The 54504-nt window shown below is 63.9% G+C and carries 60 protein-coding genes and 2 pseudogenes (2 of these 62 running past the window's edge); 35 read left to right on the forward strand and 27 right to left on the reverse strand.

All coding sequences use genetic code 11. The annotated features are described in order from the left end of the window. A protein-coding gene (locus ACE10W_RS18030; protein WP_271556799.1) for a hypothetical protein crosses the window boundary here: on the reverse strand, positions 1-1273 show its 5' portion. The gene continues 698 nt to the left of window position 1, outside the view; only the first 1273 of its 1971 coding nucleotides appear in the window; its start codon is at positions 1271-1273; its stop codon lies off the left edge, out of view. A gap of 246 nt (positions 1274-1519) precedes the next feature. Here ACE10W_RS18030 and ACE10W_RS18035 point away from each other — a divergent pair, with 246 nt between their 5' ends. Together ACE10W_RS18035 and ACE10W_RS18040 are read left to right on the forward strand one after the other, a co-directional pair. Beyond that, positions 1520-3829, forward strand: coding sequence for an NADP-dependent malic enzyme (locus ACE10W_RS18035; RefSeq protein WP_028171125.1), 2310 nt, complete (start codon positions 1520-1522; stop codon positions 3827-3829). Between the two features lie 354 nt (positions 3830-4183). After that, positions 4184-4636 (forward strand): DoxX family membrane protein, encoded by a 453-nt coding sequence (locus tag ACE10W_RS18040; protein ID WP_011086919.1) that lies wholly within the window; start codon positions 4184-4186, stop codon positions 4634-4636. A 33-nt stretch (positions 4637-4669) separates the two neighbouring features. On the opposite strand, the gene ACE10W_RS18045 is transcribed toward ACE10W_RS18040, so the two are convergent. The 4 genes from ACE10W_RS18045 to ACE10W_RS18060 form a co-directional block, all read right to left on the reverse strand. Further along, positions 4670-5221, reverse strand: coding sequence for a dihydrofolate reductase (locus ACE10W_RS18045; RefSeq protein WP_028171126.1), 552 nt, complete (start codon positions 5219-5221; stop codon positions 4670-4672). Positions 5222-5228: 7 nt separating this feature from the next. After that, positions 5229-6242 (reverse strand): polysaccharide deacetylase family protein, encoded by a 1014-nt coding sequence (locus ACE10W_RS18050; RefSeq protein ID WP_161535150.1) that lies wholly within the window; start codon positions 6240-6242, stop codon positions 5229-5231. Between the two features lie 163 nt (positions 6243-6405). After that, positions 6406-6975, reverse strand: a complete 570-nt coding sequence (locus tag ACE10W_RS18055; RefSeq protein ID WP_028171128.1) for a glutathione peroxidase — start codon at positions 6973-6975, stop codon at positions 6406-6408. Positions 6976-7110: 135 nt separating this feature from the next. Next, complete coding sequence (locus tag ACE10W_RS18060; RefSeq protein ID WP_161535148.1) at positions 7111-8724, reverse strand: L,D-transpeptidase family protein; 1614 nt, start codon at positions 8722-8724, stop codon at positions 7111-7113. A 208-nt stretch (positions 8725-8932) separates the two neighbouring features. Between ACE10W_RS18060 and ACE10W_RS18065 the strand changes: the two genes are divergently transcribed. Continuing rightward, a complete protein-coding gene (locus tag ACE10W_RS18065) occupies positions 8933-9481 on the forward strand; it encodes a CreA family protein (protein ID WP_011086924.1) in 549 nt (182 codons plus the stop codon). 34 nt (positions 9482-9515) lie between these two features. Here the strand turns inward: ACE10W_RS18065 and ACE10W_RS18070 are convergent, their stop codons facing one another. Continuing rightward, a complete protein-coding gene (locus tag ACE10W_RS18070) occupies positions 9516-9725 on the reverse strand; it encodes a hypothetical protein (RefSeq protein ID WP_028171130.1) in 210 nt (69 codons plus the stop codon). 411 nt (positions 9726-10136) lie between these two features. Between ACE10W_RS18070 and ACE10W_RS18075 the strand changes: the two genes are divergently transcribed. Together ACE10W_RS18075 and ACE10W_RS18080 are read left to right on the forward strand one after the other, a co-directional pair. Next, entirely contained in the window at positions 10137-10301 is a 165-nt protein-coding gene (locus ACE10W_RS18075; RefSeq protein ID WP_202633020.1) for a hypothetical protein, read from the forward strand. A gap of 34 nt (positions 10302-10335) precedes the next feature. Beyond that, the gene (locus tag ACE10W_RS18080; protein ID WP_038966792.1) at positions 10336-10698 is read left to right on the forward strand and encodes a hypothetical protein; all 363 of its coding nucleotides are present in this window, start codon (positions 10336-10338) and stop codon (positions 10696-10698) included. 12 nt (positions 10699-10710) lie between these two features. On the opposite strand, the gene ACE10W_RS18085 is transcribed toward ACE10W_RS18080, so the two are convergent. Then, on the reverse strand, positions 10711-10956 hold the full coding sequence (locus ACE10W_RS18085) for a DUF6719 family protein (RefSeq protein WP_161535145.1): 246 nt from the start codon (positions 10954-10956) through the stop codon (positions 10711-10713). 67 nt (positions 10957-11023) lie between these two features. After that, positions 11024-12493: a PLP-dependent aminotransferase family protein gene (locus tag ACE10W_RS18090; protein ID WP_161535144.1), complete on the reverse strand. Its 1470-nt coding sequence runs from the start codon at positions 12491-12493 to the stop codon at positions 11024-11026. A 75-nt stretch (positions 12494-12568) separates the two neighbouring features. Here ACE10W_RS18090 and ACE10W_RS18095 point away from each other — a divergent pair, with 75 nt between their 5' ends. The 5 genes from ACE10W_RS18095 (at position 12569) to kynU (ending at position 17756) form a co-directional block, all read left to right on the forward strand. Further along, positions 12569-13294: a pyridoxamine 5'-phosphate oxidase family protein gene (locus ACE10W_RS18095; protein ID WP_271556802.1), complete on the forward strand. Its 726-nt coding sequence runs from the start codon at positions 12569-12571 to the stop codon at positions 13292-13294. Between the two features lie 53 nt (positions 13295-13347). After that, positions 13348-14625 (forward strand): ArgE/DapE family deacylase, encoded by a 1278-nt coding sequence (locus ACE10W_RS18100; protein WP_271556803.1) that lies wholly within the window; start codon positions 13348-13350, stop codon positions 14623-14625. Between the two features lie 230 nt (positions 14626-14855). Continuing rightward, positions 14856-15665, forward strand: a complete 810-nt coding sequence (locus ACE10W_RS18105) for an alpha/beta hydrolase (RefSeq protein ID WP_271556804.1) — start codon at positions 14856-14858, stop codon at positions 15663-15665. A gap of 34 nt (positions 15666-15699) precedes the next feature. Next, positions 15700-16539: a tryptophan 2,3-dioxygenase gene (kynA, locus tag ACE10W_RS18110; protein ID WP_271556805.1), complete on the forward strand. Its 840-nt coding sequence runs from the start codon at positions 15700-15702 to the stop codon at positions 16537-16539. A 2-nt stretch (positions 16540-16541) separates the two neighbouring features. Continuing rightward, on the forward strand, positions 16542-17756 hold the full coding sequence (gene kynU, locus ACE10W_RS18115; protein ID WP_271556806.1) for a kynureninase: 1215 nt from the start codon (positions 16542-16544) through the stop codon (positions 17754-17756). 114 nt (positions 17757-17870) lie between these two features. Here kynU and ACE10W_RS18120 read toward each other — a convergent pair. Continuing rightward, a pseudogene (locus ACE10W_RS18120) lies at positions 17871-18643 on the reverse strand (cobalamin-binding protein). 119 nt (positions 18644-18762) lie between these two features. Here ACE10W_RS18120 and ACE10W_RS18125 point away from each other — a divergent pair. Together ACE10W_RS18125 and ACE10W_RS18130 are read left to right on the forward strand one after the other, a co-directional pair. Further along, a complete protein-coding gene (locus tag ACE10W_RS18125) occupies positions 18763-19164 on the forward strand; it encodes a PaaI family thioesterase (protein ID WP_038966793.1) in 402 nt (133 codons plus the stop codon). A 150-nt stretch (positions 19165-19314) separates the two neighbouring features. Then, a complete protein-coding gene (locus ACE10W_RS18130; protein ID WP_011086935.1) occupies positions 19315-19920 on the forward strand; it encodes a GNAT family N-acetyltransferase in 606 nt (201 codons plus the stop codon). Positions 19921-19980: 60 nt separating this feature from the next. On the opposite strand, the gene ACE10W_RS18135 is transcribed toward ACE10W_RS18130, so the two are convergent. From ACE10W_RS18135 to ACE10W_RS18150, 4 genes are all read right to left on the reverse strand, one after another. Beyond that, entirely contained in the window at positions 19981-20286 is a 306-nt protein-coding gene (locus tag ACE10W_RS18135; RefSeq protein WP_028171140.1) for a hypothetical protein, read from the reverse strand. 103 nt (positions 20287-20389) lie between these two features. Next, on the reverse strand, positions 20390-21076 hold the full coding sequence (locus tag ACE10W_RS18140; protein ID WP_011086936.1) for a DUF2161 domain-containing phosphodiesterase: 687 nt from the start codon (positions 21074-21076) through the stop codon (positions 20390-20392). Between the two features lie 100 nt (positions 21077-21176). Beyond that, the gene (locus tag ACE10W_RS18145) at positions 21177-21857 is read right to left on the reverse strand and encodes an SDR family oxidoreductase (protein WP_011086937.1); all 681 of its coding nucleotides are present in this window, start codon (positions 21855-21857) and stop codon (positions 21177-21179) included. A 23-nt stretch (positions 21858-21880) separates the two neighbouring features. Next, on the reverse strand, positions 21881-22624 hold the full coding sequence (locus tag ACE10W_RS18150; RefSeq protein ID WP_271557214.1) for a tyrosine-protein phosphatase: 744 nt from the start codon (positions 22622-22624) through the stop codon (positions 21881-21883). Positions 22625-22672: 48 nt separating this feature from the next. Between ACE10W_RS18150 and ACE10W_RS18155 the strand changes: the two genes are divergently transcribed. Beyond that, a complete protein-coding gene (locus ACE10W_RS18155; RefSeq protein WP_271557215.1) occupies positions 22673-22999 on the forward strand; it encodes an MliC family protein in 327 nt (108 codons plus the stop codon). A 110-nt stretch (positions 23000-23109) separates the two neighbouring features. Here the strand turns inward: ACE10W_RS18155 and ACE10W_RS18160 are convergent, their stop codons facing one another. Both ACE10W_RS18160 and ACE10W_RS18165 read right to left on the reverse strand, forming a co-directional pair. After that, positions 23110-23313: a DUF2735 domain-containing protein gene (locus ACE10W_RS18160; protein WP_011086940.1), complete on the reverse strand. Its 204-nt coding sequence runs from the start codon at positions 23311-23313 to the stop codon at positions 23110-23112. Further along, positions 23291-23578 (reverse strand): hypothetical protein, encoded by a 288-nt coding sequence (locus ACE10W_RS18165; RefSeq protein ID WP_162185834.1) that lies wholly within the window; start codon positions 23576-23578, stop codon positions 23291-23293. The genes ACE10W_RS18160 and ACE10W_RS18165 overlap by 23 nt, the downstream gene beginning before the upstream one ends. A gap of 273 nt (positions 23579-23851) precedes the next feature. Here ACE10W_RS18165 and ACE10W_RS18170 point away from each other — a divergent pair, with 273 nt between their 5' ends. The 4 genes from ACE10W_RS18170 (at position 23852) to ACE10W_RS18185 (ending at position 27343) form a co-directional block, all read left to right on the forward strand. Beyond that, positions 23852-24886, forward strand: a complete 1035-nt coding sequence (locus ACE10W_RS18170) for a glutamine synthetase beta-grasp domain-containing protein (RefSeq protein ID WP_271557216.1) — start codon at positions 23852-23854, stop codon at positions 24884-24886. A gap of 196 nt (positions 24887-25082) precedes the next feature. Next, positions 25083-25784 (forward strand): GrlR family regulatory protein, encoded by a 702-nt coding sequence (locus ACE10W_RS18175; protein ID WP_271557217.1) that lies wholly within the window; start codon positions 25083-25085, stop codon positions 25782-25784. 18 nt (positions 25785-25802) lie between these two features. Next, positions 25803-26489, forward strand: coding sequence for a substrate-binding domain-containing protein (locus tag ACE10W_RS18180; RefSeq protein WP_271557218.1), 687 nt, complete (start codon positions 25803-25805; stop codon positions 26487-26489). Positions 26490-26521: 32 nt separating this feature from the next. Further along, on the forward strand, positions 26522-27343 hold the full coding sequence (locus tag ACE10W_RS18185) for a tetratricopeptide repeat protein (protein ID WP_161535132.1): 822 nt from the start codon (positions 26522-26524) through the stop codon (positions 27341-27343). Between the two features lie 97 nt (positions 27344-27440). Here the strand turns inward: ACE10W_RS18185 and ACE10W_RS18190 are convergent, their stop codons facing one another. Continuing rightward, positions 27441-27899 carry a hypothetical protein gene (locus tag ACE10W_RS18190; protein ID WP_271557219.1) on the reverse strand — a complete coding sequence of 153 codons (459 nt, stop codon included), beginning with the start codon at positions 27897-27899 and terminating at the stop codon, positions 27441-27443. Positions 27900-28013: 114 nt separating this feature from the next. Here ACE10W_RS18190 and ACE10W_RS18195 point away from each other — a divergent pair, with 114 nt between their 5' ends. The 3 genes from ACE10W_RS18195 (at position 28014) to ACE10W_RS18205 (ending at position 29661) form a co-directional block, all read left to right on the forward strand. After that, positions 28014-28484 (forward strand): hypothetical protein, encoded by a 471-nt coding sequence (locus tag ACE10W_RS18195; protein WP_271557220.1) that lies wholly within the window; start codon positions 28014-28016, stop codon positions 28482-28484. A gap of 57 nt (positions 28485-28541) precedes the next feature. Then, positions 28542-28691 carry a hypothetical protein gene (locus ACE10W_RS18200; protein ID WP_007609497.1) on the forward strand — a complete coding sequence of 50 codons (150 nt, stop codon included), beginning with the start codon at positions 28542-28544 and terminating at the stop codon, positions 28689-28691. A 265-nt stretch (positions 28692-28956) separates the two neighbouring features. Then, entirely contained in the window at positions 28957-29661 is a 705-nt protein-coding gene (locus ACE10W_RS18205) for a hypothetical protein (RefSeq protein ID WP_028171147.1), read from the forward strand. Between the two features lie 161 nt (positions 29662-29822). Here the strand turns inward: ACE10W_RS18205 and ACE10W_RS18210 are convergent, their stop codons facing one another. The 3 genes from ACE10W_RS18210 to ACE10W_RS18220 all read right to left on the reverse strand — a co-directional run bounded on the left by ACE10W_RS18210 (position 29823) and on the right by ACE10W_RS18220 (position 33282). Then, on the reverse strand, positions 29823-30350 hold the full coding sequence (locus tag ACE10W_RS18210) for a hypothetical protein (protein WP_375762654.1): 528 nt from the start codon (positions 30348-30350) through the stop codon (positions 29823-29825). Between the two features lie 124 nt (positions 30351-30474). Then, positions 30475-30813, reverse strand: coding sequence for a DUF3551 domain-containing protein (locus ACE10W_RS18215; RefSeq protein WP_370140254.1), 339 nt, complete (start codon positions 30811-30813; stop codon positions 30475-30477). Positions 30814-31836: 1023 nt separating this feature from the next. After that, the gene (locus ACE10W_RS18220; protein ID WP_082755932.1) at positions 31837-33282 is read right to left on the reverse strand and encodes an IS1182 family transposase; all 1446 of its coding nucleotides are present in this window, start codon (positions 33280-33282) and stop codon (positions 31837-31839) included. Positions 33283-33408: 126 nt separating this feature from the next. Between ACE10W_RS18220 and ACE10W_RS18225 the strand changes: the two genes are divergently transcribed. Beyond that, positions 33409-33540, forward strand: coding sequence for a hypothetical protein (locus tag ACE10W_RS18225; RefSeq protein ID WP_271557222.1), 132 nt, complete (start codon positions 33409-33411; stop codon positions 33538-33540). 101 nt (positions 33541-33641) lie between these two features. On the opposite strand, the gene ACE10W_RS18230 is transcribed toward ACE10W_RS18225, so the two are convergent. Next, entirely contained in the window at positions 33642-34604 is a 963-nt protein-coding gene (locus tag ACE10W_RS18230) for an AraC family transcriptional regulator (RefSeq protein WP_271557223.1), read from the reverse strand. A gap of 215 nt (positions 34605-34819) precedes the next feature. On the opposite strand from ACE10W_RS18230, the gene ACE10W_RS18235 reads away from it, so the two are divergent. Further along, the gene (locus ACE10W_RS18235) at positions 34820-35590 is read left to right on the forward strand and encodes an alpha/beta hydrolase (protein WP_271557224.1); all 771 of its coding nucleotides are present in this window, start codon (positions 34820-34822) and stop codon (positions 35588-35590) included. A 193-nt stretch (positions 35591-35783) separates the two neighbouring features. Next, complete coding sequence (locus ACE10W_RS18240) at positions 35784-36278, forward strand: DUF302 domain-containing protein (protein WP_028171152.1); 495 nt, start codon at positions 35784-35786, stop codon at positions 36276-36278. A 104-nt stretch (positions 36279-36382) separates the two neighbouring features. Here the strand turns inward: ACE10W_RS18240 and ACE10W_RS18245 are convergent, their stop codons facing one another. Further along, the gene (locus tag ACE10W_RS18245; protein ID WP_375762655.1) at positions 36383-37501 is read right to left on the reverse strand and encodes a LysR family transcriptional regulator; all 1119 of its coding nucleotides are present in this window, start codon (positions 37499-37501) and stop codon (positions 36383-36385) included. On the opposite strand from ACE10W_RS18245, the gene ACE10W_RS18250 reads away from it, so the two are divergent. The 5 genes and pseudogenes from ACE10W_RS18250 to ACE10W_RS18270 all read left to right on the forward strand — a co-directional run bounded on the left by ACE10W_RS18250 (position 37466) and on the right by ACE10W_RS18270 (position 43882). Next, positions 37466-37867: a heme-binding protein gene (locus tag ACE10W_RS18250; protein WP_231166706.1), complete on the forward strand. Its 402-nt coding sequence runs from the start codon at positions 37466-37468 to the stop codon at positions 37865-37867. The two genes, ACE10W_RS18245 and ACE10W_RS18250, sit on opposite strands and share 36 nt — an antisense overlap. Before the next feature lie 86 nt (positions 37868-37953). Continuing rightward, positions 37954-38136 (forward strand): annotated as a pseudogene (locus ACE10W_RS18255) (GrlR family regulatory protein); the annotation flags it as partial. 208 nt (positions 38137-38344) lie between these two features. Then, a complete protein-coding gene (locus tag ACE10W_RS18260) occupies positions 38345-41179 on the forward strand; it encodes a winged helix-turn-helix domain-containing protein (protein WP_375762656.1) in 2835 nt (944 codons plus the stop codon). 150 nt (positions 41180-41329) lie between these two features. Beyond that, positions 41330-42091 carry an SDR family NAD(P)-dependent oxidoreductase gene (locus tag ACE10W_RS18265; RefSeq protein ID WP_375762657.1) on the forward strand — a complete coding sequence of 254 codons (762 nt, stop codon included), beginning with the start codon at positions 41330-41332 and terminating at the stop codon, positions 42089-42091. Positions 42092-42259: 168 nt separating this feature from the next. Beyond that, the gene (locus ACE10W_RS18270) at positions 42260-43882 is read left to right on the forward strand and encodes an ABC-F family ATP-binding cassette domain-containing protein (protein ID WP_271557228.1); all 1623 of its coding nucleotides are present in this window, start codon (positions 42260-42262) and stop codon (positions 43880-43882) included. Here ACE10W_RS18270 and ACE10W_RS18275 read toward each other — a convergent pair. Then, entirely contained in the window at positions 43879-44853 is a 975-nt protein-coding gene (locus ACE10W_RS18275) for a glycerophosphodiester phosphodiesterase family protein (protein WP_271557229.1), read from the reverse strand. The genes ACE10W_RS18270 and ACE10W_RS18275 overlap by 4 nt on opposite strands. Before the next feature lie 148 nt (positions 44854-45001). Here ACE10W_RS18275 and ACE10W_RS18280 point away from each other — a divergent pair, with 148 nt between their 5' ends. Then, complete coding sequence (locus ACE10W_RS18280; RefSeq protein WP_375762658.1) at positions 45002-45877, forward strand: MBL fold metallo-hydrolase; 876 nt, start codon at positions 45002-45004, stop codon at positions 45875-45877. A 186-nt stretch (positions 45878-46063) separates the two neighbouring features. Here the strand turns inward: ACE10W_RS18280 and ACE10W_RS18285 are convergent, their stop codons facing one another. After that, positions 46064-46312 (reverse strand): hypothetical protein, encoded by a 249-nt coding sequence (locus ACE10W_RS18285; RefSeq protein ID WP_097660813.1) that lies wholly within the window; start codon positions 46310-46312, stop codon positions 46064-46066. Between the two features lie 248 nt (positions 46313-46560). On the opposite strand from ACE10W_RS18285, the gene ACE10W_RS18290 reads away from it, so the two are divergent. Continuing rightward, complete coding sequence (locus ACE10W_RS18290; RefSeq protein WP_060911785.1) at positions 46561-47019, forward strand: cupin domain-containing protein; 459 nt, start codon at positions 46561-46563, stop codon at positions 47017-47019. A 7-nt stretch (positions 47020-47026) separates the two neighbouring features. Here ACE10W_RS18290 and ACE10W_RS18295 read toward each other — a convergent pair whose 3' ends face one another. After that, positions 47027-47989, reverse strand: a complete 963-nt coding sequence (locus tag ACE10W_RS18295) for an alpha/beta hydrolase (protein ID WP_271557231.1) — start codon at positions 47987-47989, stop codon at positions 47027-47029. A gap of 101 nt (positions 47990-48090) precedes the next feature. Here ACE10W_RS18295 and ACE10W_RS18300 point away from each other — a divergent pair, with 101 nt between their 5' ends. The 4 genes from ACE10W_RS18300 to ACE10W_RS18315 all read left to right on the forward strand — a co-directional run bounded on the left by ACE10W_RS18300 (position 48091) and on the right by ACE10W_RS18315 (position 51381). Beyond that, positions 48091-48768 carry a nitroreductase gene (locus tag ACE10W_RS18300; RefSeq protein WP_271557232.1) on the forward strand — a complete coding sequence of 226 codons (678 nt, stop codon included), beginning with the start codon at positions 48091-48093 and terminating at the stop codon, positions 48766-48768. A gap of 271 nt (positions 48769-49039) precedes the next feature. Continuing rightward, positions 49040-50284: an FIST signal transduction protein gene (locus tag ACE10W_RS18305; RefSeq protein WP_271557233.1), complete on the forward strand. Its 1245-nt coding sequence runs from the start codon at positions 49040-49042 to the stop codon at positions 50282-50284. Further along, entirely contained in the window at positions 50215-51054 is an 840-nt protein-coding gene (locus ACE10W_RS18310) for a methyl-accepting chemotaxis protein (protein ID WP_271557234.1), read from the forward strand. The genes ACE10W_RS18305 and ACE10W_RS18310 overlap by 70 nt, the downstream gene beginning before the upstream one ends. A 123-nt stretch (positions 51055-51177) precedes the next feature. Beyond that, positions 51178-51381 carry a hypothetical protein gene (locus ACE10W_RS18315; RefSeq protein WP_028171162.1) on the forward strand — a complete coding sequence of 68 codons (204 nt, stop codon included), beginning with the start codon at positions 51178-51180 and terminating at the stop codon, positions 51379-51381. A gap of 59 nt (positions 51382-51440) precedes the next feature. Here the strand turns inward: ACE10W_RS18315 and ACE10W_RS18320 are convergent, their stop codons facing one another. Genes ACE10W_RS18320 through ACE10W_RS18330 form a run of 3 tightly spaced genes read right to left on the reverse strand, consistent with a single transcriptional unit; the run spans position 51441 to position 54062 of the window. Further along, positions 51441-52562 carry an HD-GYP domain-containing protein gene (locus ACE10W_RS18320; protein WP_011086965.1) on the reverse strand — a complete coding sequence of 374 codons (1122 nt, stop codon included), beginning with the start codon at positions 52560-52562 and terminating at the stop codon, positions 51441-51443. A 49-nt stretch (positions 52563-52611) separates the two neighbouring features. Continuing rightward, positions 52612-52944, reverse strand: coding sequence for a PilZ domain-containing protein (locus ACE10W_RS18325; RefSeq protein WP_028171164.1), 333 nt, complete (start codon positions 52942-52944; stop codon positions 52612-52614). Beyond that, complete coding sequence (locus ACE10W_RS18330; RefSeq protein ID WP_271557235.1) at positions 52941-54062, reverse strand: DUF2336 domain-containing protein; 1122 nt, start codon at positions 54060-54062, stop codon at positions 52941-52943. Before ACE10W_RS18330 ends, ACE10W_RS18325 begins: the two co-directional genes overlap by 4 nt. Before the next feature lie 302 nt (positions 54063-54364). Here ACE10W_RS18330 and ACE10W_RS18335 point away from each other — a divergent pair, with 302 nt between their 5' ends. Then, positions 54365-54504, forward strand: partial view of a helix-turn-helix domain-containing protein gene (locus tag ACE10W_RS18335; protein ID WP_271557236.1) — the 5' end (the start) only. 808 nt of this gene lie beyond the right edge of the window; only the first 140 of its 948 coding nucleotides appear in the window; the start codon lies at positions 54365-54367; its stop codon lies beyond the right edge, outside the window.

Raw genomic sequence — 54504 nt, forward strand, 5'->3', positions numbered from 1 at the left:
CCTTGATCTCGGCGCCTTCGAGCACCCGGAACAGGCCCAGCATCTGATCGGGCGAGGGCGGCTGCCCGGGCGTGGTGAGGCTCGCGGCCCAACGAAACAGGTTCGCCAGGCTGAGCGATTTGAGCGCGAAGCGCTCCATCTTCACTTGGCCTTGCGGCGTCGGCGCATCCAGGCCTTCGAGCGCGAACTCGCCCTCCTGGTATCTGATCGCCCTGAGCCGGGGCGTCCCTTGCGGGGTCGTGATCGACATGGTGCCGATCTCGATCTTGCCGACGCGAAGGCCGTCATAGAGGCCGGCGAGCTTCTCCATCATCTCGCGCGATTGCGCCGGGGTCGGCTGGACGGAGCGGTCCGTCGGCAGCAGTGCCAGAATCTCGGCCGGCCGGAATTTTGACGGCTGGACCGCGATATCGGCGATCGCGATGCCGTCGACCTGCATCCGCACGCCGTGCGTCGACGTCGCCACGTAAAGGCCGCTCGACATTTGTCCGTAAACGCGATGGTAGCTGTCGTCGTTGGCCTTCTGCGGATCGAGGGCGGCGGCGATTGCGGTCGAGTCGAAATCATTGATGATGAGGTCGGACATCTCGCCGGTCAGCTTGTCCGCCTTGCCGGCCTGCTCCACGTTGATCGTGAAGGAGGCGCGGTCGGCCTTCATCGCGTCGACCTTGCCCTTGCCGAGCTTCTGGATCGCGAGCCCCGAATAGACGACCTCGCCGCTGCCGGCGGCGCCTTTGCCGGCATCGAAGGCGATGGTGAGGGTCGGTGCCGTGACTGAAGATGCGGTCACGCTCGCATACTGATCGAGCACAAATCGGTACAAGTCGATCAGGGCGCCTGACGCCGGCGCATTCTGGACGTGAACTGGGCCCGCGTAATCGCGCATGATCATCTGCGGGATCTTGTAGGAGGCTTTCAGCTTCCCGGGGCCGACTTCGTCCAGCGCGACCTCGAAACCGGAGATCTCGATGCTGTCGGCCGCAAAGCGGGTCTCATCGGTCTGGCGGAGGCCCATTCCCTTGATGCCGGCGATCTTGACGTGCGCCTGTGGCTGCCCGGCGGGATCGACTGCGATGTCCTCGATGGTCAGCGTCCGGCTCGTCACGTCGAACGCCACCTTGCCGTGGCTTGCCTTGCCGCCCTGGCTGCGGATCCGGTCGAAGACGGCCTCGATCTCCGCGGTGGCGCGATGTCTGGCATAGAGGTTGAAGCCGAACCATCCGCCCGCGGCGAGCACGGCGAGTGCGATCAGGCCGATCAGGATCCGCTTCATTCTCAGCTCCAGTTGCTCGTTTTGCACTGCGCAACCTGCCATATTCGCAAAGCGCGGGGCGGTCCAGGGAAAGCTATGGTTTTCAAATATTTGACCGTGCGGCCTGTTGATGGGGGCGGAATCGGATGTTGCCACCGGGGCGCCGGCCGTGCTTCATCCCGTTTCCATGACCCGGAATACCGCGACCCGCGACAGACCGGTCAGGACAACGTAGTTTGAGGCCGGTAACGCGAGGCAAGAGACCGCATGTCGTCCTATTCTGATGACCTCCACCAGGCGGCGCTCGCCTATCATCGTCTGCCGCGCCCCGGCAAGCTCGAGATCCAGGCGACCAAGCCGCTTGCCAACCAGCGCGACCTCGCGCTTGCCTATTCTCCGGGCGTTGCGGCTGCCTGCACCGAGATCGCCAAGAACCCGGCCGAGGCGGCGACGCTGACCACCCGCGCCAACCTGGTCGCCGTGGTCTCGAACGGCACCGCGGTGCTCGGCCTCGGTAATATCGGCCCGCTGGCCTCCAAGCCCGTGATGGAGGGCAAGGCGGTCCTGTTCAAGAAGTTTGCCGGCATCGACGTGTTCGATATCGAGATCGCCGCCGACACCATCGACCGGGTGGTCGAGACCGTGGCGGCGCTCGAGCCGACTTTCGGCGGCATCAATCTCGAGGACATCCGCGGGCCGGAGTGCTTCGAGATCGAGGCGCGGCTGAAGGAGCGCATGAAGATCCCGGTCTTCCATGACGACCAGCACGGCACCGCGATCATCGTCGCCGCCGCCATCACCAACGGCCTCAGGCTGAACGGCAAGAAGCTGTCGGACGTCAAGATCGTGGCGTCAGGGGCAGGTGCTGCCGCGATTGCGACGCTCAATCTTCTGGTGTCGATGGGCGCGCAGCGCAAGAACATCTGGGTCTGCGACATCGACGGCCTCGTGCATGAGGGCCGCAACACCTCGATGGACCGCTGGAAGGCGGTCTATGCGCAGAAGACCGACAAGCGCACGCTCGCCGACGTCATCGGCGGCGCGGACATCTTCATCGGGCTGTCGGCACCGGGCGTCCTCAAGCCTGAGATGGCCAAGGCGATGGGCGACAAGCCGCTCATCATGGCGCTCGCCAATCCGACGCCCGAAATCATGCCGGAGGAAGCGCGGAAGGTGCGCCCCGACGCCATGATCTGCACCGGCCGCTCGGACTATCCGAACCAGGTCAACAACGTCCTGTGCTTTCCCTTCATCTTCCGCGGCGCGCTCGACGTCGGTGCCAGCGCCATCAACGAGGAGATGAAGCACGCCGCCGTCGAAGCCATCGCGCAGCTCGCGCGCGAGGCGCCGTCGGATGCGGTGGCGCAAGGGGTCGACACCGGCGAGATGGGAGGCTTCGGTCCGGGCTCGCTGATTCCGAGCCCGTTCGATCCACGGCTGATCCTGCGCGTGGCGCCGGCGGTCGCGAAGGCCGCGATCGAGTCGGGCGTCGCGACGCGCCCCATCACCAATTTCGACGAATATGCCGCGCAGCTCATGCGCTTCGCCTTCCGCTCCGGCCTCGTGATGAAGCCGATGTTCGCCAAGGCCAAGACCCAGCCGGTGCGCGTGATCTATGCCGAAGGCGAGGACGAGCGCGTGCTGCGCGCCACGCAAGTGGTGCTGGAGGAGAAGCTGGCCACGCCGATCCTGGTCGGTCGTCCGTCCGTGGTGGAGGCGCGCATCAAGCGCTTCGGCCTGTCGATCAAGGCCGGCAAGGATTTCGACCTCGTCAACCCCGAGGACGATCCGCGCTACCGATCCTACGTGCAGTCCTATGTCGAGGTCGCCGGCCGCCGCGGCGTGACGCCGGATGCGGCGCGCACGGTGGTACGCACCAACAACACGGTCATCGCCGCGCTCGCGGTGACGCGCGGGGAGGCGGATGCGATGCTCTGCGGCGTCGAGGGCCGCTACATGAGCCATCTGCGCCATGTCCGCGAGATCGTCGGCTTCTCGGCAGGGATCAGCGACTATGCGGCGCTGGCGCTGCTGATCACCAGCAAGGGCGCGTTCTTCATCGCCGATACGCAGGTTCGCCCCAACCCCAGCGCGGAAGAACTCGCCGAGATCGCCTCGCTCGCGGCGGTCCACGTCCAGCGCTTCAACATCAAGCCGAAGATCGCCTTCGTCTCGCATTCCGATTTCGGCAGCTACGACACCGAGTCCTCGCGCAAGATGCGCCGGGCGACCCAGCTCCTGAAGGAGAAGCATCCGGAGATCGAGGCCGACGGCGAGATGCAGGGCGACACGGCACTTTCGGCCGCTGCGCGCAAGATGGTGCTGCCGCACTCCAACCTCGAGGGCGAGGCCAACATCATGATCATGCCGACGCTCGACACCGCCAACGTCGCCTATCAGATGATCAAGTCGCTCGCGGATGCACTGCCCGTCGGCCCGATCCTGATCGGCCCGGCGCGCCCGGCGCATATCCTCACCCCCTCGGTGACCGCGCGCGGCATCCTCAACATGACTGCGGTCGCAGTCGTGGAAGCGCAGGAGCGCGCGGCGCGGCAGCAGCCGACGTTGTTTACCTGAGGCGGGACCTCTTCGCCTCTCCCCGCTTGCGGGGAGAGGCCGGATCGCATCGTCAGATGCGATCCGGGTGAGGGGGACTCTCCGCGAGTCCAATTCTCACCGCCCCCGTGGAGGCTCCCCTCACCCCAACCCTCTCAGCGCGAGCGAAGCTCGTCGCGGCCCCGCATCCGCCTTCGCCAAGGCTTCGGCGGACAAGAGCGGGGCGAGGGAGCGCACCTCCGGCGCATCCGCCCTTCAATCTTTTCAAAACAGTTCTCCATTTCCCCGTTTGTAAACCGGCCAACGACTCTTCATAATCGCTCAGGACTTTCGTCCAAGTTCCGATCTTAGAAAGCCTGAGCCAAGAGGCCGATCATGCCAGCGTTCGTGACTTTCGGGCGAATTCTGTTCGCCGTGCTGTTCATCTACACGGGCGCGACGAAACTGTTCGCCATCCAGGCGACCGCCGATTTCATTGCCACCAAGGTCGTGGTGCCTGACATCATCGCGCCTTACGCCAAGCAGATCGAGACGGCGACCGCCATGACGACGCCGCAGCTGCTGGCGATCGCGGTCGGCGCGCTCGAGATCATCGCCGGCTTGATGATCGCGCTGAACTTCGGGGCGCGGTTCTTCGCCATGCTGCTGATCGTCTACGTCGCGGTCGCAACCGTGCTGTTCTACGACTTCTGGAATCTGGCGGCGCCCGACAACGCAAAGATGCTGGTCGATGCGCTGAAGAATCTCTCGATCATCGGTGCGCTCTGCATGATCATCGGCTATGGCCGCGCCACGCGGCCGGTCGAGGCGGCTTACGGGGACGTGTAGGGCGTTTTTGCAGGGAGCGTTGTTGCAGTGCACCTACGCCCGACGCCACGGTGTCACCGTGACGTCATGCGCCGCGTCGAGCACATAGGGCGCGTCCGGCTTCATCCCGTGTGACGCCAGCACCTCGTGCGGGGTCCGCTCGGGCACGCCGACAAAACAACCTTCGCCGCCGGGCAGGCGCAGATGCGGGGCTTCCGACAGCCAGAACGTGTCGTAACGGTCCATGAACATGTCGAACACGACGGGACCGCCGATGATCGCGACCATGCCGGAGGCGACATCGGCGAAGGCGCAGGCCTCCTCGAAGCTCGCGTGATCCGGATTCCACAATGTCGCGTTCGGCATCTCCGGATCGACGGTGAGGGCCTTGATCTTGCGGGTCGTGATCAGCCGCTTGCGCTTCGGAGAGTTCGGCTGCTGCTCATGTGAGTGCCGGCCGTGCACGATCAGCGCGGCGCGATCGAGCGCCTGCTCGAAGAACAGCTTGTCGCCTTCGAACTTCAGGCTGTCAGGCATGACATGGCTCGCGTCGGCGAGCATGCCGTCCGCGGAGACGATGACGTAGCCTTCGATACAGAAAGACAATTGCCGGCTATTCCGAAACGGTCGTCACCACGGAATTGACCGGGCGCTGGCTCACCGTCGGCAGCTTGACGTCCTTGAGCAGCTCCTGGTCGTATTCGGGCAGCGAAGACGCCGGGAACTTGGCGCGCATCGCCACCACCTTGTAGCCGCCTGCCTTTAGGCGCTTGAGGAGCTCGGGCAGGGCTTCTGCCGTATGCTTCTGGAAGTCGTGCATCAGGACGATGCCCTTGCCCTTGCTGTCGAGCTTCTTCATCACCGTCTCGATCACCTTCTCGGGCTTCGAGGCCTTGAAGTCGAACGAGTCGATGTCGCAGGAGAAGATCGCCGTGTTGCGGTTGCCGAGATAGGTGACCATCTCCGGCGGATGCTGGAGTGCCGGGAAGCGGAAGAACGGCGAGGGCGAGATGCCGCCGAGCGCCCATTTCACCGCCGACAGGCCCTTCTCGATTTCTTCCTTGCGCTGCGCTTCCGTGAGCTTCTTGTTGTTGAGATTGGCGTGCGACCAGGTGTGGGTGCCGACGGTGTGGCCGGCAGCGTAGACCTGCTTCAGGATTTCCGGCTCATAGGTCGCGTGCTTGCCGATCGAGAAGAAGATGCCGGTGGTGCATTCATCGGCGAGCGCCTTCAGCACGGCGGGCGTGTTCTTCGGCCAGGGGCCGTCGTCGAAGGTCAACACCACCTCCTTGTCGCGCAGGAAGTCGAGCTCCTTGAAGTGCTCGAAGCCGAAGCCTGGACCGCCTGTCGTGTCGATCTCGACGGTGCGGGCGACCCCGAGCGCGTCGGGTGTGTTGCAGGCCGCGCGTGCGGGCTGCGGCGCCTGCTTGGGCGGCGGCGGATTGACGAAGCCCGCTGGCGCGGCGGCCGCTGCAGGAGCCGGTGCTGCCGCTGGAGCAGCCGGCGTCGCGGCCGGTGCGGCACCCGTTGCGGCGGCGGGCTTCGCGGCCGGGGCCTGCGACCATGCCGCGCCGGTCATGCCTAAAGACATCGCGCTTGCCAAAATCAGTCCTGCCGCCACACGCATGGTGTTGTCCTCGAGATTGATCCCGTTGTTCCGCCGTGACTTTTCGCCTCCGGCAAAACCATCCTGCCCCAAACGATCTTAGCCTAGATGGTGGGCCATCGCCATTGCAACGGCTGTTTGGCATCCCGCCACAATTGTGCCCAACCGGATGGGGCGCGTTGCATCAAGTGTCGGCCAGCGTCTTGGCAATCGCCGTCTTGATTCGCGTATCGGTCGGCTCGATGGCGGAGGCAAATACCTCGGCGATATAGCCGTCACGCCCGATCAGGTATTTGTGGAAGTTCCAACGCGGAACATCCTTCGGGCGCGCGTCGGCCGCCCATTTGTAGAACGGATGCGCCCTCGCGCCGATCACTGTGGCCTTGGCCGCGATCGGGAAGGTAACGCCGTATTGGTGGTGCGCGGTCTCCGTGATCTCGCTCGTTCCGCCCGGCTCCTGGCCGCCGAAATCGTTGGAGGGCACGCCGATCACGGTGAGCCCGCGCTCGCGAAACTCGCTCCAGAGCTCTTGCAGCCCCGCGTATTGGGGCGTGTAGCCGCAGAGCGAGGCGGTGTTGACCACCAGCAGCGGTTTGCCGGTGAAAGCGGCGAGGCGGATGTCGTCGCCGGACAACGCGGGAAAGGAGAAGGCGTAGGCCGAGATCCGGCTCATGCCGCCATCGGCGACCGCGCGCGTCACCGGAGCGACGGCGCCTGCAAGCGCCGCGATGAGCATGGTCCTTCGGTTCATCATGACGGCGTCCCCCGAAACGATCCGGGATGCATGTTACTCCGCCGCTGCGATCGGCCTCGTCAACACCGCGTTATCGGGAGCGGCGAAGCGCCTGGAGCCATTTCCGTTCCGATGGATCGGGCGCTCGAAAACGCTCTAGTAGAGCCGGACGATGAAATCAGTGCCTTCGCCGGTTTCGCCCTGGTTGATGCCCTGGTCGGAGACGATGACCGAGCCGCCCGAGGTCAGCATCTCGTTGATCTTCGCCATGGTGTCGGCGGGGATCGCGATGCGGTCGAGCGCCTCAGCCGGGTTGTCCGGCGTGACCACCGGCTTTGCGGCGACGGGGATCACGGCGGCGCCACGCTGGCGGCGCGTCACGCGGCTGTCATCCTCGCGCGCGGCGGCGCGAGCGGAGACGGGCAGCGACACCACCGACCAATGCAATGCATTGGCGTCGGTCTTGTCGACTTCGGCGGTGAAGACGTGCGTGCCGAGCGGCCGGTCGCTCGCGGCGATCGTAACCGGCACCTCGAACAGCGGCGCGAAATTCTGCCGCACGTAGAGCTTGGAATCCTTGCGACTGATGAAGACGGCGATCTGGCCGGCCCGCTTGGGCGCTTCCGGCTTCGCCGCAGGCGCAGGATCGGCAACGCGGCTCTCGTCCTTCTTGGCGTCCGGCGCGGGTGCCGTAGCCGTCACGGCGGCATCAGGCTTCCTTGCGGCGTCGGCCGCGTCAGTCTTGACGGGCTCGGACTTGACGGCCTCGACCTTGTCGGCGGGCCTGTCGTCGGAGGCCGTGGTCGCTTTGGGTGCCTCGGCGGAATCGGTCGGCTTCGCATCGGCGTTTGCCGGCCTGGCCGCGTCAGACGCTTCGGCGGTTTTCGTTGCGTCAAGCTTGTCGGCCGGTGCGGCCGCTTCCGCGCGGGCCGGCGCATTGCCCGTCGTCATGTCCGACATCACGGTGTGGCCGACCGACGAGCGCAGCTCGAGCACGCTCTCGGCGCTGGCGGTCTTGGTCTCGGGCGGTTTGGCTTCAGTGACCTTGGCTGGTGCGCCCTTGTCGGCCTTGTCGCCGATGTTGGTCTGAGGCTCGACGCTGGCCGCGGGCTGCGGCGGCACGCGCACGGAGGCGAGCAGCGGGTGCTGGAAGCTGTGCGGCGTCATCTCGCCGGGCGAGACGATGACGCGTGCACCCATCTTGGTCCAATTCCACATCTTCACCGCGAACGCCATCGGCATGCGGATGCAGCCATGCGAGGCCGGATAACCCGGCAGCACGCCGGCATGCATGGCGACACCGGACCAGGTGATCCGCTGCATGTACGGCATCGGCGCGCCGCTATAGATGTTGGAGTGGTGGAATTTGTGCTTCTGGATGACGCTGAACACACCCATCGGCGTCGAGTGGCCCTTCATGCCTGTCGACACCGGGGATTCCGCGAACACGCCGTTGGTGTCGTAGACCGTCACCTTCTGCCGGTCGATCGAGACGACGATGACGAGCGGCCCTTGCGGCTTGGTGCCGACTTCCTTCTCGGCAACCGCGTCCTTCTTGCCGGCCGCGCCGCGCTTCTGCGGCTTCTGGCGCGGGACTTCGAGATGCCGATCCTGACGGGAGGCGTAGGACCCGTCGGAATAATCCGTCCAGTAGTAAAATGCTGCGTCCGCCTGGCTTGCCGTACCGATCGCACCAGCCGTCGCCAAAATGGCGACCTGCCACAGCCGCGCCGGCTTGGCAGAAGAACCGGACCCCTTCACGCTATTCATCCTCGAATCCATAATCCAAATCAGACATTAGTCTCGTAGAGGGGATACGCGTTCACCGGCAAGGCAGTTCTGCCATCAGCTACATTTGTCCGAGACGTAGCAAAAAAGCCTCACGGAGCGGTAAACGGCGGCCGCTCCTCGCGGCCAGTCGCCTTCCTGTCTGGCTGTCTCATCCCTACATTGCGGGTACTTGTTACCGGAGAACTTCATGTCATCTCGTTTCCCCGGTCTTTCCGGCATCCGCTTGAAAGGCCTTGCTTTATTCCTCCTGGCTCTGGTCGTGCCGGTGGCTTCCGCCCAGGCTGCCGACGAGCCGGATCTGATCTTCCGCCGCTCGACCGTCTTCAAATGGGTCAGCCCGAATGACAAGCTCGCGACCTACGGCCTCGATGATCCCGAGGTGGAAGGTGTCGCCTGTCATTTCACCGTGCCGGAGAAGGGTGGTTTCAAGGGCTGGCTCGGCCTTGCCGAGGAGGTCTCGGACATCTCGCTCGCCTGCCGCCAGGTCGGGCCCATCAAGTTCAAGGACAAGATGGAACAAGGCGACGACATGTTCCGCAGGCGACGCTCGCTGTTCTTCAAGAAGATGCAGATCGTGCGTGGCTGCGACGCCAAGCGCAACGTGCTGGTCTACATGGTCTATTCGGACAAGCTGATCGAGGGCTCGCCGAAGAACTCGACCTCGACCGTGCCGATCATGCCGTGGGGACCGGCGGACGCCAACGTCCAGAAGTGCGGCGAATTCTTCACTCAGTGACGCCGTTTGCGTTCACTCAGTGACGCGTTTGCGTTCACTCGGTGACGACAGCACGGCTGACGCGCGGTTTTGCGAGATGCGAGCCGGTCAGCCGCACGAACATCTGCGGCGCGGCCTCAAAGCCGCGGCTCGATTGCAGCGCCATTTCGCTCGTCGAAGTGACGGGGCCGCGAACAGGTCGTTGATCTCCGCGGTCCGTCCGCTGCTCCGCTTCGCGCGTCGTTGCGCGTTTTCCCGCCATCATGATGGCCATCCCTCACGTGATCGCGCCCGGTGATCCGGGCGTCTCGGTTTCGATGGCTTGGGTCGCAGCCGAAGCGCCCCCGGTTCGACAGGGCCCAACCTTCGTTTGGCTTCTCTTCAGCAGAAAAACGTAAAATGCGTATGAAGCGTGCAAGGCGCGCGCGTGACAGCGCGCCCCCGGCGCATGTTCGTGCTGGAACAAGGACTTGCCGGGTTACGTTGAGTTGCGGCGCAACCTGACTGAAATGATTGGCATTTTCCGAGAATTGTTTCGTCGCATCGGACCGGACGAAACAATTCTCACGGAGATGAAACCATTTTCCGCCTTTGGCGCATCACGCGCGAAACCACCCATGGTTATCAGCTTCACAACGACGGCGGTGCACCGCCGGCGACATTGAGGGACAAGACCATGCGCGCGCTCAGCTTCATCCTTGCTTTCGGTTTTGTCCTCGCCGGTTCCTCGTTCGCAGGCGCGCCAGACGGCAATCTGCCGGGCATCGGCACCTTCCAGTACAGCGGCTCGCCGGTCATTACCCCGTCGCCGCAGCCGATCGTGGTCGCCGCGCGCTTCTGATCGCCAACAAGAAAATCAGCCGTTAAAGGCCATCATGAATCTTCGCATTTGCGCCGCAGCGCTCATTTCCCTTCTCACGATCAGTTCCGTCCAGGCGCAAGTGCGCTCTCCCTCCAGATTGCCTGATCCCCGCACCGAGTTCGTGCGGCAGTGCGCGCCACGCATGCTCGGGCGCTGGGAGCATCCGGAGGAAGTCTGCGGCTGTCTGCATGACCATGCCGCCGCGGTCGTCGAGGACCGCGATCTGCGCGAGGCGCTGCTGCGCGGCATCAGCGAGACCGGCGTTCCGACGATCGAGACCGATTGGGTGCCGACGTCCAAGCAGGGCGAGATCGGCCCGACCTTCACCAAGATCGCCAAGCCCACCTTGCAGTGCATGTTCGATCCGGCGAAGTAGCCTCTCCGATTATCATTTCGATTTCGGCCCGTGCCGCGGCACGCAGGAACTCGTTTGCGCGATCCCCTTGTCGGTCATCTTCGCGCCGCGGACCTCCTTGACCTGTCCGGCCGGGCAGGTTCCGTCATCCACCAGCACGCGCTGGCCAAGTTTCAGATCCACGATGTCCTGCTCGCGCCCGACGGTGCCTGCGCGCGCCGTCGAGGCAAGCGCGATGACGATCAGGAGCGAGAGGCAGGCTGCGCGGCGGAGTGACATGATGAGGGCTCCCGGAATCGATGCCGCAATGTAGGGAGCGGTCGCCGATTCTGATAGCAAAGCTTCGTCACGCACGCCGGGCCGATCTGCCCTTCACGCGCAACGCGGCACGCGATTCCCGCGCGAGCCGTTCCGCGGATGCCACGAGCTTCGGAACCGCATGCCCGGAAAATCCCAGCACGAAGCCGGGCAGGGGACGTGTGCGCGAATAGGTGTCGGCCAACAGCCAGCCTTCGGCGCCGGCGGCCAGCTTCGCCTCGGCCGCGACCGATAGATCGACCGACGGATCGAACCTTGCGACAAGATGCAGGCCCTGCGAGGGGACCGGTACGGACAGCACACCGTCGGATCTGGCCTCCAGCGTCTCAGCCAGCGCGTCGCGAGCCTCGCGATAGAGCTTTCGCACCCGCTTCAGGTTCGCCGCAAAGGCGCCGGAGTTGAGCATGTCGGCCACCGCGCCTTCCATCAGCGTGCCGGGAAAGCGGTCGAGCGCGGTGCGCGCGGCTGTCACGTCGGCGATCAGGCGCTCGGGCAGGGCGCAATAGCCGATGCGCAGGCCCGGAAACAGCGTCTTGGCGAACGTGCCCATGTAGATCACGCGCTGGAGATGATCGATGCCGGCAAGCGACATCAGCGGCGCGCCGTCATAGCGGAACTCGCTGTCGTAATCGTCCTCCAGCACGAAGGCGCCGGCCTGCTTGGCCCAGTCGAGCAGTTCGAGCCGGCGCGGCATCGACATCTGCACGCCCAGCGGAAACTGGTGCGACGGCGTCACATAGGCCGCGCGCGCGGACGGTGCCGACGTGCGGCCCTTGGCGATGCGCATCCCGTGCTCGTCGACGGGGACGGGCACGGCGCGATAGCCGCAATGCGCGATGGTCTTGCGCGCGGCGGGGTAACCTGGGTCCTCGCACCAGACCTGGTCGCCCGCCTTCAGGATCGCACTCAGCACGATGCGCAGGGCGTGCAGCGTGCCCGACGTGAGCATGATCTGGTCGGGATCGCAGCGCAGGCCGCGCGCCGACAATAGATGATCGGCGATCGCCGCCCGCAGCTCGCGGCTGCCGCGGGGATCGCCATAATGAAGATGCTCGGACCCGAACGCGCGCATGCGCCGGCCGACAAAGGCGCGGAAGCGCTGCACGGCGCGTTCGTCGATATGGGTGCAGCCGAGCGAGAACGCGCCTTGCTGCGGTGCTTCGACGATCACCTTCGGCTTCTTAGGCTCGGCGGCACGCGCTGGAATCCGCGCGGCGACGAAGGTGCCGGAGCCGACGGTGGCATCGGCAAAGCCGTCGGCGATCAGGCGTTCATAGGCGGTGACGACGGCGTTGCGTCGGAAGCCCGTTTGCTTGGCCAATGTGCGCGACGGCGGCAGCGGCTCGCCAGGCTTGACGAGGCCGGAGACGATCATCTCGCACAGCGCCTGGTAGAGCCTGTGCGCCGCCGATGCGCCGGCGGTGATGTGCGCCCCGGTGAGGTCGAGCGGCAGTTCGGCCTTGGCGGGCGAGGGCGAATTGGTCGGAATTTTTTGCATGGAATTGGCACTATCGCAGACCAAATCGGCCGCTACAACTGCCCTGGAACTGTTCCATTCACGACAGGAGCGGCCGTGAGCCAGACCGAGACTTCAAATTCCTATCCGACCTCAGCGCGCAACCAGGTGAAGCGCCGTCACGACCGCGGCTTCTACGATCACGACACGGTTCATCGCATCCTGGATTCCTCGATGCTCTGTCATGTCGCCTATGTCATCGACGGCCAGCCCTATTGCACGCCGACCTTCTTCTGGCGCGAGGGGACGAAGCTCTATTGGCACGGCTCGCGCGCCAGCCGCATGCTGCGCAACCAGACCAGGGGCGAGCGCGTGTGTCTCACCGTCGCCCATCTCGACAGCCTCGTGCTGGCGCGCTGTGGCTTCAACCACTCCGCCGACTATCGCGCGGTGATGGCGTTCGGCACCGCCTATCTCGTCACCGACCCCGAGGAGAAGGAGCGGGCGGTGATCGCCATGGTCGACCGATTTTTCCCGGACCGCACCGCGAGCCTGCGGGCGAGCAACACGCAGGAGATCAAGGCGACCTCCTTCATCGCCATGGAGATCGAGGAGGCCTCGGCAAAAATCCGCGCCAAGGGTGTTGCGGACGACGACGAGGACTATGCGTTGCCGATCTACGCCGAGCGCATTCCCGTGCGCACCGTGCTCGGCGCTCCGGAGCCGTGTCCGCGCCTGCTGGAGGGTGTGACGCGCCCGGCGACGCTCGATGGCTATTCGGAAGGCCGCCTGCTCGAAGATGCATTGCGGGATGCATATTTTGTGGAGTACCCGAACGGCTGAAATCGGCTAGCTTGCGCGCTCCTTGGGACCATTCGAATGCCTGGAGTTGCCTGATGAATGCCGAAACGCAGCAGAGGATTGTTGACGCCGTCGATGCCGGCTTCGAAGCCCAGCTTGCGACCACCCGTGATTTCGTTGCGATCCCCTCGATCCGCGGGGCCGAGGGGCCGTGCCAGGACATGATCGGCGACCTCCTGCGCGCGCGCGGCTACGAGGTCGACGACTGGCACATCAATGTCGACGATTTGAAGGATCTGCGCGGCTTCGGTCCGATCGAGCATGATTTTTCCAAGGCGCGCTCGGTGGTGGGCACCTACCGTCCACAAACGGGCGGCGGCAAATCGCTGATCCTCCAGGGCCACTGCGACGTGGTGCCGGCAGGCCCGCTGGAATTGTGGGACACCCCGCCATTCTCGCCCGTCATCAAGGACGGCAAGATGTTCGGCCGCGGCGCCTGCGACATGAAGTCGGGCACGATCGGCGCGCTCTATGCACTCGATGCCATCAAGGCCGCGGGCCTCAAGCCGACGGGGCGGATCCACTTCCAGTCCGTCATCGAGGAGGAGAGCACCGGTGTTGGCGCGCTCTCGACGCTCCAGCGCGGATACCGCGCGGACGCCTGCTTCATCCCGGAGCCGACCGGCGGCAAGATGGTGCGCTCGCAGGTCGGCGTGATCTGGTTTCGCCTGCGCGTGAAGGGCCATCCGACCCATGTCGCGTTCGCCGGCTCCGGCTCCAATGCGATCATGGCGGCCTATCATCTGGTCCATGCGCTGCAAAAGCTCGAGATCGAATGGAACGAGCGGGCCAAGGCCGATCGCCATTTTGGGACGATCAACCATCCCATTAACTTCAACCCCGGCATCATCAAGGGCGGCGACTGGGCCTCCAGCGTCCCGGCCTGGTGCGACGTCGATTGCCGCATCGCGATCCTGCCGGGCTGGTCGGTGGCCGATCACCAGAAGGAGATCATGGCCTGCGTCACTGCTGCCTCGCGCAACCACCGCTTCCTCGCCAACAACCCGCCGGAGGTCGAATGGTCGGGCTTTTTGTCGGAAGGCTATGAGCTGACCGACGCGGTAGCGCCCGAGGCGGCATTCGGCAAGGCCTTCAACAAGGTCTATGGCGGTGCAGTCGAGGACCTCGTCTTCACCGCGCTCACCGACACCCGCTTCTACGGCCTCAATCACGGTATCCCGAGCCTCTGCTTCGGCGCCAGCGGCGGCGAGATGCACGGCTTCAACGAATACGTTGATCTGGAGTCGCTGAAGAAGACGACCAAGGCCATGGCGCTGTTCATCGCGGAGTGGTGCGGGGTGGAGAAGGCGTAGGTCACTCTCCGACGTCATTGCGAACAAAACGTTTGGTCATTCCGGGGCGCCTAAAGGGCGAACCCGGAATCTCGAGATTCCGGGTTCGATGCTTTGCATCGCTCCGGAATGACGAGTGGAGAGGCTAGCGGTGCCCTCATCCAGATACTTTAAGCTTAAAATAAAGACTAGGATGCGGCCGTTCCCGGTGGCAGACTGGCGGCCGCCTTGAGTCCGCCGAGGGAGTAACGATGCGCGATTGGGACGACGCTTACGCCAATTCGGCCCATATCCCGGGCTCAGACAAGATGCCGGCGCAGTGGGCGGAGCGGGCGGCGGCCTACCGCGCCGGGCTGAAGGAGTTTCGCGCCGACATCGCCTATGGCGCCGGTGAACGCCAGCGCTTCGACCTGGTCCTGCCCGACGGCGACAGCAAGGGCCTCGTCGTCTTCGTCCATGGCGGCTACTGGATGCGCTTCGACAAGTCGGCGTGGACCGATCTTGCCGAAGGCGCGCGGCACCAGGGCTGGACCGTGGCGCTGCCGAGCTACACGCTGACGCCGGCTGCGCGCGTCTCCGACATCACCGCTGAGATCACCGCCGCGATTGCGACAGCGGCCTCGTTTGTCGCAGGTCCCATCCGCCTTGCCGGCCACTCGGCCGGCGGCCATCTCGTCACGCGCATGCTGTGCGATGACAGCCGGCTGGAGCCCGCCGTCTACAACCGCATTGCCGGCACGCTCTCGATCAGCGGGCTGCACGACTTGCGTCCGCTGCTCAAGACCAAGATGAACGAGACGCTGCGCATGACCATGGAGGAGGCGACGCTCGAAAGCGCGGCGCTGCATCTGCCGCGCGGGCATTCGCCTGTGACCGCCTGGGTCGGCGGCGGCGAGCGGCCCGAATTCATCCGCCAGTCCGATCTACTGGCCAATGTCTGGACCGGCTTCGACGTGCCGACGCGCCTCGTCGTCGAGCCGGCGCTGAACCATTTCACCGTGATCGACGGGCTCAAGGATCCGTCGTCGCAGATCACCGCGCGCCTGATCGGCCTCGACTGAGCCGGGCCGGAATGATCGATCGGGAGGGCCAGCCATGACGTCCAGCGATTACGATCCTGCAAGCGAAGGCGCCGAGACCGACTTCTCCCGGCGCATGTCCTATGGCGACTATCTGGCGCTGGATGCGATCCTCGGCGCGCAGCATCCGCTGTCGGAAGCGCATGACGAGATGCTGTTCATCATCCAGCATCAGACCACGGAGCTGTGGATGCGGCTCGCCATTCACGAGCTCAGCGCCGCGCGCCGTGCCATCGCCAGGGACGAGGTGCAGCCCGCGATGAAGATGCTGGCGCGGATGTCGCGCATCTTCGAGCAGCTCAATAACGCCTGGGACGTGCTGCGCACGATGACGCCGAGCGAATACACGCGCTTCCGCTCGCAGCTCGGCCAGTCCTCGGGCTTCCAGTCGCGGCAGTACCGGCTGATCGAATATCTGCTTGGCAACCGCAACCACGCCATGCTGAAGCCGCACGCGCACGATGCCGAGGTGACGAAGGCGCTCGAGGCCGAGCTCGCGACGCCGAGCCTCTATGACGAGGTGCTGCGGCTGGCCGACCGCAACGGACTCACGATGCCGGCGGCGGTACTGTCGCGCGACGTCCGCGAGACCCACAGCTTCAACGAGGGCGTGCTGCAGGCCTGGCGTGTCGTCTATGAAGCGCCGGAGACGCACTGGATGCTGTACGAGCTCGCCGAGAAGCTGGTCGACTTCGAGGACTATTTCCGGCGCTGGCGCTTCAACCACGTGACGACGGTCGAGCGGGTCATCGGCTTCAAGCGCGGCACCGGCGGCACCGGCGGCGTCAGCTATCTCAAGCGCATGCTGGAGGTCGAGCTGTTCCCCGAACTCTGGCGCGTCCGCACCATCCTCTAGAGATGTCCATGACCAAGTCGAAGCTTCGCGTCTATGACGACACCAGGGCGATGTTCCATCTGCCTGACGGCGTGATCTATCTCGACGGCAATTCACTCGGCGCGCTGCCGCTGGGCGTTGCCGAGCGCGTCAGCCGCGTCATCACCACCGAGTGGGGCAACGAGCTGATCCGAGCCTGGAACACCGCGGGCTGGTATGCCCAGCCGCGCCATGTCGGCGATCGCATCGCCCGGCTGATCGGCGCGGAAGCCGGCTCCGTGATGGTCGGCGACACGCTGTCGCTGAAGGTCTACCAGGCGCTTGCGGCCGCGCTCGACATGAGCGCATCGCGCAAGGTCGTCCTGTCCGACACCGGCAATTTCCCGACCGACCTTTACATGGCCGAAGGCCTGATCGCGACGCTCGGGCGCGGGCATCAATTACAACTGGTCGCGCCGGAGGAGATCGAGGCTGCGTTGTCGGAGGAGATCGCGGTCCTCTACATCACCGAGGTCGATTACCGCACCGGCCGCCGCCACGACATGGCGAAGCTGACGGCGAAAGCCCATGCGCTCGGCATCGTCACGGTCTGGGATCTCGCCCATTCGGCCGGCGCACTGCCGGTCGATCTTGCAGGGTCAGGTGCCGATTTCGCCGCGGGGTGCACCTACAAATACATCAACGCCGGCCCCGGCGCGCCAGCCTTCCTTTACGTCGCGCCGCGCCACGCCGACAATGCGCGCGCCGCGCTGTCGGGCTGGATGGGCCACGCAAAGCCGTTCGCGTTTGAACTCGCCTATGTCGCCGCCGGCGGCATCGAGCGCATGCGCGTCGGCACCCCGCCGGTGCTGGCGATGGCGGCGCTGGAGGCTTCGCTCGACATATGGGACCGCGTCGATATCGCCGAGGTCCGCGCGCGCTCGCTGGCACTCGGCGATCTCCTGATCGCGGAAGTCGGGCGCCGCTGTCCGTCCCTAGAGCTGGTGACCCCGCGCGCGCATGAGCGCCGCGGCTCGCAAGTTTCCTTCGCCTTCGATGGCGGCTACGCCGCCATGCAGGCCCTGATCGCCCGCGGCGTCATCGGCGATTTCCGCGCTCCCGACATCATGCGCTTCGGCATCACGCCGCTGTATATCGGCGAGAGCGAAGTGATGAGGGCGGCTGAGATCATCGAGGAGGTGATCGCAGGCGAGGTATGGCGCCGGCCGGAATATCAGGTCGTGAACGCGGTGACGTGAGGACGGTGCCCGCCCATCCGTCATCGCGAGGAGCCCTTGCGACGAAGCAATCCAGGATCCTTCCGCAGAGACGCTCTGGATTGCTTCGCTTCGCTCGCAATGACGAAGGAGAGATCAGGAGCGCTCGCCCCACAGCGCCTGCACGATCGCATCGAGCCCGTCGGTGAGCGCGGCCGGCCCCGGCTGGAGAATGATCGGTGACTTGATCTCGACGATGCGGTTGTCCCGCACGGCCGGAATTTCATCCCACCCCTCGCGCGCGCGGATGCGGGTAGGCACAACCTTCTTGCCGCACCATGATGCGAGGATCACGTCGGGGGCGGCCTGACGCACGTCGTCCGCCGCGACGATACGATCCTTGGCCGCCTGCCGATGCCGTAGCTCCGGAAATACATCCGCCTCAGCTCGGACACCCAGCCGATGCCTGATATCAACGGGTCGTCCCACTCCTCGAAATAGACCTTTGGCTGCGGCGAGGGACGGGGCGTTGCGGCGATCGCGGCGAGACGCAGCTCGAATCCCTGGGCGAGTTCCTGGGCGCGCTTGGCGGCGCCGACCAGCGCGCCCAGCGTCCGGATCATCGCCAGTATTCCCGCAACGTCGCGCTGGTTGAAGACGTGGACGTCGAGCCCGGCGCGCACCAGATCGGCGACGATGCCGGCCTGGAGATCGGAGAAGGCGAGCACGAGATCCGGTTCCAGCGCCAGAACCTTCGGGATGTCCGCCGACACGAAGGCCGATACCCGCGGCTTCTCGCGCCGCACTTGCGGCGGGCGCACGGCGTAGCCGGAGACGCCGACGATGCGGTCCTGCTCGCCGAGCAGATAGAGCGTTTCGACCGTCTCTTCGGTCAGGCAGACGATGCGGCGGGGAGGGAAGTGACGCATGGGAGCAGCATATGCACAAATGCGGGCGCCGATGTCAGCATGGCCATGACCTCGGACGTCATTGCTTTGCCGCGCGAAGCAATTCACGCTGGGACAACAACGAATTGGGAGGAAGTCCGATGACGCCGCTCGAGAAACTTAAAGCGATGAAGATGCCGTTCGCCGAGCTCAAGGGCGTCGAATTCGTCGAGGCCGAGAAGGATCGCGTGGTGGCGCGGATGACCGTCCGCCCCGATCTCTGCACCCTCCACCACACCATCCACGGCGGTGCGGTGATGGCGCTGGCCGATTCCGTCGGCGCGGCGGCGACCGTCATCAACCTGCCCGAGGACGCCAAGGGGACGACCACGCTGGAGAGCAAGACCAATTTCATAGGGGGCGCGAAGGAGGGAACCACGCTCATCGCCACCGCCACCCCCGTCCACCGGGGCCGGCGGACCCAGGTTTGGACCACCCGTTTGGAAACCGAGGACGGCAAGCTGGTCGCGGTGGTGACCCAGACGCAGCTGGTCCTCGTATAACTACGGGCCTTTGATTCTGTTAACGAAATAGTCGCTCCCGATGCCCTTAACTTGGGCAGGTTCCAGTCTTGAAAATTATGGTGCGATGCACAACATAGGGAGCCTAGGGATTCGAACGCCTCCTCGAGGGACACCAAGAGGAGTTTTGACGTGGTACTTGAAGAGACGCTCCGCACCGCCCCAGGCTATGTGCGGACCCTGATCCAGCAGGAAGAATTGCCGCTGCTGCGCGACCATCTGCTGAGGCTCGATGCCGAAAGCCGGCATGATCGTTTCAACGGTTTTCTCGACGACAGCTTCATCGAGCGTTACGCCGCCCGCTGTGCCGAAGACGGCACCGTGATCGTCGCCTATATCGTCGACGGCGTGGTCCGCGGTGCGGCCGAGCTGCATCCGCCGGAGCACGATTCGCTGCCCGAAGTCGCCTTCAGCGTGGAGGCCTCCGCACGCCGCCAGGGCGTCGGCACCGTGCTGTTCCGCCGCCTGATCGCGGAAGCGCGCTGGAGAGGCTACAAGCGCCTGCGCATCACCACCGGCGCGGAGAATCACGCGATGCGGGCGCTCGCCAGGAAGTTCGGCGCCCATCTCGCCTTCCACCATGGCGAATCGACCGGCACGATCGATCTCGCCAAGACGCCGGAAGCCGAGCTGGCCGACCTCGCGGCCGCGCCGTTCACGGCCGGGCGCGCGCTTCTCAGCTTCAACTCGACCTGCTGGAAGATCATCTCCAGCATGTACGGCAATCGCGCCGCCTGAATCAAAAAGCGGACCGGCAAAACCGGTCCGCTCTTGTATTGGGGAGCGTGGATGAGGCGCTCAGGTGCCGGTGCGTGTACCGGTGCCGAAGCGGCGGACGACGCGGCGCTCGACCACCACCGAGCGCTGTGCGCCCTGTTCGCCGGCGATCACGCGCGTGGCGGTGATGCGGCTGTTGGTGCGGGCCTGCTTCTTCACCTCGGCCTGGACGACATCGAGCGGCATCCCCATCAGAGCTGCGGCGATCTCGGCCTGCTGCTCCTGGTCGTCGGTGATGCCGACGGCGGCGAAGATCGCCTCGTCCAGGGTGGGCGGATCGTGACGCACGCGCCGCGTGCCGTACTTGGTATTCCAGTCTGCGCTCATGGGGGCCTCGTTTCGATCCGGGATACCTAGTGCCGCCTATGTTGCATTGCAATATGAATTTGGTGTGGCAGCTCAGCTATTCACGGCTTGCATCGATCCCGTGTCAGGACGGTGACGGAGCACCGGCGTCGATCTCGATCCGTTGCTGCGGCCAGCGCTTCAGCGCGGAGTGTCCGGCGGCGGTCAGCCCGTAGATTCCCCGCTCGGTGCGTTCGAACCAGCCATACACATTGTTAAGCAAGATCTTGCCGGCATCCGGACAGCGCTCGCGCAGCTCGCCCACGCGCCGTGGGCCGTCGGCGAGCGCCGCGGCGCAGGCCAGTGCCTGCTGCCGATAGGCGGTCATGATCGGCGCGCGGGTGCTGCCGCCGAGCGCCGGATCGCCCTGGCGGCGCTGATGCTCGGCAACGAGGCGCGAGCGCTTCTTCGGCTCGCGTCGCGGCGCCGCGGTCGGCGGCTTCACCAGCACCTCGACCTGGCCGCGGTCGGTGACCCCCAGCATACCGAAGCCGAGGCGGCGGCAGAGATTGCGATAGCGCGAGTCGCTCTCGCGGCCCTTGCCGCGCACCGACATCTTTGCCGCAATCCAGACCTCGTCGCTGGCCGGCGCGCGGTCGACCGCCTGGAGGATCAGCTCGAGATTGAAGGCAAGCTTGAGCTCGCCGATCACCACCACCGGCGGGTCGCCGGCGCTGAGGCCGACCAGATCGCAGCCGCCGATCTCGCCCTTGACCGTGAAGCCGAGCTCTTCGAGGAAGCGTTTGACGGGCAGGTAGAGCGCGGTTTCCACAGGTGTTCCGATCGGAGAATCAATTGTGGACAGTCTAGAGCGTTCAGGGCTCCGATTGAATCAGAGCCGGCATTCATCAGACGACCGGATCGGACTTCGACTACACCCGCCCGCCCACCGGGATCAGCGCGCCGGTGACGCCGCTCGCGGCGTCGCTGGCGAGGAACAGGATGACCTCGGCAAGCTCCTGCGGCGTCACCCATTTGGTGAAGTCCGCCTTCGGCATGTCGGCGCGGTTGGCCGTGGTGTCGATGATCGACGGCAGCACCGCGTTCACCGTCACCTTGCCCTTCCACTCGCTGGCCAGCGCCTCGGTGAGGCGATGCACGCCGGCTTTCGACGCCGCATAGGGACCCATGCCATTGCCGGCCTGGAGCGCGCCCATGGCGCCGATGTTGATGATGCGTCCGGCGCTGGATGCGGCGAGATGCGGCAGCGCCGCGCGCGAGGCGTTGAGCGCGGTCAGCACGTTGAGTGCATACATGCGCTGCCACGTCTTGGTGTCGCCGTCGCCGACGGTCTCGAAGGCAAAGCCGCCGGCGATGTTGATCAGCGCATCGAGCCGGCCAAAGTGCTTCGCGGCCGCATCAACCGCGGTCTTCGCCTGCGCCGCGTCGGACAGATCGACGCCGCCGATCTCGATGCGCTCGGGCGTCGCTGGTACTTGCGAGGGCGCGTAATCGATGCCGGCGATCCGTGCGCCGCGAGACTGCGCGATCTCCGCAACTACTTTACCGAGAGCGCCGAGCGCGCCGGTGACGATCAGAACCTTGCCTTGCATTGTCGTTCTCCCGGCGCGGCCGCCTACGATTGCAGATAGCGCGCCTTCAGTGCGGTCCGCTCTGCTGTGCCGAGCTTGAGCCCGTCGCGCAAGTAGGTTTCGAGGTCGCCATAGTCGCTGCCGACGGCTTCGAAGGCTGCCGCAAGGTACGAGGCCTCGACGGAGCCGATCGCGTCGAGCACGTCGGCGGGAAGATCGGAGGCGTTTGACGCATCGCGCCGGTAGTGCCGGTTGGTCAGGAGGTAGTCCTCGGCAATGACGCCGTCGGCAACGCCGAGCGCATGCAGGATCAGCGCGCTGGCAAAGCCGGTGCGGTCCTTGCCGGCGGTGCAGTGGATCACGAGCGGGGCGCGGTCTTCCAGCAGATGGCCGAACAGCGCGCGAAAGCTGTGCGTGTTGTAGCGGACATAGTTGCGATAGGACTCGCGCATCAGCTCCAGCGCGACCGGCGCGGTCAATGTGCCCCGGGCGAGCTCGGCGCGCAGCGCGGCAACAACCGTCGGCTCGATCGGCAGCGAGTGCACGGTGATCTCGTTCACGACGCAGACACCGGCCGCGCGCTCCTCCAGCCCGCGAAAGTCGAACGCGCTCCTGACGCCGAGCGCGCGGACGATTTCGATGTCATCGGCGGTGAGCTGACCGAGATGGTTGGAGCGGAAGATGTGCCGCCAGCGCGTGGTGCGGCCATCGATGGTCGGATAGCCACCAAGATCGCGGAAATTGCTGGCGCCTTGCAAGGCGAGGTGGCGGGCAGGGGGCTCTGACATCGGATATGCTTTTGTTATGTTGCCGGCGGATCATTACAGGGGGCGATCATGAACCGGCACAAGGCCATTGTCTTGGCGATCACCATGCTGGCGAGCGGAATCTTCGGCATGCGGCTGGCCGGTGCACAGACGTTCCAGACCTACCGCTGCGCCGATGGTACGCAGTTCATCGTCGGGTTTTATGACGCGGACAAGCGCGCCTTCCTCCAGATCGACGGCGAACCCGTCACGCTCGCCAAGCGGCTGACGGTCTCGGGCGCACGCTATTCGGGGGCGGGGGTCACGCTGAGGATAGGCGAGACGGGAGCGACCACCGTCAAGCATCTGAAGCGGCCGGTCACGGCCTGCGCAATGGTCGAAAAGCCCGGGCTCTAGCCGCGCTGCCATCAAGAATCAAAAAGGGTCGAAACCTCATTGTTTCGACCCTCTTCAAACTGCTGCCGGTCGCTCCAGGGAGCGTCGCGGGATTGAACCAAACGCAGGCATTAGCGATCCCATTTCGGCTTGGCTTCGTCGACGGCCTCCTGGTGGTACCAGCTTCCGCTGCAGATCGTCTCGTTCACAGGAAGCGAGAGACGGTCGGCAGGAAGGCGGGCCTCACCGTAGCGGCGACCTCCGAGAGCCGCGCGGCCCCCGGCGGGGAATTGATAGATCTTTGCAGATCCCTCACTCAGACCATTGTTCATCATTGCGGTATCTCCTCGGGTCGAAGCGCTTGGCCTCCATGGTGCGCCCGACTCGTTCGATTGTGGTTACTGGAATCCCCATATCGGCCGCGCGCCCCGAAATGCAAAGTGCTGAAAAGGAAATCAGTTTCAGCTTATTTTCTAGGCAGCGTGCATTCTGCATCCTCCAAGGCACCAGCTTGGTGACTAACGCTTGGGCCATTGCGAAGGTTGCCGGCGATGGGGCGAAGACTTTGCGAAAATTGCCGGACGTTGATGCGCGTTTCATCGGCAACCTCCGGCACCGGCCGGCCTGCTCCAGAATCAGGCGTTTTCCGCGGGATTTTTGCAGTGCAGCTTCACGCAAAGGTGCGCCGCTATGACGCACGCCGCCGGGGACGGCCGGCCGCTCGCGGGGAGGGGGCGGCCGCGGTGGAAAACCTCCCGCAATGCGGCCTTTTGGCACGCAAAATGCTTGTAAACGGTCGGCCGATGGTGGCCGGGTACAAACGTGGGGGGCCCCCGGGCCCCCAACCTTTCGCATCATCTACAGAGAGGCTCAATGACCAAGTATAAGCTCGAGTACATCTGGCTCGACGGATATACGCCGACTCCGAACTTGCGCGGCAAAACTCAGATCAAGGAATTCGCGTCGTTCCCGACGCTCGAGCAGCTTCCGCTCTGGGGCTTCGATGGCTCCTCCACCCAGCAGGCCGAAGGCCACAGCTCTGATTGCGTGCTGAAGCCGGTCGCCGTCTTCCCGGACGCCGCGCGCACCAACGGCGTGCTCGTGATGTGCGAAGTCATGATGCCCGATGGCAAGACCCCGCACGCCTCCAACAAGCGCGCCACCATTCTCGACGACGCCGGCGCCTGGTTCGGCTTCGAGCAGGAATACTTCTTCTACAAGGACGGCCGTCCGCTCGGCTTCCCGACCTCCGGTTATCCGGCGCCGCAGGGCCCGTACTACACCGGCGTCGGCTTCTCGAACGTCGGCGACGTCGCCCGCAAGATCGTCGAAGAGCATCTCGACCTCTGCCTCGCGGCCGGCATCAACCATGAAGGCATCAACGCGGAAGTCGCGAAGGGCCAGTGGGAATTCCAGATCTTCGGCAAGGGCTCCAAGAAGGCCGCTGACGAAATGTGGATGGCCCGCTACCTGATGCTGCGCCTGACCGAGAAGTACGGCATCGACATCGAGTTCCACTGCAAGCCGCTCGGCGACACCGACTGGAACGGCTCCGGCATGCACGCCAACTTCTCGACCGAGTACATGCGCACGGTCGGCGGCAAGGAGTACTTCGAGGCGCTGATGGCTGCCTTCGACAAGAACCTGATGGACCACATCGCCGTCTACGGCCCGGACAACGACAAGCGTCTGACCGGCAAGCACGAGACCGCGCCGTGGAACAAGTTCAGCTACGGCATTGCCGACCGCGGCGCTTCGATCCGCGTGCCGCACTCCTTCGTCAACAACGGCTACAAGGGCTATCTGGAAGACCGTCGCCCGAATTCGCAGGGCGACCCATACCAGATCGCTTCGCAGATCCTGAAGACGATCTCGTCCGTGCCGACCGAGAAGAAGGCTGTCGCCTAAGATCCTCCCGGCCCGGGCGAGGGGGCTGGCCCGGGTTGGCATTCAATCCGCCGGAGCTGAAAGGCTCCGGCGGATTTTTTGCGTTTTGTTGACGGCCGTTCCTGTGGTCTGCCGGCGGTGATGGCGCGAATTTTGTCCATCGCCATCGAAAGCGGGATAGACTGTGCCTGGATGTGCGCAGGGCCGGGGACGGCTGGTGTTTGAGGGTTTCTACAAGGTGCGGTTTCAGCTCGGCGACGCCGTTGGCCGGAGCGTGATGCATGCCGGTAATGGCAAGATGCTCGGCGGCAATTCGGCCTTCGCCCATATCGGCACCTACGAGAAGACCGATGACGGCGTCGACATCGTCATCAAGACCGTCCGCCACAACCCCGATCCGAACTACCGCGCCATGGCCGGCACCGATGACGCGACCCTGCTGGCGAAAGGTCGGGCCGACGGCGATCTCTATCGCTTCAAGGGCGAGCTGAAGGAGCTGCCGGGCGTGCCGTTCCAGTCGGTGATGACGCCGATCACGGAGGACGAGATGCCGATCGCCGGCGGCGTCGGCGAGGGCGGCATCGCCGATGGCCTCTATTCGATCCACCTGCGCATGCTCGACGGCGTCGACGGCGGCCTCACCGGCGTGATGCTGCTCAACCACGGCCGCATTCTCGGCGGCGATGCCTCGTTCTACTATCTCGGCAGCTACACCGCCGCGAACGGCCGCTGGAAGGGCCAGATCCTCAATCAGGAGCACACGCCGGCCAAGGACGATCCGATCTTCGGCGGCCACGAGGTCGGCATCGGCTTCTCCGGCAGCTACGACGCGGAGCAGGCGGTGCTGGAGGCAACCGCGCTTGCCGGCAAGCGCAGCCTGCGCCTGACCGCAGCGCTCAAGCTGATGCACCGCGCCTGATCTCATCCGGGAAGACACATGGAAAAGACCATCCGCACGCTTTCGACGCTCGGCCTGATGGGCGCGATGCGCAGCCTGTCCACCGCCTTCGAGACCGCTAGCGGCATCCACGTCGATTCCGACTTCGCGCCGACCCTGGCGCTGCTCAAGCGGCTGCGCGACGGCGAGGCCGCCGATCTCGTCATCCTCACGCGCGAGGGGCTCGACGAGATGATCGGCGAGGGCCGCGTCGTCGCGGAGAGCGCGGCCGATCTCGCGCGCTCCTTCGTCGGCATTGCCGTGCGGGCAGGGCAGGCGCATCCCGACATTGCCACCGAAGCTGGGCTGCGCAAGACGCTGCTTGCGGCGCGGTCCGTCGCCTATTCGCGGCTGGGCGCCAGCGGCGTCTACTTCGCCCAGCTGATCGTCCGGATGGGGATCGCGGCCGAGATCAACGCCAAAGCCACCATCGTCGAACAGGGCTTTACCGCCGAGCGGCTCGTCAACGGCGAGGCGGACCTCGCCGTGCAGCAGATCAGCGAGCTGAAACAGGTCGACGGCATCGAGGTCGTCGGCCCGGTCCCGCACGATTTGCAGACACCGGCCGTGTTCTCCGCCGGCCGCATGGCGAACGCGAAACAGGCCGACGCCGCGGACCGGTTGCTGCGCTACCTGGCTTCACCGGAGGTCGTGTCCGTTCTCCGTCAATCAGGACTCGAGCCTTGAATTTGCCGGGCCGGGAACGCAACGTGGTGCCCATGCGGACCTATCTTCTTGCCATTCTCCTTGCGCTTGCCGCGCCCCTCGCGGCGCATGCGCAATCCGCCGACCTCGTCCTGTGCGACCGGGTTGCGGCCGATCCCAGCGATCCCGACAAGCCGGCCGACGTGAAGGGCGTGGCGGAGGTCGCTGCCTCCGACGTCGCGACCGCCATCAAATTCTGCAGGCAGGCCGCGCCATCCTCGCGGCGCGCGATGTTCGAGCTCGGCCGCGCCTATGCCGCCGGCCGTCAGATGGCGGAGGCGATCGCCGCCTGGCGCAAGGCGGCCGACAAGGGATCGAGCGCGGCCATGGTCGAGCTCGGTGTGCTCTACGGCACGGGATCAGGAGTCGCGAAAGATGAGGCGCAGGCGCGAAAGCTGTTCGAGAAGGCGGCGCAGGCCGGCAATCCCCGCGGCGTCAGCAATCTTGCCGCGCTCGGCGGCGCCGGTGGTGCCGCGCCGGCCGATCCCGCGCAGGCCCGCGCGCTGCTGGGCAAGGCTGCCGAGACCAACGCGGAGGCGCAGTATCAGCTCGGCCTGATGCTCTCCGAGGGCACGGGCGGTGCGAAGGACGACGTCGCGGCGCGCGCGCTGTTCGAGAAGGCGGCCGCGCAAAACCATCCCGGTGCGCTGGAGCGGATGGGCGCCTTCGCGCAGGAAGGCCGCGGCGGGCCGAAGGACAAGGATGCCGCAAAAGCCTATTACGAGCGTGCTGCCGCGCTCGGCGACGAGGACGCCAAGGCTGCGCTGGAGCGGCTGCGCTGCCCCTACGCGATCAAGGACAAGCAGGGCAAGCTCGTCACCACGCTGTGCTTCTGATCAAACAGCAAGTTTGATTGAACTCGGTGGTGGCCGAGAAGCTCGTCCACTTCTCCCCGTCGGGGAGAGTTGGAGGCTCTCGCTGTGCCGCTTCAGCTCACTTGTAGTAGTAGGCGAGATTGTTGCGGGCGTCGCGATAGGTCGTCTCGAGAAAATCGGGATATTCCGCGGCGGCCTGCGCCACGGCGCGTACGACGCAGTTCCAGAAATCACCGTCCCATTTGAAATGCGCTTCAGTCGCGCCCTCGAATTTGACGGCGGTGATGATGGCCCGCCTGATCGCGGCGTCATCGGCGCGCGGATGGGCTCGCTTCACATAGCCGAACATCGTCCCCTCATGGGCATGGTCGCGGTCGTAACGATATTTCTCGGCCATCTGCTGCGGCGTGAGGGTGCGATTGATGCGGACCTGTTCGGCGGTCGGGCGCCCCTCGATCGAATCCAGTCGGTAGCGCCAGCGCCAGAGTTCGAACGCGGCATCGAGCAGCGGTTGCTTCGCCGCGCTGGCGATGAAGGCCTCGATCTGCTCTTCGGCGGATGGTTCGGTCCGGTTCATGCCCCTTTGTCGTGCGCGTGCGCCGACGGGTTCGACGCCGCCCTTGATCGAGCGCAAGGCTCCCGGGCACCGCGCCAGCGTACACTTGCTTCTCACGGGAAATGGAGACCTGCGATGAGGCTTCGGGGGTGGATGCTGGCGCTGGCCGGCTTGGGCGCGCTAACCGCCGTGGCAACGGCGCAGGACCTCAAATCGCCATCCTCGGACCAGTATGTGCCGCGCCTCGGCGACATCATGGGCGCCGCGCAGGCGCGTCACCAGAAACTCTGGCTGGCCGGCAAGGCCCAGAACTGGGAGCTCGCGGCCTATGAGCTGCGCCAGCTCAAGGCCAGCCTGGTCGAGGCCGCCGTATTCTATTCAGGCATTCCCGTCGGTAATGTCACGACCTTGGAGCCATCGCTGCAATCGATGTCCGACGCGCTCACGGCGAAGGACGGCCGCAAATTCGCAAAGGCCTTTGGCGATTTGACCGAGGGCTGCAACACCTGCCACCGGTCGATGAAGCGCAACTTCGTCGTCATGAAGGTTCCTTCCGACCAGGCGCCATTCGCCAATCAGCAGTTTGCGCCGCCATCCAAGCCGTGACGGAACGGATTTCGCGCGCAGCGGGTTGAATCCGAAAACCCGACAGGAGGCGTGATCATGATCCGCAAACTGGCATCCGGCGAGTATCGCCTTTACTCACGCAAGGTGAATCCGAAGACCGGCAAGCGTCGCAACCTCGGCACCTTCAAGAGCCGCGCGGCGGCCGAGAAGCACGAGCGCGAGGTGCAATATTTCAAGCGTCACTAGCGCGGGGCGAGGCGGCCGGGACCACGCAGAACAAAAAAGTCGAAAAACAACCCCATGCACAGTAGCCGGGGCACTGAAATCGCAACGAAATCACGGATTGCGGATTTGGCGAATCTCGGTTGACCCGTCGGGCAAAACAGGGGCATGATGGCATCATGCAGCGAGGGGTCCGGCGAGCGGCCCTGCGCGCAAAAGCCGGATGGCCTTGGCGCGGCGGCGGTGCTAGGTAGCCTCGATTCCTTTCCGATTTTGCGGGTTCATTGCGTTGCTGGACGGACTCTACAAGGTTGAATACGGCGTCAACGATGCGTTCGGCCGCAGCATCATGTGCCTGCACGACGGCAAGATGCTGGGCGGCAATTCGGGCTTCGCGCATCTTGGCACCTATGTCGAGCGCGACGGCGAGATCATCGCCGAGGTCATCACCGAGCGGCATAATCTGGATCCGAACTACAAGCCGCTGATGGGCGCCGACGTCGCCTCGATCGGGGCACGCGGGAGGCTGCACGGCAACCAGATCCGTCTGGAGGGCGGCGCGGACACCATGCCGGGCGCAAAATTCTGGGCCAATCTCACCCGGCTCGACGACGAGGCGGTGCCTCCGAGCGGCGCGGTCGGCCCTGGCGGCATCGTCAACGGGCTCTATGGGATGAGCCTGCGCGCGCTTGACGGTGTCGATGCCGGACTCTCCGGCGTGATGCTGCTGATCGACGGCCGCATCCTCGGCGGCGATGCGTTCTTCTACTATCTCGGCTCCTATTCATCGGCCGACGGCCGCTGGAAGGGTGAGATGCTCAACCAGGAGCACACGCCGGCGAAAGGCGAAAATCCGGTGTTCGGCGGCTATGAGGTCGGGATTGGCTTCTCCGGGACTTGCACGGCGGATAGCGGCGAGCTCGAAGGCATCGCGCTCGCCGGCAAGCGCAGCCTGCGCCTTGCGGCCTCGCTCAAGCTGATGCGGCGGGCCTAGGGCGTGTCCTCATAAATTCGTCGCGTCCGCTTTGCTGTTGGAAGGCGACGTTGAATCCGATACGTCTGGACGTCGGCCGTGGGCCAACAGGCGACATCACGCCCTTCGTCGATCACAAGGGCATGCGTCGCGCATCAAGTTCGTTATGGGTCAACTCAGGCTCATCCGCCTCGCGCGTCGCGTACCGCCTGCGCGACTTTCGTCGCCTGCGACACTCGTCCGATCTTTGCGCCTGCAATGGTCTTTCTTCGGCGTGTGCTTGCCTTCGGCACCATGCCTTCGTTCGCGGTGGCTCCGGCTGGGGGATAAATCGTGAAGTTCGCCGCTCGATGCAGCGCGAGAGCCTTTCGAGCCGCTTCGACATGCGCGGTCCGAGCTGCCAGGTTGTGAAGACGCCGAAGCTCGTTGTTCAACCGCTTCAGCGCCGCGGCGAAGACTTGCTTGCGTTCTGATGCATGCTCGGCGGTTCCTGGAAAGCTGGCTCCGCGAGCCTCGGCTTTTCCGCGCGCCTGTCGCTGCCTTTGTCGGCCGAGCGTTCGCTCCTTATTGCGCATCTTGCGCAAGCGGGGTCGCATGGCCTCAAGCTCAGCGATTTCGACGTCATAGATGGCAGGATGGTGCGTGAGGCGGATCGTCTCATATTCTTCGTGGCTGAGGAGGCTGCGTTCGAACTTGCAGGGGACCGACATTCTCATCCCTCCATTTGATTCCTTGAAATTCAGGCAGAACGGGACTCATCCAGGTCGACGATTTTCTCAATAATCAAGCCGCACCCACCAACAATTATCGGCCCGGTGCGCCCGCGGCGCTCAACTACTGTCTGCCCTGCCGCGAGCGTCCGAATGCATGGCGCGGATTGACCCCGCAGGACGCATGTGTGCCGGAGGCAGCCGTCCTGCACTGCTGGAGAGTCGAGAACTGGCAGTTGCCGGGATGGCCCCAGCGGCGGCCTTGTAGGCAGTAGCGATCTGCGACCGCGGGCGAGAGTGATCCGACTGTGACCAAGATCAAAATGGTGGAGACCGCAGCAAACAGAATACGGCACATCGGAGTCCTCCTGTACTCGTTGGGTGAGTGCTCACCTGTGCTCCACTGGGTTGGAAAGGCACCGGGACCAAGGTCGACTGTAGCTTCAGCGTTCCGGATGATCATCCGATCAAACCCGTAGAGTTCGCAGTGAATTTCCCGAGATCCTGCGTCGGTGCGGAGTTTTCATGCCGGAGGGCCGGTTGGGGTCAAAAGCGCCGTTTGGAAGGTCGGCCAGTTGCTTTCTCTCTACCCCGATAAGCGAACAATTTCGGCGCTAGCTGCGGAGGTCTGCTATTTGATCACCTCGTCGGCGCTTGCACTCGACATCTGCGTCGCAGGGGAATGAAAGCAGCCCGCTCCGCATTGGGGCGAAGCCGGACATCAACCGGCGGACATTCAATTGTGCTCAATTTGCCCGCCAACTCGCTGAGCCGAGAGTAGCCTCAAGAGAGGCTTCAATGATCCTTCCCGTAAGGGATGCCTGCCAGATCACGAACAGGGCATCGCGGCGGGACTAAAATGCCTCGCGCTGACCATGATTTCGAGCGTATATTTGCCAAATCTGGGCGATGGCAGGGCAGTTGCAGTGACGGCTCAGTCCCACAAGACCGCAGAAGAGGAGTACGAGGAGCAAGTTCGCATCCTCGTCCGTATCGTTTCATGCTGCACATTGGGGCTTTTCGCTTTCGCTGCGGGCCTGCTGATTGGGACCTTTCTGTTCTCGTGATCGAAGATGAATGACCGGCCTCCGGGCGCGGTTCTGTTTGGCTTGGGCTTCACGAAAGTTACAAGTCTCGCTATGCCATGGATTTCGCATGATCACGTGCATGCCGTTGGACGACAACGGCTTGATCCATGTCGTCAAGTGTCAGCTATCGCAACATGCATCCTTCGAAGGGGCGACATTGCCGGGCTGCAATATCCTAACTCAGCCTCAATGTCCTTGAGGGTAAAAAAGCCGACATCGGGCCAACGGCCGTAGTACGTCGGCTATGGGTCTTGGTTGTGTGGAAACGGATAATTCGGAAGCGACCGTAGTTGGCAATAGGTGCAGGCCGCCGATGTTTTGCCGTCGGATCGTCTAACAGGCGGCCAAGATCGTTATAGCGCCGTGCTTTGCCGCTTTTGGACGCCCTTATCCGTCCCTTAGGTTGCGCGGATAGCTGCAATCAGGCTCGGTCTGCCGACGATGTTCATCACCCGGGTGAGGTTATAGGCGAGGACATGCAACGCCATCTCGGCGGCCACGTTCCGTAGGCGCTTCATCAGGAAATGGGTCGCGCCCATGCGGGCCTTGATCGTGCCGAAGGGATGCTCGACCGTCTCGCGCCGCGTCCGCATGGCGTCAGGATTGGAATCGAGCCGTCTCTGGACCCCCTCGACCACGTGCTCATGCTCCCAGCGCGTGATGCGGCGCTCCTTGGACGGCGTACATTGGCTCTTGATCGCGCAGCCTTGGCACGCCGCTGTCGACCAGTAACGGCGCAGCGTCATTCCATGCTCGATGTTGGTGTAGTGATAGGGCAGCAGCTGGCCGGATGGGCAGCGGTAGACGTCCTCATCAGACAGGTAGGCGAAGTCCTGTTTGCCGAACCGGCCCTCCGCCTTGGCGTTCGACGTCATGGGCTTGGGCAAGGTGACGGCAATGCCAGCCTCTTCGCAGGCTAGTATCTCCTCTCCGTCGAAGTAGCCACGGTCGGCGACCGCCTCGAGCTTGTCCACTTCGAGCACTTCTTTGGCTTGCTTCGACATCCGGGCAAGCTGCCCACGGTCGTTGCCGACGTTTATAACCTCGTGCGTAACAATCAGATGGTGTTCGGTGTCCACCGCGACCTGGACATTGTAGCCGACGACACCCGATCCGCGTCCGCTGGTGGCCATCGAACGGGCATCCGGATCGGTGAGCGATATCTGTTGATCCGGCGTGTTGCGCATCTGCGCATCGAGCACCTCCAGGCGGCTCATCTCCTGCTTCAGCCGCGCGATCTTTTCCTTGATCCTCGTCGTCTTGATGCTGATCGCTTCCGATGGCTCCTGCCGATCGGCGCTATCGAGTTGACGCAGATATCGACCGACGCTTTCCTCGATCTGCGCCATCCGCCTCGCCATCTTGGCATGCGTGAAGTTGCGGTCGCGGTTGTTCACCGCCTTGAACTTGCTACCATCGATTGCGACGCTTCGGGTCTGCAACAGGCCCATTTGCCGGCATAGTGCAATGAACTTCGCACAAACCTTCCGGATCGCCGCACCATTGTCCTTCCGGAAATCGGCGATCGTCTTATGATCGGGAGCCAGGCGGCCGATCAGCCACATCACCTCGATATTGCGGCACGCCTCACGTTCCAGGCGGCGACTGGACTGCACCCGATTGAGATAACCGTAGATGTAAAGCTTCAGAAGGACTGCCGGATGATAGGAGGGCCGGCCCGTCTCCTTGGCGATCGCACGCACAAACCCCATTCCATGCAGGTCGAGCGCCTCGACGAACACATCGATCACATGGACCGCGTTGTCCTCGCTTACCCAATCCTCCAGACATTCCGGCAAGAGCGTCAGCTGGGATCTGTCCGCGCCTTCAACGAAGCGTCCCATCCGTATCCCCCATCAGGAAACGGAGGAATCGTAGCCGACTCGTGGCTTTTTACACAGCCAGGGTCATGAGCCGGCGATGATGACCAAGCGGGGCGACGTCCGCTTTATCTTCGGAAGCCGACGGTCATGAGTACTCGCCCTAGCGCCTCGTCACGGAGCCTGACACGCCGCCCCGGTCTTCACCCAGGCATCGACCAGCGCGCCGGCAAGCGCAGCCTGCGGCTGGCGGCCTCGTTCAAGCTGATGCGAAGGGCGTAGGGCGGGTACTCATAAATTCGTCGCGTCTGCTTTGCTGTTGGAAGGCGACGTTGTCGGCGATGGGCCACTTGCAGACATGGCGACGGCGCGCGTGCTCGAGGTCAATCGGATACGTGTACTTCCGAATTGCCCGATTGCGCGTAGCCTCCGTCGGCGCGTCGAGAGGCTCGGTAGCGGCCTGGCGAATGTCCGTGATGCCGGTGAAACAGCTTCGAAAACGCCGCCGCTGTCTCGTAACCAACCCGGCTGGCAATCCGCGCGATGGGCTCATCGCTTGTTTCGAGCAGAAACGCCGCCTCCGCCATTCGGCGTTCGATCACATAACGGTGCATGGACTGGCCGACGAGCCTGGTAAAGCGCGCCGAAAATGCCGAGCGGCCGAGCCCGACGCGACGGCCAAGGTCGCTCAGCGTCCAGAGCTGCTCCGGACTTTCGTGAATTAGCTTCAGCGCCGGTCCGATATGGGGATCAGAAATGGCCCCGATCCAGCCGCCTTGTCCGGGACTGAGAGACGCGATCCAGCTTCGCAGCACCTCGACAAAGAGCACTTCCGTCAGTCGTGAAAGCGCGACGCCTTGGCCAGGACGCTCGAGCACGGACTCGCTCATCATGCGGCGCAGGATTGCTTCAAGCCAACCACGGTCCGCCGTCGGCTTCAGCAAGAGCACGGGTGGAAGCAACTCCAGCACGCTGCCAAACATCGGCCGCGACACCGTGAAATTGCCGCAGAGCATGGTCGAGAGCGGCTTTGCAGGGCTGCCGTGACGAAGGAATCCGAGGCGTGGCGACGACCGTTCGATATCCGCGATGCGCAAAGGCTCGGCCCGGCGATCCGAATAAAACACATGGGGCTCGCCGCGCGTGATCACGACAAAATCGCCCTCGGTCATCTGGATTTCTTCTCCCTGTTCGAGCGCGAGGGTCGCCGAACCCTGGCTGAGATAGTGAAACAGGGCGTAGGGGCGCGCCGGCAACTCAAGATGCCAGGGATGGCCGAGCTCGAAGTGGAAGAGCAACGTCCCGCCGAGACGAACCCGATCGAGCACCTGGGTGAGGATGTCCATGCGGTCCAGATTAGACCGGTGGACGATCGGACACAACATGCGGACGATTGGTCCCTATCGTCCGAAATGCCCGCGGAATAGATCATGCCGCAGCGGGCCGACGGTAGGTGCGGCAACCATTTCGCCGACGGCGGATGGAAGAACCGCGACCTTGCAGGAAACGCCTGTCCATCCCCCCGGACTGATTTCGTCCGACATGCCAACAGGAACATTCAATGCGAAATATCCTTCTCTCAGCCGCCACCGTACTCCTGGCCGGATCGACGTTGGTCGGCTCCGCCCAATCCGCCGAACTGCCCAAGGGAGCAGCGCACAACATCGTGCTCGTGCACGGCGCTTTCGTGGACCAGACGAGCTGGCAGCCGGTTGCCGATATTCTCACGAAGAAAGGCTACAACGTCACGCTCGTGGAAAATCCGCTCACCTCGCTCGTCGCTGACGTCGATGCCACCAAGCAGGCGCTGGCGAGACAGGATGGCAGGACCGTTCTGGTCGGCCACTCCTGGGGCGGCGTGGTGATCACGCAAGCCGGCAACGATCCCAAGGTTTCGGCGCTGGTCTATGTGTCCGCCTTCGCGCCGGAGGTCGGCGAATCCCTGGCGTCGCTGGCAAAGGCCGGCCCGCCGACCGAAGGCGGCAACGCGATCCATCCCGACGCGAAGGGCAATCTGTACATCGATCCCAAGATTTTTCCGTCGGCCGTCGCGGCTGACCTTCCTCCGGAGATCGCTGAGCACCTGGCCAACTCGCAGCTTCCGTTGAATCACGTTGCGTTCGAAGCCCCCGTCAGCATTGCGGCCTGGCACGACAAGCCGACGTTCGATGTCATCACCACGAAGGACAAAGTCATCGCGCCCGAGGCCCAGAAATTCTTCGCGACAAGGATGAAGGCTCAAACGACGGAAGTCGCCGGTAGCCATGCCTCGCTTGTCGTGCACGCGAAGGTGGTCGCTGAGGTGATCGAAAAGGCCGCGCTCGTGAAGTGACGGTACGACTCCCGGCGCAGTCGCGCCGGGAGCGCCCACGCTCGCAGAGCGCCTGCAAGGGCGACGGCGCGAGTCGGCCAAGCCGCAGGAGCGCCAGCGATATCCTGAAGGAAAGGTTTCGATCGCCGCGCTACCCGGCGCGTTCCGATGCGATCGAGCCACTTCATCCATGACAGTTGGTACGGAAGATAAGATGAAAATCCAAAAAGTCGAAGTTGAGCGCTTCAGCCTCACGAGTTCAAAGCCGTTCGACGCCGTCGTGGCTGCGCTCAAGTCGGCGATCGGTCAGCCTGACATTGTTGAATTTTTCAGGGCGACGAGGGCCACAGAATCCTTCCCGGATTTAAAGCGCATTGTACAGAGCGGCCTGGGTCGCACCGACCTTATGCTCTTCGCCGAGTTCGACTTGGGCGACATCTTGCGTCGGGAAAATGGATCCAGGACGCCGAGGATCATACGGCTTGTGGTCGGAAATCCACTCATCATGAAAGAAATGGTCAAGCACGTGCCCGACGCCGGATCTTACGCTCCGGTCACAGTGCTCATTGATGAGCGTGCCGACGGCGTGCACGTCTCTTATGATAAAATGGAGAGTTATCTGCGGCATTATGGCAGTTCGGAAGCCCTTGCCGTCGCCCAAAATCTCGATGCGAAAATCACCGCTTTGCTACGCGAATGTGCAGGCTGAAACGTTCTGATGACGTCTTTGGCTGATGGAAGTGAGTAATTCATACCAATCGCGGAACGCGACGAGGTCGCGCAAGCGGTCGCTGCCAGCGCGAAAGCCGCAGCTCATATCCGCAGGGCGGAAAGCCGGGCCACGAGGAAGTCGATGGCTGCGCGGACCCGCCGAGGCATCGCGCCGGCTCCTCGCGTGGGCCAGACAATCTGGAGCGGGATGGGCGGCGGCTCGTGGCCGACGAGGATTTGCTCGACGATCCCCTGATCGATGAGCCTGCGGACCTGCCAGAGCGGAGCGAGCCCGATGCCAAAGCCGGACGCGACGGCCGCATTGCGTGCCGCGGCGCTTTCCGACCGAAAGCGACCATGGACTTCGATACGCTTCTTGTTGCCTCCGAATGCCCACCTGTCGTCATCGCTCGCTCGCAACACGCATTCATGACGGGATAATTCTTGCGGATGCTCGGGACGCCCGTGGGCGGCGAGATAGGCCGGCGAGGCGAACACCGCCCAGCTCAGTCCACCGATCCGGCGAGTCCGCAAATTCGAGTCCGGCGGGTTGCCGATGCGAACGGCAAAATCGAGCTTCTCGGCGACGAGATCGACACGCTCGTCGGAGAGGACGAGCTCGAGGTCGATCTCCGGACTCCGCGCCAGGAACTGGCTCAGGACGGGCGTGACATATTCGGGGCCGAAAAGGCTCGAGGTGCCGATGCGGATGGTCCCGGCAAGCCGCCGGTCGCTGGCGAGCAGGTCCTCGCGCGCGGCGTCGATGGTCGTCAGTGCGAGGCGGATGCGGCCGGCGAATTCGAGGCCCGCGGGTGTGGGGTGCAGGCGCCGCGTCGTTCGCGATACGAGCTCCACGCCAAGATCGTCCTCGAGCCGCGCAAGCGAACGGCTCACCGACTGCAGCGATCTGCCGAGACGCGTTGCCGCGAACGTCAGGCTGCCTTCGTCAATGACGGCGAGGAACGTCGCATAATCCGCAAGCGAGGCCAGCGCTATTCTCCCGAAGAGTGAGATAATATGTCCGCATCTGCGGCTATTATCATCACAAGTGTCATGTGTTGGGAATGGGCTCCCGATCACCTGGAGCTTCCCATGACGAAACCTGATGCCTGCGTGGCAAACGTCCCCCTCGCGGCCCTGACGCCGCTCTATGGTGCCCCGATCACCCTTGATGAGGCGGCGCTGGTGGCCGATGCGGCGCGTGCCGAGGCGCAACGTCATGGCTGGCCCATGGTCATCGCCATTACCGACAGCGGCGGTCATCTCGTGCTGTTGTACCGTCTCGACCAGGCGCAGCACGGCAGCGTGCTCGTCGCGCAGCAGAAGGCGAAGACCGCCGTCGATTTCAGGCGGCCGACCGGCGCGTTCGAATCCGCGCTGGCGGACGGCGGCCTTCACTGGCGGCTGCTGGGCATGACCAACCTGACGCCTCTGGAGGGCGGCCTTCCGATCCTGCGCGACGGCAGGGTGATCGGAGCGATCGGCGTATCGGGCATGCAGTCAACCCAGGATGCGCAAGTCGCCGCGGCAGGTCTTGCGGCCGCGTCCCCGATTTCACCAGTGTCGTCAAGCGCCACGGCGACATGACGAACCATGAGGAGATGGGCCTGGTGCAGAGGGTCGGGCTCCACAAGCCCTGATCTATGAGCCCTAAACCTTGGGGCATATTGCGGGAATTTGGCGACCAGGAGCACACGCCGGCGAAAGGCGAAAATCCGGTCTTCGGCGGCTATGAGGTCGGGATCGGCTTCTCCGGGACCTGCATGGCGGATAGCGGCGAGCTCGAAGGCATCGCGCTCGCCGGCAAGCGCAGCTTGCGACTGGCGGCCTCGCTCAAGCTGATGCGAAGGGCCTGAGGGGCCGCATGTGCCTCGCGAAGCTCGCAATAAAACGTGCGAATTTGCAAAGACGCCAAGATGTGACTGACTGTCACATGGAAGAAGCGCTCGCGGCACTGCGGTGATTTGAAAGCAGTGCGTCAACTGCTGCCCACTGCCGATTGACGCGCAGGATTGCGAGGCGAGCGGCTATTCCTGTGCACGAAAGCTCAAGGAAAGGCCTGTTATGGTCATGAGCATCGACTCTGCTGAAAGTTCCGATGCGGAAGTATTCTTCGGTCGCTTCCAACTGGACAAGCGTCGTCGGCAACTCCTGAAGGATGGAGTTGAAGTTCGGATCGGCTCGCGCGGTTTCGACATACTGATTGCGCTGACCGAGCGCGCCGGCGAACTCGTCAGCAAACGCGACCTCCTATTCTCCGTGTGGCGTGACGTTGTCGTCGACGAGGCCGTCTTGAGAGTGCACGTGGCCTCCCTTCGCCGGGCCTTGGGCGAAGGTCAGGATGGCGCGCGTTACATCGTCACTGTTTCCGGTCGGGGCTATAGTTTTGTGGCTCCGATCGAGCGCAAACGTGGCGATGGGCTTGCATCTTCCGGATACGTTCCGCCCCCCAGGCATGGACGCCACTTCCCGTCGATTCCCAGATTGTTCGTTGGACGGGACGAAGTCGTCGACGACCTCTGTGCGCTCATCGTGAAGCAGCGTTTTGTCAGCGTCGTTGGAGCTGGCGGTATCGGCAAGACTACCGTGGCCGGGGCTATCATTCGCCGGCTACAAGCCGAATTTGGCGATGAAGGCGCCGTTTTTGTCGATTTGGGCGCGGTTGATGAACCTGGCCTAGTCGCTGGGGCGGTTCTCTCCGCGGTCGGCTGCCCGCTCGGAGGAGCCGAGCCCCTTGCGGAACTTCTGGGGTTCGTTGCCGGTAAGCGAATTCTAATCGTGCTGGATAGTTGCGAACATCTTCTCGATGCGTCCTCGCATTTGGCCAGCCAACTGTTTCAGTGTACTTGCGGCGTTTGTCTGCTTGTCACGTCGAGGGAAGCATTGAACGTCGAGGGCGAGATTGTGCACCTTCTCAGCCCTCTTGCTTGCCCAACCGACGACGTTCCGAGCGCCGCGGATGCGATGGCGACCCCGGCAGTGAGGCTATTTATGGATAGAGCCTCATCCGCTGGTTTTGAGGGGGCGCTGAATGACGCTGACGCGCCGGTCGTTTCCGAAATATGTCGCCGTACCGATAGCATCGCGCTGGCGATCGAACTGGTCGCCAGCCGAGTGGGGACCTATGGCCTTCGGGGTGTTGCGGGTCTGCTGGCCAGCCATATGGAGCTGTCACTGACAGGCCAGCGAAACGCTGTCCCACGACACCGCACGCTCCAGGCGATGCTCGATTGGAGCTTCAGGTTGCTTGCCGAAAGCGAACAGCGTGTTCTTTCCAATCTTTCCATATTTGTCGGTCTGTTCACGATTGAGGCTGCCTGCTCCGTTGCCGGAAGTGGGGAGCGAAAAAGCGCCGAAGTCGAGATCGCGATTGCGAGGTTGGTGGACAAATCGCTCGTCTGGGTTCATCTGGTCGGTGATACCGTGTTCTATCGTTTACCCGATGTGACGCGCACGTATGCTGCGGCCAAGCTCGTGGAAATCGGGCAGGCTGAACCGGTTTCCCTGCGCCACGCGCTCTATTTCGGTGCTTTCTTCAAGGCAATCGCGCTCGAGCAGGGGGCTTACGCTGACATCGGACGTTATTCGCCTCACATCGGAAACGTGCGGAAGGCACTCGAGTGGAGCTTCTCAAAAGAGGATCGCTCGATCGGCATCGAGCTTGCTGCAGATTCCGCCCCTTTGTTTCTCGGTCTGTGGTTGCTGGTCGAGTGCCGGCGTTGGTCGGGGTTGGCACTGAAAGCGATTGCGAATTTCGGCCGACTCTCGCATCGAGAGGCACGCTTGCAGGAGGCATATGCAGTCTCGTCACTGCATACCTTGGGTAATACGACCGAAGTTCAGGCCGCCATACGGCGCGGGCTGGCACTTCACGAGGCGAGCGAAGAAGCATTGCCACAGCTGCGACTGTTGGCCGGACTCAACCTTTTCCTCACAAGGCTCGGCGACTTTGAAGGAGCATTGGCTGCAGCGACGAGATGCAGAACTGTAGCCGAGCTAAGCGGTTCATTGAGCGACAGAATTATCGCCGAATGGATGCTGGCGGCGGCTTGCCACCTCGCTGGCGATCAAGTCGCCGCGGTGGCGCATTGCAAGTGCGGTTTCGAGCTGGAGACGTCAATTGGTCGGCTCGACATCAATCTGTTTGGATATGATCACCGTCTGCGCGCCGAGATCGCACTGGCACGTTCTCTATGGTTGCTGGGCTCCCGCAAGCAAGCTCGCAAGCAGGCGCTTGAGGCGATGAACGAGGCAGCTCGGTTGGCCCCGGCGGCGAACTATTGCATGGCGGTGGTCCACTCCGTCCCGGTGCTGCTGTGGAGCGGGAACACCGGTGACGTTGCCGACCATGTCGATCGTGCAATCTCACTGGCTGAGAAGCATTCTCTCCGAGGTCATGCAGCAGCCGCTCAGGCTCTGAGGGGAGAGTGGCTTTTCATGAGCGGGAGGCCCGCGGACGGCGTCGAGGCGCTGCGTCAGGCGCTGGGAGGGCTCCACCGTGAGCAACTTCACATGGTCATCCCGGCGGCATCCCGCGCGCTCGCCGATGGACTTGCTCGAAGCGGAAGGTATGACGAGGCGCGCGAGACCATTCAATCGGCAATTCTATTTGCGGAGCGGATGCGCCAGACGTTCTGGATGCCGGAATTGCTACGCACGCAGGCGCAAATCATCCTGACGAGCCCAAATCCCGACCGCAAGGCAGCAGAGCTGGCGCTTCGTCGATCGATGGATAGTGCAAGAAGCCAACGAGCATCAGGGTGGGAGCTGAAGGCCGCTGTTCCGCTGGCGCGGTCGATGAAAAATCGAGGCCGAGGAGCTGATGCGCACGCGCTGCTTCAACGGGTCTTCGAGGCACGTCCAGAAGTATCGAGGTCGACTGCCCGTCCCTTGCATTGAGCGCTTCGGGTGCAAGATGTCGATCTGGCCAGTCTCCAGGTGACCCGGCAGACGTCAGAATTTTTCATTTTCTAACAGCTTCTAACGCGCGCCGCGCTTCGGAGCGGCGGTAGCGTCAATCTGCCGGATTGGGGTTATCAGGAGAGCGTGATGAAGCAGCGGGGAAGAATTGCGTTGATCACCGGCGGAAGCCGAGGCCTCGGGCGAAACACGGTGCTCAATCTCGCACGGCGAGGCGTCGATGTCATGTTCACCTACCATTCGGCCGTCGCCGAGGCCGAAATGGTCACGCGAGAGGTCGAGCAAATGGGGCGCAGAGCGAGGGCCTTGCAACTCGACGTCGGACGAACGAGTACATTCGAAACCTTCGTCTCGCAAGTTCGAGAGGCACTGGGCGAAATTGGCGCGATCCGTTTCGACTATCTCGTCAACAATGCCGGTATTTCCCACCATAATTCACTTGAGAAGACGACCGAAGCAGAGCTCGACGACATATACCGGCTGAACTTCAAAGGCGTCTTCTTTCTCACCCAAAAATTGCTTCCATTGATGAATGACGGTGGCCGGATCGTGAACCTCTCGAGCGGGCTCGCAAGGATCATCATTCCCGGAAGCGGTCCCTACGGCGCGCTGAAGGCCGCAATCGATGTGTTGACCCGCTACCAGGCAAAGGAATTCGCCCCTCGCGGGATTGCCGTCAACGCGGTGGCTCCAGGTGCGGTACAGACAGATTTCAGCGGAGGGATGGTCCGGGACAATCCGGAACTTAACAAGCAGGTTGCCGGGATGACGGCCCTTGGCCGGGCTGGCGTTCCCGATGACATCGGCCCGATGATCGCATCGTTGCTGTCTGACGATAATCGCTGGGTCAATGCGCAGCGGATCGAGGTTTCGGGAGGGATGGCGATTTAGCCTGCCAGGAGGCGCAGACGGTCGCCCCGACCGGATCCTGCTGCGGTCCCGGCCCTGGCAGGCTATATTTAGCCTCTGGCAACCGGTGCCTCCGGGCCCTGCCGGGCTTCCCCTGGGAGCCGGCATGGCCTATGACGCTGCAACGCAAAATTCCCCCAAAAAGACCCCATGATCCGCCTCGACAACGTCAGCAAGCAAGCCGGCCACCAGATCCTGTTCATCGAAGCCTCCGCCGCCCTCAACAAGGGCGAGAAGATCGGTCTCGTCGGGCCGAACGGCGCCGGCAAGACCACCCTGTTCCGGATGATCGCCGGTGAGGAACTGCCCGACGAAGGGCAGGTCTCGACCGATCGCGGCATCACGATCGGCTATTTCAACCAGGACGTCGGCGAGATGTCCGGCCGCAGCGCCGTGGCCGAGGTGATGAACGGCGCCGGTCCCGTCAGCGAGGTCGCAGCCGAGTTGCGCCAGCTCGAGGCTGACATGGCCGACCCCGACAAGGCCGACCAGATGGACGAGATCATCGCGCGCTATGGCGAGGTGCAGCACGCCTTCGAGGAACTCGACGGCTACGCGCTCGACGGCCGGGCGCGCGAGGCGCTGTCCGGCCTCGGCTTCAGCCAGGAGATGATGGACGGCGATGTCGGCAAGCTCTCGGGCGGCTGGAAGATGCGCGTGGCGCTCGCCCGCATCCTCTTGATGCGCCCCGACGTCATGCTGCTGGACGAGCCGAGCAACCATCTCGATCTGGAAAGCCTGATCTGGCTGGAGAAATTCCTGCACGATTATGAAGGCACGCTGCTGATGACCTCGCATGACCGCGAGTTCATCAACCGTGTGATCTCCAAGGTGATCGAGATCGATTCCGGCTCGCTCACGACCTATACCGGCGACTACGAGTTCTACGAGCAGCAGCGCGCGCTGAACGAGAAGCAGCAGCAGGCGCAGTTCGAGCGCCAGCAGGCGATGCTCGCCAAGGAGATCAAGTTCATCGAGCGCTTCAAGGCGCGTGCCTCGCATGCCGCCCAGGTGCAGAGCCGAGTGAAGAAGCTCGACAAGATCGAGCGGGTCGAGCCGCCGCGCCGCCGCCAGAGCATCGCGTTCGATTTTCCGCCGGCACCGCGCTCGGGCGAGGACGTCGTGGCGCTCAAGAGCGTCCACAAGGGCTATGGCAGCAAGCGCATCTATGACGGCCTCGATTTCATGATCCGCCGCAGGGAGCGCTGGTGCGTGATGGGCGTCAACGGTGCCGGCAAGTCGACGCTGCTCAAGCTCGTCGCGGGCGCGAGCGAGCCGGACCAGGGCACGGTGGCGGTCGGCGGCAGCGTCAAGATGGGCTATTTCGCCCAGCACGCGATGGACCTGCTCGACGGCGAGCGCACCGTGTTCCAGTCGCTGGAGGACGCGTTTCCGACCGCGGGGCAGGGCTCGTTGCGCGCGCTCGCCGGCTGCTTCGGCTTCTCCGGCGACGACGTCGAGAAGCGCTGCCGCGTGCTCTCGGGCGGCGAGAAGGCGCGCCTCGTGATGGCGAAGATGCTGTTCGATCCGCCGAACTTCCTGGTGCTGGACGAGCCGACCAACCATCTCGACCTCGCCACCAAGGAGATGCTGATCACGGCGCTGGCGGATTTCGAAGGCACCATGCTGTTCGTCTCGCACGACCGGCATTTCCTGGCGACGCTGTCGAACCGCGTGCTCGAGCTGACGCCCGAGGGCATCCACCAGTTTGGCGGCGGCTACACCGAATATGTCGCGCGGACCGGGCAGGAAGCGCCGGGGTTGCGGAGCTAGTCTTTGCTCTTGCCGGCGATCGCCTCGATCTCGTTGGTCCAGATCCCGCCGGAATAGCCTTGCGGGAGCCGGGCGAACAACTCCGGCGTATCGATGCCGGAGGAGAACTCGCCGCCGGTGTAAGGGCCGAGCACGAAGACCGCGCTGTTGGCGCCGTTCATCCGAGCGAGGAAGCGATCCGGCCAACCCCATAGCCAGGGCGCGACATTGATCGGGACCAGCACCATCGCGTCGCGGCAGGCGGCCGGCATCAGGCCGGTCCAGCCATAGCCGATATAGCCGAGCAGGCAGCGCCGGATCGCCCCGCGTGATATCGTGCGGACCTCCGGAGTGAGGCGACGGATTACCTCGATCGGCTCGTCACCGCCGTAGACCATGATCATCCGCCGTCGCTCGGCCGGCAGCGCGTTCAGCACGGCCGCGAGCTTCTCGCCCTCGTTGGCGTCGCGGCTCTTCACGTTGACGAGGAGCCGCCGGTCTGGGAAGGCGGCAAACACGTCCGAGAGCGTCGGCATCATCCCGATGCCCTTGCCGCGAAACGGGAATGTCCTGCCGCCGTCGGCGGTATAGCCATAGCCGATGTCGAGCGTTTTCAGCTTTGTCATGCTCTGCTCGCGCGTGACGCCCTGGCCGTCGGTGCGGCAGTCGAGCGTCCAGTCGTGGAATACGGCGAACTCGCCGTCGGTGGTCGGGTGCACGTCGAGCTCGACCACGTCGGCGCCGGCCTCGAAGCTGGCTCGCATCGAGCGGAGGGTATTTTCGAGATAGTCGTGCGTCGGCGGCAACATCCGCGCAGCGGTGCAGGTGTCGTTCTTCACGTCGCGCTCGTCGAAGCGCTGCGCCATGCCGCGATGGGCTAGTAACACCGGCTTGCCGTCGCGGTGCGGCGCCAGAAGACTGGTGTTGTTGATGTAGACGCCGGCGGCGGCGGCGATCAGGACTGCCGTCGCAAATCCGAGTTTCCTGCGCACTGTTTCTTCCCCAATTCCGAGATGATCGTCGGTGGCGTTTGGGGTTGATTTGCGGCGATCGTCACGCATAGGTGCCGGACGCGTTGCGCGGCTTGAACGGTCCTGTGCTGCCCGCTACGCTCTCTGCAAAAAAGGGAGCAAAGCAACCATGAAGCAACTGCGGATCGGCGACATCACCATCGACGCGGTGATCGAGCGGGAAGGGCCATGGCGGCGGCCGCAGGATTTCTTCCCGGCCTATGACAAGGGCGTGTTTGCCCGCCATCTGCCGACGATGGAGCCGGAGGTGTTCGACGCCGCGCGCGGCATGATGGTCATCACCTATCAGACGTTCGTCGTGCGCACGCCGCGCTACACAATCCTGGTGGATACCTGTACCGGCGAGGACAAGGGGCATACGCCGCCGTTCGACTTTCCCGGCAAGGAGCGCTGGCGCAACGAACTGTTCGCGCTCGGCATCTCTTTCGAACAGATCGACTACGTCTTCTGCACGCACCTTCACATCGATCACACCGGCTGGAATACGACCTTGCGTGACGGCCGCTGGGTGCCGACGTTTCCGAATGCGAAATACGTCTTCCACAAGGGTGAGTATGCAGCCTGGGAGGCCGAGAACGCCAAGGGCAACAATCCGCCGGGCACCGTCTTCCGCGACAATTGCCTGCCGGTCGTCGAGGCCGGGCAGGCGCTGCTGGTGGACGATGATTACGCGCTCGATGACACCGTGACGCTGACGCCGACGCCGGGGCATTCGCCCTGCCATTGCTGCGTCAACATCTTCTCGAAGGGCCAGCGCGCGGTGGTCGCGGGCGATCTCATGCATCACCAGATCCAGTGCCGTGAGCCGGACTGGTCGGCGATGCCGGATTGGGATGCGAAACAGTCGGCGGTCTCGCGGCGAAAGTTCTTCGCCTCCGTCGCCGACACCGACACGCTGATCCTGCCGATCCATTTTCCGGCGCCGACGGTCGGGCTGATCAAGCCGCTGGACGGGGCGTTCGACTATCGGTTCAAGCGGGAGTGATGACGGCGAAACCCGTAAGCGCGTAGGCAGGTCTCGTGTCCCGGACGCGGTGCGGCGCGCAGTGACGCTCCGCTGAGCCGGGACCCATCTCTCGGAATGCACGTGAAAGCGTGGGCCCCGGCTCTGCAGCGCATCGCTGAAGAAGCGCTGCGCTGCGTCCGGGGCACGAGAGTGTCGCAGCCCGCGTTACGCGCTGACTTCGCACTTCTTCATGAAGCTGTTCTTGGCGGCACCGGCCAGCGGCTTGCCGTCGGCGCTGACGGCCTTGGGCGTGCAGGCGTCGGCCTTGCACTTCTTCAGGAACGAGGTCTTGGCCGCTCCCGCCAAGGGCTTGCCGTCCTTGCCGACGGCCTTGCTCTCGCAGGTGTCCTCCGCGAAGGCCGAGCCTGCTGCAAAGGTGGCGACGATCGCAGCCAGGAAAATACGTTTCATCATGGGTGTCTCCCTAAACCAGAAATGGCGCGGAGATTGGAGCCGGGAATCGTGGCGCAATCAAGCAGGATCGGCGCGTGCCGGGCGCGGGCGCTGATATTTTCGCAGCGCGCGATGAATGCATTCCGCCTTGACGCGCGCGGCTCCGGGCCGGCCTCCGGATTCGCGCCCGCCGCTTGCTGCACTGCGCGCTGACCGCCCGGCCGAGACCTGTTAGGCTGATCCCATTCCAGCAGGAACGGAGCGTTGCCATGGATGCCGTGACGAGCCCGCAGACCGCCGACCAGCATTCTCATCTGGTTCAACCCGCGACAATGGAATGGCAGAAGACGCGCTTTCCCGGCTGCGAGGCCAAGACCTTGCTGTTCGATCGCGGCACGGGCCTGATGACGGCGTTGATGCGCTTTGCGCCGGGATCGGTGCTGCCCGATCACGAGCATGTCGGCATCGAGCAGAGCTACGTCATTGAAGGCGCTCTCGTCGACAAGGAAGGCCCAGCCAAGGGCATCGCCTGCAAGGCCGGCGAATTCATCTGGCGCGAGGCGGGCAGCCGCCACGCCGCCTGGTGTCCGGACGGGGCCTTGATCCTTGCGATCTTCCAGGTGCCGAACAAGTTCTTTGAAGCCGACGGCCGCGTCGTCGATGCCGCCGGTCAGGATTGGGACGAAACGTGGGGGCACACGGCGGCGCAGCGGGCGCCGCGCATCTAGTCGGTCCTCATATGCCGCGCGCGAGCAGCGCCTTGAAGTCGGCGCGTGCACGCTGCGCCTCGGCCCGCGCGACGTCCGAGGCGTCGCCGAGACCAAAATAACCGTGGATCAAGCCTGGGCCCTCATGGTGCTTGACGCGCACGCCGGCGGCCTCCAGCGCCCGGGCATAAGCGGCGCCCTCGTCGCGCAGGGGATCGAACGAGGCGGTGGCAACGATCGCGGGTGCGAGGCCGGCAAGCGAAGCCGCGCGCAGCGGTGAGACGCGCCAGTCGGCGCCTTGGCCGGGATCGGCGAGATAATGGCCGCAGAACCATTCCATCACGGCGCGGGAGAGGAAGTAGCCGTCGGCATTCTCGGCGCGCGAGGGAAAGCGCGCGTTCTCGCGCGCATCGGCATAGTGGCCTGCGACGTCGGTCACGGGATAGACCAGCAGCTGCGCGGCGAGCTTGATGCCGGCATCGCGGCAGGCAATCGCGGTGGCGGCTGCGAGATTGCCGCCGGCGCTGTCGCCGGCGACGCCGAGGCGCCTTGAGTCGCCGCCAAATTCCGCGACGCGGTTGAAGATGTCGCGCGCCGCGGCAACAGCATCCTCGAAGGCGCCGGGAAAGCGCGTCTCCGGCGGGCGACGATAGTCGACGGAGACGACGACCGCGCCGGTCTCGATCGCAAGATTGCGCGCCTGCCGGTCATGGGTCTCGAGATCGCCCGCGACCCAGCCGCCGCCGTGAAAAAACACCACGGTCGGCGCGGGATCGGAGCCGATACGGTAGAGGCGCGCATCGAGCGGGCCAGCGCCGCCTTTCACCTTGATATCCTGCACCGTATCGACCGGTGGCGGCGGCACGGCCGCGCGCGCGGCAGCCAGTGCGCGCAAGGAATCACGGGCGCTCTGTGGCGTCATCGTGGTCGGATCGCGCAGCGGCAGCAGCGGAATGATCTGGGCGATGACGGGATCGAGCGGTGCGGCCATTGCGGGTCCTTCCACGGTTCTTGGTCTTGCTTGCGGATTAGCATAGATTTTTCGCGCCGCATCGGCAACTGCCGGACGGGTCTGCGCCAGGGAGGTTGAGGTTGGAATTCGAAACGTTGGTCCAGTCGCGCCGCAGCGTGCGCGGCTTCAAGAACAAGCCGGTGGCACGCAGCGTGATCGAAGCGATCATCGAGAGCGCCAAGCGCGCGCCGTCGTCGATGAACACCCAGCCCTGGCACGTTCATGTGCTGACAGGCCGCCCGCTGGAAGAGCTGCGCCGCCGCAACATGGAAGAGATGGTCGGCGGCGCCAAGGTCAAGCGCGACATCATCAGCCATGGCGAGTACCAGGGCGTGCATCGCACCCGGCAGGTCGACATCGCAAAGAAGTTGTTCGGCGCGATGGGGATCGCACGCGACGACAAGCCGATGCGACAGGACTGGGTGCTGCGCGGCTTCCGCCAGTTCGACGCGCCGGTCTCGCTGGTCTTGACCTATGACCGCGTGCTCGATCCCGGCGCGGTCTGCCATTTCGATCTCGGCGCGCTCTGCTACGGCATCGTGCTCGCAGCCTGGGACCGCGGGCTCGGTTCGGTGATCAACGGGCAGGGCATCATGCGCTCCGACATCGTGCGCGAGGTTGCGAAGATTCCGGAGGACGAGGTGATCATGACCTGCGTCGCGATGGGATATCCCGACGACGGCTTTGCCGCCAACGCGGTGCGCTCGGATCGCGAGGCGAACAGCGACTTCGTCCGCTTCGTCGGATTCGCCGAGTAGTGCACGCGGGCGCGGATGTGTCGGCGCCATGGAATCGTGCCGATGTCCGTTGCAATGCCGCCGGCGCGAGGGCGCCGCGCGGATTTGATCTGGATCAAATGCACCGATGCGATCGGTATCATGAGCCCGCGAAACGATGCGACGCCGTAATCCTACGGTGCGCATTCACAGCACAAACGCGCCTGCGCCGCGCGCTTCCTAACCGAATGGCAATTTCGAATCCGTAGTTCACTCCTTTGAGACGCGTCGCGCGTCGAACAAGGATATTGCCATGCTCTCGTTGTTTTCCCAGGCAAGTCACAAGGAGCCCGCGCCGTCGATCGTTGCGGAGGTACGGGAAGAGGCTCCGGCGGTTCGTGAGGCCTGCGCGATTCGGGTGCTGGAGAGCGACGACCGGCTGCAAAATATTTCCGAGGGCGACTTCGTCGTAGAGGGCGCGCGGTCGCCGCTGGTTCTCGCGTTCATCTCACCCCACTGCGACTTCGCGCGCGTTGCATCGTCGTTGCAGAGGCTGGCGGGGTCGACGCCGGTGATCGCGATGTCGACCGCGGGCGAGCTGTGCTCGGCGGGCCAGTCGCTCTACAAGCCGACGGGGTCGAACTGGTCGTCCGTCGTCGTGCAGGTTTTTCCGGCCGATCTGTTTCAGTCCGTCAGCATCCACAGCGTCCGCCTCCACAACGACGACATCCGCAAGGGAGAGCCGTCCAGGGCCCATGACGCGCGCATCGAAGCGATCACGCGCGAGGTCGCCGCGATCAGGACGCCCTTCGCGATCGACGTGCGCGATACGATCGCTTTCGCGCTCGTGGACGGCGTGTCGGCGTCGGAGAGCTACTTCATGGAGGCCGTGTACAGGAGCGGCAAGTTTCCGTGCGGTTTCGTCGGAGGATCCGCCGGCGGCAAGCTCGACTTCCAGCATACTCATCTCTACGACAGCAGGCAGGTGCTCGAGAACCATGCGCTGATCGTCTTCATGAAGCTGGCGCCGGGCCGCGCCTACGGTATCTTCAAGACGCAGAACTTCAAGAAGACCGGAAAATCCTTCGTCGTGATGGACGCCGATCCGGATCGTCGCACCGCCTCGGGCGTCATGGAAGGGAGCGAGATCAAGCCGTTCGCCTCCGTGGTGGCGAAGGCGCTGAACACGATTCCGGCGAACCTCATGTCGATGATGACGAAGCACTCCTTCGGCATCGAGGTCGGCGGAGACCTGTTCGTGCGCTCGGTCGCGGGCATCGATGCGGACAGCGGCGTCGTGTCGTTCTTCTGCGACGTCAATTCGGGCGACAGACTCGAGCTGCTGGAAGCCACCGATTTCGTGGACCAGACGCGGCGTGACCTCGAGGCCTTCCTGCGCGACAAGCCGCCGGCGATCGGCGCGATCCTCAACGACTGCATCCTGCGCCGCCTGAACAACGAGAGCCAGCTCCGCAACATGAGCGGCATGTGGCCGATGCCGGTCGCGGGTTTTTCCACCTTCGGGAGCTGTTCGGGATCAACATCAACCAGACGCTGACCGCGATCGTGTTCTTCGACGTCAGGGAAAAGCCGCTGAACGATCCGTTCATCGAGACGTTCCCGATCCACTACGCGCATTTCGTCGAATATTTCACGCGCACCCATCTCAACCGCATGGTCATGCTGAACCGGATCAAGGACGACATCGTGCATCGTCTGACGGAATATCTCAGCGCCAGCGCCACGCTGAGCGGGAAGGTCGAGGGCGCGCTGCGCCAGACGGCTTCGATCAACGCGATCGTGGAGGAAATCCGCTCGGTCATCGTGGCGAGCGCACAATCGGCGGCGCGGGCGACCGACACGACGGCATTGTCGCAGGAGTTCGCCGGCCTCACTCAGGCCATGAACGGGCTGCGGGACATCCTGAAGATCATCGACACGATCGCGGGCCAGACCAACCTGCTGGCGCTCAACGCGACCATCGAATCGGCGCGCGCGGGCGAAGCGGGACGGGGCTTCTCGGTGGTGGCGACCGAGGTGAAGAAGCTCGCGCAGGACACTAAAACCAGCCTCACGCGTACCCACGCCTCGATCGGAGGCATGGAAACATCGCTCGAGTCGCTCGGAGCCAATATCAACGACACCCGGGGCCAGCTGATCCAGACCCAGGAAGGCTACAACAGCATCGTGACGCAGATCGAGGAGATGTTCAAGAATCTTCAGATGATCAACACCGTGCTATCGGACCTCGAGAGCTTCGTGCGCGACCGCAACGGGGCGTTGACCAGCGCCATGAGCGACATCGAGACGCTCAAGCGGATTGGGTAGGGCACAGAGCCTGCCGCTTCGCAAATTTCGGTGACGACCGTTCAGATCGCACTTGCATTCTCTTCGCGCCAGCAGGAACAATGTGCCTCGTGAGAGGTTTGTTGCTGGCGCGAGGGAATAGGCATGCGGCGGCTGGCTAGCCTGATTCTAAGGTTCTTCGGCCCGCGAGTGCGGCGCCCGATCGATGATGATCCAAGTCTTCCTTTCTCAGCCGACGAGTTCGGCCGATTGATCCGCAGCGGCAAACGAGAAGACATGAAGCTGCTGGCCGAGGGCCTCGCCTGCCGCTCCATCCCCCGCCGCGCCAAATACCGGGCGACGCACTAGCGTTCGGCAGCAATTGTCGGTTGCAGTTATCGCATGGAGGCGCTCGCCGGTTTTCCGGGCTATCGCGTCAGCGCGACCTGCTTGAACGAGGCGACCAGCGCCTTCTCCAGCTTTCCAGTCATCCCACAGAGAATATTGTAGGCTTCCACGCGCGGCATCGTCGGCTTGTAGTGGCGATGCTCGATCAGCGCTGCGAAGATGTCCGAGATCGTGAGGATCCGCACGATATCGCCGATGCTCTCGGCGCAGAGCGCATCCGGATACCCGCTGCCGTCGAGATATTCGTGATGATGACGCACGGCATCGAGGATTTCAGGCGAAATCCCCTCGTGCCCTTTCAGAAACTCATAGCCCGCGGTCGGATGCGTTTCGATCAGAGCGCGCTCCTCGGCGTCGAGGCGGCCCGGCTTGTCGAGGATGGCGAGCGGGATCTGAGCCTTGCCGATGTCGTGGAACATGGCGGCCGAGTAGAGGCGTTCCAGATCGGCCCTGCCGACGCCGAGGCTGAGGCCGAAGTCGATGGCGACGCCGGTCACGAGCAGGCAGTGCTGATAGGTGCCCTCGTGGTGGCGCCGCACCGTCGTGAGCCATTCCGACAGGCCGTGCTGGGTGATACGATCGGCAATCTGGCGACCGGCTTTCCTGGTGCCGGCGACATCAAGCGGCTCGCCGAGCGTGACGGCCGTGAACATCGACGCGATGGCGGTTGCCGCGGCTGCTGCCGCATTGTCCAGCTGCGTTGTGCCGCTTGAGGAAGCAGACACAGGCTCGGCCGGATCAGCCAGCGCTGCCAGCAGCTTGATCCTGTTGATCGCCCCGGGGAGAACGAGCGTGGCGCCGAGCGCGTAGGCTTGCGATACAGTTGTGTGAGAGGAGTGCTCGACTAGGAAGATCCGCTTCGTGGCCTTCGCCAGCTTGGCAGCCCGCTTCTTGATAGCCGCGATGCTTTCGATGTCGCGCAACTCGGCGCGGACGACGATTGCGAAGGGAACTTGCGACAGCTTGGGCGCGGCGTCGAGCCGTTCGCCGGCGACAGCAAATTGCCGCTCGAGCATCGAGCAGACGCCCCACAATTTGTCGGAGGAATCGGCCAGAACATGCACGAACGGGCGTATCGCATCCGGCTCTCGAATGCCGCCGTCGCCTTTGACGGGGCGGGATATGGTTCGCGCGTTCTGCACGTTGCACCTGTTTCTACCGGGAGTTCAAAGAAATCGATGATCCCTGGGCCTATTTGCTTTGAACGGAAGTCTGCGCGGCGGCCGCCGGTGCGCTGGCCGGTTTCTTCTTGCCGTCTGAGGTGATGAAGTGCACGCCGGCCATGGTGCCGTCGATCCAGACCAGCTCGCAGCGACGGTAGGCTAGTCCCGTCGACGACAGCAGCATGAAGAATTCCTTGGCCTGAAGAACGTCCAGCGTGCCCTCGACCTCGAGCTTGGCGCCCGTTTGCGAGACGTCGAGCAGGACGCAACTGCGTCGCCAGGTGCCGTCCGAACCCATCAGGTTGACAGGCTGCTTGTGATCCATCCGTACGCGAAGCGCCTTGCGACCGTCGAACCTCATCGGCTAACCCCCATTTTTGTACAGCGATTTCTCCCATCGCTGGTGTTGGCACCTGCCGCGATTTCCCCCCACCGCACCGTCCATTGGCTGGTCGACAAGAGGAGCGTTTCGAAGATCTGCTGCGCGCGTTCGCGCTCGGCAAAGGAGAGACGTGCACCGCCTCGGTTGCTCAGGATCGCGAGCGTGGTCGCCCAGTTCAGGCGCGAAGCGCGGCAGGCCATGACAAGGGCCTCGCAGTCGTCATCGATCATGACATGCTCAACGATCTCGATCGGGGCTCCCGAGAGCACGGAGAGCGCCGTGAACAGGTTTGCGGTCTCGCCGCGGATCGCAAAGCGGTTCACTGTCGAATCGTTGAGCTTGCCGACCCGGTTGAGGGCGACGATTTCCGGCCTTGCGCTCGCATAGTCGGCCGAGCAAGGCCGCTTTGGAGCAATGAGGGCGGCGGCGACGCCCGGTGCGGCGCCCTGTCCCGGTGCGGCAACGGCGCTGGGCTTGGCCAAGGCCTTGCCTGGCGAGATGGAGAGCAGCCTGCGCACGACCAGATCTGGTGTACCGGGCCGCAGCGCCAGCGCCTTCGTGATCGCGTCATCCGCCGAGCCATTCTCGACGAGTGCAGTATAGGCCGCGTCGGAGAACCGGGCTCCCGGGTTCCTTAGCAGCGCAAGGCAGACCGTGCGGCCGCCGCGTATGACCAGCACCTCGGCTACAGCCGCTTCGACGCGCGCGCGAGACGCGATTGCAAGTCGATGGCTTTCGCCGCAGGACGTTGCGACCGTCTCGAGGTCAGCGGCGGACAGCGCCTGCGATTTGAGCAGGATCGGACATGCGACGGCGGAGTCCTCGTGCGAGGCGAGGTGCCTCAATGTCTCTTGCGGCGCAACAGGCAGCTCGGCGAGCGCTCGGCTGAGCTGAATCAGCGAATCCGGAGCGACCCGGTTTGCCAGTCGGAGGAGGACACCGTCGACGACGTTGACGAGCAGCTCCTGAGGCCGGTCGCGGCTGGTCGTGAGCAGATGGACAATGCCTGACAGGATACGCCCGCAGCGCTCGGGCGAGCAGGCCGCGATCGCCTCTTCCAACTCCAAAAGAATATCTGCAGGCGAATTTGCCATCACGGCAGGGCCTGAATCTCAAAAAAAAACGAATGAACGAGTTCTATTGCGCCTTAAAGTTGTTAATTTGGATCTTAGACTTTGACCCTTCAGGTATCAGCGCACCGCCCGCTTTACCGGAAACGCTATCGAAATTTGGCAGGACGCCAACCGTCAACTTGTCCTTTGAATTGGACCCTCGCCAACTGATCGAGACAGACTAGGATGATTTTTTCGGTCTAACGGGGCAACCGAAAGGGGGGAATTCAGGTCCGCGCTTTCACCCCGGACACGCGTATTTTTCCTGACGCGGTTTTCATTTTGCCATGACCAGCGATGATGATGCGCCAACACTGGCGCCAAAGATATTTCGCTTTTCCGACGTCGATGAGTTTCGCAACGCGATCCGCGGTCTGAACTTCGAGTTCACACCGTTTGTGCGAAGGATCGCGGCTGAGCAGATCAT

Source organism: Bradyrhizobium sp. B025, assembly GCF_042257955.1.
Taxonomy (GTDB): Bacteria; Pseudomonadota; Alphaproteobacteria; order Rhizobiales; family Xanthobacteraceae; genus Bradyrhizobium; species Bradyrhizobium diazoefficiens.

Bases quoted from the DNA above. Each gene is read 5' to 3' on its own strand.
- ACE10W_RS18195 (WP_271557220.1), top strand. From the start codon at position 28,014: ATGAGGCTTCGGGGGTGGATGCTGGCGCTGGCCGGCTTGGGCGCGCTA.
- ACE10W_RS18125 (WP_038966793.1), top strand. From the start codon at position 18,763: ATGACGCCGCTCGAGAAACTTAAAGCGATGAAGATGCCGTTCGCCGAG.
- ACE10W_RS18305 (WP_271557233.1), top strand. From the start codon at position 49,040: ATGCTCTCGTTGTTTTCCCAGGCAAGTCACAAGGAGCCCGCGCCGTCG.
- ACE10W_RS18265 (WP_375762657.1), top strand. From the start codon at position 41,330: ATGAAGCAGCGGGGAAGAATTGCGTTGATCACCGGCGGAAGCCGAGGC.
- ACE10W_RS18075 (WP_202633020.1), top strand. From the start codon at position 10,137: ATGCGCGCGCTCAGCTTCATCCTTGCTTTCGGTTTTGTCCTCGCCGGT.
- ACE10W_RS18145 (WP_011086937.1), bottom strand. From the start codon at position 21,857: ATGCAAGGCAAGGTTCTGATCGTCACCGGCGCGCTCGGCGCTCTCGGT.
- ACE10W_RS18190 (WP_271557219.1), bottom strand. From the start codon at position 27,899: ATGAACCGGACCGAACCATCCGCCGAAGAGCAGATCGAGGCCTTCATC.
- ACE10W_RS18285 (WP_097660813.1), bottom strand. From the start codon at position 46,312: ATGATGAAACGTATTTTCCTGGCTGCGATCGTCGCCACCTTTGCAGCA.
- ACE10W_RS18245 (WP_375762655.1), bottom strand. From the start codon at position 37,501: ATGACGTTGCGCCTCGGCACGCGCCGCATCGGCCACCAGCGCCGCCTC.
- ACE10W_RS18150 (WP_271557214.1), bottom strand. From the start codon at position 22,624: ATGTCAGAGCCCCCTGCCCGCCACCTCGCCTTGCAAGGCGCCAGCAAT.
- ACE10W_RS18270 (WP_271557228.1), top strand. From the start codon at position 42,260: ATGATCCGCCTCGACAACGTCAGCAAGCAAGCCGGCCACCAGATCCTG.
- kynA (WP_271556805.1), top strand. From the start codon at position 15,700: ATGACGTCCAGCGATTACGATCCTGCAAGCGAAGGCGCCGAGACCGAC.
- ACE10W_RS18225 (WP_271557222.1), top strand. From the start codon at position 33,409: ATGAGTACTCGCCCTAGCGCCTCGTCACGGAGCCTGACACGCCGCCCC.
- ACE10W_RS18055 (WP_028171128.1), bottom strand. From the start codon at position 6,975: ATGATGAACCGAAGGACCATGCTCATCGCGGCGCTTGCAGGCGCCGTC.
- ACE10W_RS18070 (WP_028171130.1), bottom strand. From the start codon at position 9,725: ATGATGGCGGGAAAACGCGCAACGACGCGCGAAGCGGAGCAGCGGACG.
- ACE10W_RS18290 (WP_060911785.1), top strand. From the start codon at position 46,561: ATGGATGCCGTGACGAGCCCGCAGACCGCCGACCAGCATTCTCATCTG.
- ACE10W_RS18100 (WP_271556803.1), top strand. From the start codon at position 13,348: ATGAATGCCGAAACGCAGCAGAGGATTGTTGACGCCGTCGATGCCGGC.
- ACE10W_RS18040 (WP_011086919.1), top strand. From the start codon at position 4,184: ATGCCAGCGTTCGTGACTTTCGGGCGAATTCTGTTCGCCGTGCTGTTC.
- ACE10W_RS18215 (WP_370140254.1), bottom strand. From the start codon at position 30,813: ATGATCATCCGGAACGCTGAAGCTACAGTCGACCTTGGTCCCGGTGCC.
- ACE10W_RS18325 (WP_028171164.1), bottom strand. From the start codon at position 52,944: ATGAGGTTCGACGGTCGCAAGGCGCTTCGCGTACGGATGGATCACAAG.
- ACE10W_RS18185 (WP_161535132.1), top strand. From the start codon at position 26,522: ATGCGGACCTATCTTCTTGCCATTCTCCTTGCGCTTGCCGCGCCCCTC.
- ACE10W_RS18180 (WP_271557218.1), top strand. From the start codon at position 25,803: ATGGAAAAGACCATCCGCACGCTTTCGACGCTCGGCCTGATGGGCGCG.
- ACE10W_RS18200 (WP_007609497.1), top strand. From the start codon at position 28,542: ATGATCCGCAAACTGGCATCCGGCGAGTATCGCCTTTACTCACGCAAG.
- ACE10W_RS18280 (WP_375762658.1), top strand. From the start codon at position 45,002: ATGAAGCAACTGCGGATCGGCGACATCACCATCGACGCGGTGATCGAG.
- ACE10W_RS18060 (WP_161535148.1), bottom strand. From the start codon at position 8,724: ATGAATAGCGTGAAGGGGTCCGGTTCTTCTGCCAAGCCGGCGCGGCTG.
- ACE10W_RS18155 (WP_271557215.1), top strand. From the start codon at position 22,673: ATGAACCGGCACAAGGCCATTGTCTTGGCGATCACCATGCTGGCGAGC.
- kynU (WP_271556806.1), top strand. From the start codon at position 16,542: ATGTCCATGACCAAGTCGAAGCTTCGCGTCTATGACGACACCAGGGCG.
- ACE10W_RS18230 (WP_271557223.1), bottom strand. From the start codon at position 34,604: ATGGACATCCTCACCCAGGTGCTCGATCGGGTTCGTCTCGGCGGGACG.
- ACE10W_RS18260 (WP_375762656.1), top strand. From the start codon at position 38,345: ATGGTCATGAGCATCGACTCTGCTGAAAGTTCCGATGCGGAAGTATTC.
- ACE10W_RS18080 (WP_038966792.1), top strand. From the start codon at position 10,336: ATGAATCTTCGCATTTGCGCCGCAGCGCTCATTTCCCTTCTCACGATC.
- ACE10W_RS18165 (WP_162185834.1), bottom strand. From the start codon at position 23,578: ATGAAACGCGCATCAACGTCCGGCAATTTTCGCAAAGTCTTCGCCCCA.
- ACE10W_RS18235 (WP_271557224.1), top strand. From the start codon at position 34,820: ATGCGAAATATCCTTCTCTCAGCCGCCACCGTACTCCTGGCCGGATCG.
- ACE10W_RS18090 (WP_161535144.1), bottom strand. From the start codon at position 12,493: ATGCAAAAAATTCCGACCAATTCGCCCTCGCCCGCCAAGGCCGAACTG.
- ACE10W_RS18035 (WP_028171125.1), top strand. From the start codon at position 1,520: ATGTCGTCCTATTCTGATGACCTCCACCAGGCGGCGCTCGCCTATCAT.
- ACE10W_RS18050 (WP_161535150.1), bottom strand. From the start codon at position 6,242: ATGCGTGTGGCGGCAGGACTGATTTTGGCAAGCGCGATGTCTTTAGGC.
- ACE10W_RS18170 (WP_271557216.1), top strand. From the start codon at position 23,852: ATGACCAAGTATAAGCTCGAGTACATCTGGCTCGACGGATATACGCCG.
- ACE10W_RS18315 (WP_028171162.1), top strand. From the start codon at position 51,178: ATGCGGCGGCTGGCTAGCCTGATTCTAAGGTTCTTCGGCCCGCGAGTG.
- ACE10W_RS18135 (WP_028171140.1), bottom strand. From the start codon at position 20,286: ATGAGCGCAGACTGGAATACCAAGTACGGCACGCGGCGCGTGCGTCAC.
- ACE10W_RS18085 (WP_161535145.1), bottom strand. From the start codon at position 10,956: ATGTCACTCCGCCGCGCAGCCTGCCTCTCGCTCCTGATCGTCATCGCG.
- ACE10W_RS18065 (WP_011086924.1), top strand. From the start codon at position 8,933: ATGTCATCTCGTTTCCCCGGTCTTTCCGGCATCCGCTTGAAAGGCCTT.
- ACE10W_RS18105 (WP_271556804.1), top strand. From the start codon at position 14,856: ATGCGCGATTGGGACGACGCTTACGCCAATTCGGCCCATATCCCGGGC.
- ACE10W_RS18295 (WP_271557231.1), bottom strand. From the start codon at position 47,989: ATGGCCGCACCGCTCGATCCCGTCATCGCCCAGATCATTCCGCTGCTG.
- ACE10W_RS18240 (WP_028171152.1), top strand. From the start codon at position 35,784: ATGAAAATCCAAAAAGTCGAAGTTGAGCGCTTCAGCCTCACGAGTTCA.
- ACE10W_RS18160 (WP_011086940.1), bottom strand. From the start codon at position 23,313: ATGATGAACAATGGTCTGAGTGAGGGATCTGCAAAGATCTATCAATTC.
- ACE10W_RS18210 (WP_375762654.1), bottom strand. From the start codon at position 30,350: ATGTCGGTCCCCTGCAAGTTCGAACGCAGCCTCCTCAGCCACGAAGAA.
- ACE10W_RS18220 (WP_082755932.1), bottom strand. From the start codon at position 33,282: ATGGGACGCTTCGTTGAAGGCGCGGACAGATCCCAGCTGACGCTCTTG.